Here is a 42,349-nt window from a genome sequence, read left to right on the forward strand (position 1 = left end):
TTGTGTAACCCGTTCCGCCCCCACCCCTCTCGGGGGGGGGGGGGGGGGCCCCCCCCGCGGCCCCCGCCCCCGCCCCCGGACCGGTCACACCGCAAGGCCGCGTGCGTTCACTGACCCGTGAGGCCGGGCTGCAGCACCTTGGAGAAGAGGACCTGGCCGCCCTGCTGCCTCAGACGCACCGTCATCTCCCCGCTCTCTCCGTCGATGTCGACCTCTCCGTAGAACGGAGGCATCTCCATGGGGGACAGGTTGGACTGGACGGGTGCCTTGACGAACACGCGGTCCGGGCCGAACGTGCCGTCCAGCGCGCTCGCCGGGAAGGCGCCCGCGGCCAGCGGGCCGGAGACGAACTCCCAGAAAGGCGCGAAGTCCTTGAAGGCGGCGCGCTCGGGGACGTAGTGCTGGGCGGAGGTGTGGTGCACGTCCGTCGTCAGCCAGACGGTCCCCGTGATCCGCTGGTGCTTGATGTACCGCAGCAGTTCGGCGATCTGGAGTTCCCGCCCGAGCGGGGCGCCCGGGTCGCCCTGGGAGACCGCCTCGAAGTCCGTGGCACCGTCGGGCACGACCAGCCCGAGCGGCATGTCGGCCGCGATCACCTTCCACACGGCGCGGGACCGCGAGAGCTCGCCCTTGAGCCACTGGAGCTGCTCGGCACCGAGGATGCCCGTGGTGTCGTCGGCCTGCCGGTCGGGCGAGTTGGCGTTGCGGAAGGAGCGCATGTCGAGCACGAACACGTCGAGCAGGGGGCCGTGGCGGACCACCCGCTGCATGCGGCCCTCGCCCGGCGCGGCGCGGAGTGTGGAGACGGGAAGGTACTCGCGGTAGGCCCGTACCGAGCGTGCCGCCAGCACGTCCACGTTCTTCTCGGTGTAGCGCACGTCGTCGAGGATCTGGCCGGGGTACCAGTTGTTGCGCACCTCGTGGTCGTCCCACTGGACGATCGACGGCACCTGGGAGTTGAACCTGCGGACGTTGCCGTCCAGCAGGTTGTAGCGGAAGTTGCCCCGGTACTCGTCGAGGGTCTCGGCGACCTTCGCCTTCGCCTCGGTCGTGACGTTGCGCCAGATCCGGCCGTCGGGCAGGGTCACGCTGGGCTCGATGACCCCGTCCGCGTAGATGTTGTCGCCGCTGCACAGGAAGAAGTCGGGGTCGAGCCTCCGCATCTCCTCGTAGACGGTGTGGCCACCGATGTCGGGGTTGATGCCCCACCCCTGCCCGGCGATGTCGCCGGACCAGAGGAACCGCGCCCCGTCACGCCGCTTCGCCGGGGCGGTACGGAAAGTCCCGTACACCGGGCGGCCCGTGCGACGCGGATCGTCCGGGTCGGCGAGCGTCACCCGGTAATGGATCTGCTCGCCGGCCGGCAGCCCGTGCAGCGGAGTCGTTCCGGTGAAGTCCGTCCCGGCACCGATCAGCGGACCGTGCCAGAGGCGGGACGCGCGGAACGACTCGGTGGCCGACGTCTCGACGAGCATCCGTGCCGCACGGTCCGAGCGCACCCAGACCAGTGCGGTGGAAGCCGTGACGTCGCCGACCTGGACACCCCACTCTGCGGACGGGCGGCCCGACCGCGCGAAGGCGGGCGCACCGGTGAGCGCGGGCAGTCCGACGGCGGCCGACGCGAGGAGCGAACCGCGCAGTACGGTCCGGCGGCCGGGGGAGTGGATGTGCGGACGGTTCGTCATCGATGCGCCTCCGGGAAGGGTGCGGGGTGTACGACGTGCGCGTCCGATCACCTCCGGCGCGCGCAGGACCATGCCTAACGCGCGGCGAAGGCGCCCACCCCAACCCGAGGTGAACAACGGTTCCGTGGCGCGGCCGTCTTCCCCCGGCCGGCCCCCTCAGCGGCTGGTGTCGAGGATGACCCGGGACACCAGGGCGGGGTCGTCATTCATCGGCACATGACCGCAGCCGGGCAGCCGTACCAGCCGGGCACCGGGTATGACGCGCTTGGCCCGGACACCCTGCCGACGGGGCAGCAGCACATCCTGGCTGCCCCAGGCGACGGTCACGGGGACGCCCGGCACGTCGGAGGTGAAGGAGGCGTTCCGGCCGGCGGCCAGCGTCCCTTCGAATCCGGCCGCGTTCCGGAGCGCGAGGGTCTCCGCGACGACTGCCTCCGGTGAGCGGCGCCCGGGCCGGGCGCAGATGGTGCTGGTGAGAGCGGCACGCCCGGCCACGCTCCCGGAGAGGCGTTCGATCAGCGGAACCGGGAGAGCCCGGGCGCCCCGGCGCATCGCCCAGAGCGTCCCGAACGCGTACCGGCGCTCCGGCCCGGTCCAGAACCCGGCGGGGGAGAGGGCCGTGACGGATCGGGCGCGTCCGGTGCGGCCGAGTTCCAGCGCGAGCAGACCTCCGAGCGAATTCCCCGCCACATGGGGGCGTGGAACGCCGAGTTCGGAGCAGAAGGCCGTCAACGCTCCGGCCACCGTCCGCACGTCGTACGCGACACCGTCCGGAAGCGCCGCGGACTCACCGAAGCCCGGCAGGTCCACGCTGATCACATCGCGCTCGCCCGCGAGGACCCGTACCACCGGATCCCACGCCTGCCGGTGATGGCCTATGCCGTGGAGCAACAGCAGCGGCTGCCCGGCACCGGTCCGTTCGTACGCCAGCGAGAGCGCCCGCGAGCCCGCGGGTGTGTCGAAACTGAACGATGCCGTGTCGGTCATGGCCGCTCCCCGGAGTGGATGAAGGAGTGGGTGAACACCCTTCCGTGCACCAACAACTACCGCTCGGTAGCTTTCAGTTCAAGAGCCGGTGTCTCCCGAACGGGCAGCGGGAGCCGATCCGCCGTCAGCGGCGTGGCGTACGCGACCCAGCGAGGGCCCGGCGTCGACCTCGGCAGAGCCTGCCGGCCCCTCGTCCCACGAAACGCCCTGTGAACGCCCCTCGTCCCACGAACGTCCTGTGAACGCTCTGTGCCGGAAGGCCGTTTCACGGCACCCCGGGGCAAGGATTGGTCTTGACCAAGTCGGTGCGCCGTCCTATGGTCCTTACGTTAAGAAAAGAACCTTTAATAAATGTTGTCGCGGAAAAGGCCGCTGGGCGATTGCGGAGGACAGGGTGGGGACCACGCAGCTGGAAACGGTGCAGGAGCCGAAGTACTGGCACCTGAGGACCGTGCTCAGTGAGGCACTCGACTCGGACTTCGCGGTGGGTGAGATCCTGCCGAACGAGCGGGACCTCGCCGCCCGGTTCGGAGTCGCACGGGCCACGCTCCGGCAGGCTCTGGAGCAGCTCGAACTCGAAGGCAGACTTCAGCGCCGACGGGGGGTGGGCACCACCGTCGCCCCGCCCAGGGTGGGCGTCGCGGTCTCCACGGCCCAGCAGGAGTGGACGGGAGCCGTGGCCGACGAGGCGTGGCAGCCCGTCGAGTGCACCCGCGGCACCGCCCCCGCGGCCGTCGCCGCGGCGCTGGACGTGGCGGCCGACGAGGTGGTCCACGTGATCCGCCGGATCAGGGTCACCCATGGGCAGCCGGTGGCGGCGGAACTGCTGTACGTGCCGTCCGCGTCCGTCCCCGACCTGTCCGCGATCGAAGCGTCCACGGGCCCTGCCCGCGCCCGCGGTGTACTGCGGGAGCTGCACCGCCTCGGCCTTGAGGGACAGGACCGGTCGGTCGAGCTCGGCTCGGCCAGCGCGGACGACTCCAAGGAACTCGACAGGCTGCCCGGCGCCCCCGTCCTGGTGGTCACCACGCGCTACTTCGCCGCGGGCGGCACCGCCGCCGTCTCCGTCGCCACCTACCGTGCCGACACCTGCCGGCTCACCTTCGGGGACTCCGGAGCCCTGGAGATCAGCCACGACCAGGAGCGTCAGGCTTCCTGAGCACTCCGCCCCATGGCATCGGGGCGATCCCCGCGGCATCGAGGCGATTCGCGGACCCGACGGCCCGCCGCAGTCAGCGGCGGGCCGTCACCGTTCCCTCCACTGCGAACAGTTGCTCCTCCACGTGATCCAGCGCCAGCCGCAGGGCCCCGGTCGCGACGGCGGCCTCCCCGAGCAGGGACAGGGCGACCCGGGGCGGGCGCAGGCAGTAGCGCGCCAGCTCGTTCCTCAGCGGGTCCAGCACCCCGTCGAGCCCGGCGGCCCAACCGCCGACCACCACGATCTCCGGGTCGAGCGCCAGCACGAGCGCCGCGACGTCGTGCACCAGCCGCTGGATGAACCGTTCGACCGCCTCCTGGGCGCCACTGTCGCCCTGTCGCGCCTTGGTGAACACCGCCGCCACCGCGGGCTCGTCCAGCGGGTCGAGCGGGGTGTCGGTCGTGGACAGCAGATGCTCCGGCGTGACCTCCCTGCCGAGCAGATGGAGCGCGCCGATCTCGCCTGCGGCTCCGCCGTAACCCCGGTGCAGCCGTCCCCCTATCAACGAACCCGCGCCCGGGCTCAACCCGGCCAGGACGAAGACGATGTCGTCCGACTCCGTCGCGGCGCCCTTCCAATGCTCCGCCACGGCGGCCGTATTGGCGTCGTTCTCCACCAGGACCGGGCACCGGAACGAGCGCCGGAGGCGCTCCCCGAGGGGAAGCCCGGTCCAGCCGGGAAGCGCCGTGCCCAGCCGGACCGTACCGTCGGCCTCCACGATCCCCGGGCTGCCCACTCCCACGGCCCGCAGGCTGCTTCTGGCCACGCCCGTACGACGGAGCAGGTCGGCGATCATGGCGCGAACCTGATCGAGCCGGTCGTCCGCAGCCGCGGACTCGGAGACCTGCCGCTGCCCTGCCCCGATGATCCTGCCGTCCAGCCCCGCCATCAGGGCGGAGACCCGGTGCGGACCGATCTCGATGCCCAGCAGATGACCCGCCTCGGCGCGGAAGCGGAACCGCCGCGCTGGGCGGCCCTGGCGCCGCGCTTCTCCCTCGTCGGGCACCGCCTCCACGACCAGGCCGGCTTCGAACAGGCCCTCGACCACCCCTTCGACCGTTGGCCGGGAAAGACCGGTTATCCGGGTCAGGTCCGAGAGTGTGGGGAGCTCGGCTCCACGCAGGGCGTGCAGTACTACCGCGGAATTGATCCGCCGCAACAACGACGGGTCTCCACCGGTCAGCCGCCCCACGTGTGTCCTCCTCACGCCCCTGTGTCTGCCGGATGGTACTCGGTGGGATGAGGCTCCGCGAACGCCGGCGGGAGCCGAGCCGCTTCTGATAACCACCGGTCGCCCGGTGTTCCACGTGGACGGTCCTCCTGTGGCCGGATTTCGTCAGTCGCTCCGAACCGGGCGGCACCTCCGTGACGCTCGACGAACGGGATGCGGGACGGCCTCACGCGCCGGGGACGCTGGCCAGGGACCGGATTCCCGCCTCCCGCCACCGGGCCCGTGCCCCTGTGGACCGGATCCCAGCCTCGTGACTGGATCCCTGCCGTCGCCACCGGGCCCGTGCCTCCGTCATCGGGCCCCTGTCCCCTCCGTCATCGGGCCCCTTCCCCCTCCGGCAATGGGCCCCCTGCCCCCGTCAAAGGGCTCCTGCCCCGTCACCGGGCCTCTGCCCACCGCGACAGGACCCTGCCCCCTTGATTCCCATGATTCGGACCCCTGGTTCACTCCTCAACCGGGGACCACGAAGCCTGACTCGTACGCCGTGATCACGGCCTGAGTGCGGTCCCTGGCTCCGAGCTTGGTCAGCAGCGCACTGACATGGGTTTTGACCGTCTCGGTGCCCACCACCAGCTTGGTCGCGATCTCCGCGTTGGACAGACCCCGGCACATCAACCGGAGCACCGCCTCCTCCCGATCGGTGAGAGCCGCCCGCTCCACCACCGCGCGGGCTTTGTTCGTCCCGTACTCGGAGGCCAGCCGACGCACAGCCGCAGGAAAGAGCAGGGACTCGCCCTCGGCCACCAGCCGGACGGCATTCACGATCTCCATCGGCCGGGCACGCTTGAGCAGGAATCCGTCCGCACCCGCGCGCAGCGCCTCGTACACGTACTCGTCGTTCTCGAATGTCGTGACCACCAGGATCTTCGGAGGTTCGGCCAGGGAACGGAGCAGCAGCCGGGTCGCCTCTATTCCGTCCATCAAGGGCATCCGGACGTCCATGGCGACCACGTCCGGGCGTAGCTGCCGCACCAGTGGAAGTACGGAGGCACCGTCCGCCGCTTCCCCGGCCACCACGATGTCCGGCTGCGATTCCAGCACCGCCCGCAGGCCGGTGCGTACGAGTGGCTCGTCGTCGACGAGAAGGACCTTCACCGCCATGCGATCACCCTGCGCCATGGGATGATCACCCCGCATGCCGGAGGGGAAGAGCGACGTGGACCCGCCACTCGCCTTCGCGTGGTCCGGCTTTCGCGCTGCCGCCCAGCAGCTTCGCCCGCTCCCGTATCCCTTGCAGCCCATGGCCCCCCGTCGCCGAGCGGCGGACGGACCCGGCGAGAGGATTTCGTACATCGAGCTCCAAACGGTCCCTCTCGACGTCGATACGCACACGGACGGGAACTTGTCCGGCGTGACGCAGCGCGTTCGTGAGCGACTCCTGAAGGATGCGATACCCCTCTCTGGACAGGGAGTCGGGCAGGTGGTCGATACGTCCGACCACCTCGGCGTCCACGGTGACCCCGGAGCCTCGTGCGGATTCCAGCAGTTGCTCGATCGCGATCAGTGTCGGCCGGCGGTCGGCAGAGGCTCCGGGCTCGCGCAGCACCCGGAGCACTCGTTCCAGATCGTCGAGCGCCGCGCGACCCGTCTCCTCGATCGCCACGAGCGCGCGCCGGGTGAACTCCGGATCGTCAGCCGTGCGTGCGGCACCCGCCTGCACCACGGAAACCGTCAGTGCGTGGCCGATGGAGTCGTGAAGTTCGCGTGCGATGCGGTTGCGTTCCAGGAGCTGCTCCGTGAGTTCCTCCAGCGCTGCCATGCGTTCGGTCCTCGACGGTCCCAGCAGCCGGCGGGCCACCGCCGTGGTGAACCGTCCGCAGAGGACCACGAGGGCCAGCAGCAGGAGAAGGGGAAGAGGGGCGAGCACCACGTACCAGGAACGGGGTTCGATCAGTTGGAATATGCCGTTGCCGGTGTAATCCCCCGTCGCGGCACGGACCATGTCGGTCGCCATGAAGGGCAGCCAGACCGTGGCGGTACCCACGACGATGGAGAGCAGGAGACGAAGTTCGAGCCAGAGCACGGTCCGCCACTTCTCACCCCAGGTCGTGGCGGGCGAGAGGGAAATGGTCGCGTCGGCCCGACCACGCTCGCCGGGGGTGAGCAGAAGCTGTGCCTGGACCCCTTCCCCCACACGCATCACCGGGAGGAGCCCCACGGGCACCGCGAGCAGCGCGAGCTGCCACGGGACCCCCGGCTCGATGAACAGCCACACGCTTATGAGAGCCATGGGGACGACGAGATGGATCCAACGGCTGTAGGTAACCGGCTCGGCCAGTGGGGCAAGGAAACGGTGCATGTGGGCCATGGTGGCAGCGCCCGTCCGGCTGTACCTCCCCCGTACGGGGGAGAGGATTCCCACGGTCGGGGGAGGACGCCTGTGCGTCGTGCCAGCCAGGCTGAGTGCATGACCAGCATCGATGTGCATCAGCTCACGAAAGTGTACGGAGCCACCCGCGCGGTGGACGGACTCACCTTCAGTGCGGCGGCCGGCCGTGTCACCGGCTTCCTCGGTCCCAACGGCGCGGGGAAGTCCACCACGATGCGGATGATCCTCGGCCTCGACCGCCCGTCAGGTGGCACGGCGACCGTGGGCGGACGGGCCTACGCCACCCTCGACAACCCGCTGCGCGTGGTCGGTTCACTGCTCGACGCAGGAGCGGCGCACGGATCCCGCACCGCACGCGACCATGTGCTCGCCCTGGCGGTGAGCAACGGCATCCCACGGCGGAGAGTGGACACCGCGTTGGAGGAAGCGGGCCTCGCCACGGTCGCCGCGCGACGGATCAAGACGTTCTCACTCGGCATGCGCCAACGGCTGGGCATAGCCGCCGCACTGCTCGGGGACCCCGCCGTCGTCCTCCTGGACGAGCCGTCCAACGGGCTCGACCCGGAAGGGATCGTCTGGATCCGTGAGCTGATGAGACGGCTTGCCCGTGAGGGTCGCACGGTTCTGGTGTCCAGTCACTTGATGGGTGAAGCTGCCGCCTTCGCCGACCACCTGATCATTCTCGGGGGTGGCAGGCTCCTCGCCGACATGCCGACGGACGCGTTCCTCGCCTCGCGCAGTCGCCCCCGGGTGCGGCTGCGCGAAGCCGAGGGAAGTGGACTCCGCGATCTCCTGGTCCGCAGGGGATACGACGCCAGGGCTGCCGGTGACGGGGCGTTCTGGATCGAGGGAGCCCGTGCCGGCGAAGTCGGTGCGCTGGCGGCGGCCCGACACATCCCCCTCCTGGAGCTCGTGGAAGAGCGAGCCACTCTGGAAGAGGCGTACCTGGACCTCACCGCGGACGCCGCCGAGTTCGCCGCCGTATCCCCCGTCTCAAGCAAGGAGGCATGACGATGTCGACGCACACAGCGGTCGCGGTTCTTCGCTCGGAATGGGTCAAGGCCAGGTCCGTACGCGCGGTCCACGGTTCTCTGACAGCGGTGTTCGCGGTCACGGTGGCCGTCTCCGTGCTCTTCTCCGCCACCATCGGCCAGAGCGAGGTGGATGATCTCGATGGCGAACCGCTGTTCAGCGCTTTCTATGCACTGAACTTCGGTCAGATCGCGGCCATTGCCTTCGGTGCGACCGCGCTCTCCTCCGAATTCGCCGGTGGAGCCCTGCGGGTGTCGTTGTCGGCGGTGCCACGCCGTGGTCTCTTCTACGCGTCGAAGATGGCCGTCCTCGGTACGGCAGCGCTGATCGTGGGGGAGGCAGCCGGCTTCGTGAGCTTTCTGCTGGGGCAGCTGTTCATGGGGGAGTTCGCCATCGGACTGGGGGATCCCGGGGCGCTGCGAGCCGTGCTGGGCAGTGGCGTCTACCTCGCGCTCATGGCCCTCTTCGCGGCAGGCCTCACGGCGCTGCTCCGAAGCGCTGTCGCCGTGATGAGCATCCTCGTCCCGTTCATCCTGATCGTCTCGTTCGTCGTGGGGGACGTGTCCGCCGGCGTGGCTGACTTCCTGCCCGACCGGGCGGGCCAGGCGATTCTGCACGAGACTCCGACAGGCAGTCTCGGCCCCTGGAGCGGGCTGGCGGTGACAGCCGCCTGGACAGCCGCCGCGCTCCTCGCCGGGTGGTGGGCGATACGCACCCGGGACATCTGAACCGATCCGGGTTTCCGAGTCCTCGGGCCGTGTGGCCGCCCGGTCGGCGGCGAAGCTCCAGGGTGGACGGCAGCCCAGCCTGGCAGCGATACCTCAGTCGTCGCTCCGCACGACAGCTTCGGACAAGGGACTTTCATCCATGGCAGCTTCCTCGACGGCCGCGCGGAGACGGGCGTACTCCTCGGCCATGGAGCCGACGGTCCAATGGGCGTTGAGTCCACTGGGGTTGGGAAGAGCCCAGACCCGGGCGCCTCCGATGGTCCTTTCCTGCGGGCCGATGTGGGCGCTGCGCTCACCGAAGGCCGTCCGGTAGGCCGTCACGCCGACGACCGCCAGCCACTGAGGCCGCAGGCGGCCGACCTTCTCCACCAGGATCCGTCCACCCGCGCGGTACTCCTCGGCGGCCAACTCGTCTGCCCGCGCGGTGGCCCGCGCGACGACATTGGTGATGCCGAGGCCGTAGGAAGGGAGCTCCGCCTGCTCCGCCGGAGCCAGCCTGCGGGGAGTGAAACCGGAAAGATGCAGCACCGGCCAGAAGCGGTTGCCGGGGTGCGCAAAGTGGTAGCCCGTGGCGGCGGTCATGAGGCTGGGATTGATGCCGCAGAACAGCACACGCAAACCGCCCGCGACCACATCGGGGACGATGCGGTCACGGGCGGCAGCCAACTCTTCGGGTGTCACAGGAGAGGGGCGACAGCCGGTCAGAGAATCGACCCGGGGGTGTACCCGGCTGCTGCGGGGTGCTCCTTGACGATGGCCTCGATCCTGTTGACCACGGTGGTGACCTGGTCACCGGCAGCCCCCGTGAAGGACAGCTTGTCCGCCATCAGAGCATCCAGCTGCCCGCGGTCCAGCGGGATGCGCTCGTCCGCGGCCAGCTTGTCCAGGAGCTCGTTGCGCTCCGCGCCCTGCTCCCGCATCGCGAGGGCCGAGGCCACCGCGTTCTCCTTGATCGCCTCGTGCGCGACCTCGCGGCCGACGCCGGCCCGCACCGCACCCATGAGGACCTTCGTGGTCGCCAGGAACGGCAGGTACCGGTCGAGCTCGCGCGCCACGACGGCGGGGAAGGCGCCGAATTCGTCCAGCACCGTCAGGAAGGTTTCGAGCAGACCGTCGAAGGCGAAGAAGGCGTCCGGCAGCGCCACCCGGCGTACGACCGAGCACGAGACATCGCCCTCGTTCCACTGGTCACCGGCCAGCTCGCCGGTCATCGAGGCATAGCCGCGCAGGATGACCATGAGGCCGTTGACCCGCTCGCAGGACCGGGTGTTCATCTTGTGCGGCATCGCGGACGAGCCGACCTGGCCGGGCTTGAAGCCCTCCGTCACCAGCTCGTGCCCGGCCATCAGACGGATCGTCTTGGAGACGGACGAAGGGGCGGCGGCCAGCTGGACGAGGGCGGTCACCACGTCGTAGTCGAGCGAGCGCGGGTAGACCTGGCCGACCGAGGTGAAGGCGTTGGCGAAGCCTAGGTGGCCCGCGATGCGCTGCTCCAGCTCGGCGAGCTTGGCGGTGTCGCCGCCCAGCAGGTCCAGCATGTCCTGCGCGGTACCGACCGGGCCCTTGATGCCGCGGAGCGGGTAGCGGGCGAGCAGCTCCTCCAGGCGGCCGTAGGCGACGAGCAGTTCGTCGGCGCCGGTCGCGAAGCGCTTGCCGAGCGTGGTGGCCTGCGCGGCCACGTTGTGGGACCGGCCGGCCATGACCAGCTCGCGGTACTCGCCGGCGAGCTTGCCGAGCCGCGCCAGCACCGCCACGGTGCGGTCGCGCATGAGCTCCAGCGAGAGGCGGATCTGGAGCTGTTCCACGTTCTCGGTGAGGTCACGGGAGGTCATGCCCTTGTGGACCTGCTCGTGCCCGGCGAGGGCGTTGAACTCCTCGATGCGGGCCTTCACGTCGTGGCGGGTGACCTTCTCGCGCTCGGCGATGGAGGCAAGGTCGACCTGGTCGAGAACACGCTCGTAGTCGGCGAGCGCCGCGTCGGGTACCTCGATCCCGAGGTCCTTCTGAGCACGCAGCACCGCCAGCCACAGCTGACGCTCCAGCTTCACCTTCTGCTCGGGGGACCAGAGAACGGCCAGCTCCGTGGAGGCGTAGCGGCCGGCAAGGACATTGGGGATGCGAGGCTTCGCAGACACAGCAGTCACGTAAAGAGATTCTACTGGCGGTTTGTGCAGGCCAGCGCCCGGGACCGCTTTGTGGCTTGCTACGAGACCGGGGTCACCATCTCGTGTGCTCGTGTGCTCGTGTGCTCGTGTGCTCGTGTGCCCGGGCGGACGCCGTCTCCCTGGGCGGTGACGCGTGGGGCCGGACCCGCGGCCCTGCGCCGGGTCCCGGGGCCGGCCCCACGCGAGATCTGATCCTGCCCTACACGCCCTGCGGTGCGTCGTCCCGGAGCCAGGAAGTCACCGGACCCGGGTCGGCGGGGTTCGCCGGGGTGACCCAGAAGGCCCGCCCCGAGGCCGCGTCGAACTGGGCGCCGTGGCGGCCGTCGCCCGAGGACCGGCCGGTGAGCCGGCGCCCGATCCACGGGGCCAGATGCTGCTTGGCGAAGCGGACGTCCTCGATCCGGCGGGTGCTCCAGCGAACGGGCGCCGCCGCGCCCATGGGGGTCCGCCAGTCGCTCTCGGCGGGCAGCCCCAACGTCTGCCAGACCGCCTCGGCGACCCTTCGATGTCCCTCGGCGGTCAGGTGGAGCCGGTCGATGTCCCACAGCCGGGGGTCGCCCAGCGACGGAGCTCCGTAGAGGTCGGCGACCACCGCGCCGTGCCGGCTGGCCAGATCGTCCACCAGCGCGAACAGTTCCTCCATGCGCGGGCGGAAGCGGTCCATCACGGGACCGTTGCGCCCCGGGCTTCGCATCAGCACGAGCGTCTTGCAGGACGGCGCCAGGCGCTCCACCGCCTCTTCGAGTCGCCCCCGCACCATGCCCATGTCGCACTTGGGGCGCAGGGTGTCGTTGAGGCCGCCGACGAGGGTCACCACGTCCGCCTGCAGAGCTGCGGCGGATTCCACCTGCTCGTCGACGATCTGGCTGATGAGCTTGCCCCGGACGGCCAGGTTGGCGTACCGGAACCCGGGGGAGCGAGCCGCCAGCCTGGAGGCGAGGACGTCGGCCCAGCCCCGGTACGTACCGTCCGGTAGAAGGTCCGACATGCCCTCGGTGAACGAGTCACCGACCGCGACGAAACTGGTGTACGAGGCATTCATATCCATGGCGCCGAGATCGTATCGCGGAGACGGCCGAAGCGGTTTCCGTCCCGGTGTCCCGGTGTCCCGGTGTCCCGGTGTCCCGCGCGGAGGCTTCCGCCGAGCACCGAGGGAGGCACCGAGGCGTCGACGCCTCGCGTCAGCCGGACCGCGGCCGTCCGACAAGCTCGCGCAGCACGTCCTCCATGGTGACCGTGCCGACCAGCCGGTCGTCGTCGTCCAGCACCGCCGCCAAGTGTGTACGGCTGCGCCGCAGTGCGGTCAGTACGTCGTCGAGCGGGGTGGCCGCCCGTACCCGGGCGATGGGGCGCATCGCCGAGACGGGGAACGGCACGTCGCGCGGGGCCGCGTCCAGGGCGTCCTTCACGTGGAGGTAGCCGAGTATCCGCTGCTCGCCGTTCATCACGGGGAAGCGCGAATACCCGGACTCGGCCGAGAGCCGCTCCAGTTCCTCGGGGGTCGTGCCCACCCGGGTGGAGACCATCTGCCCGATCGGCATGGCCACGTCCCGCACGGGGCGGCTGCCCAGTTCCAGGGCGTGACGCAGGCGCTCGGCCGACCGGTCGTCCACCAGCCCCGCGTCCCCGGAGTCCCTCACCAGCAACGCCAGCTGATCGTCCGAGAAGGTCGCGGAGACCTCGCCCCTCGTCTCCACCCGCAGCAGCTTCAGCAACAGGTTGGCGAACGCGTTGATCGCGAAGATCACCGGGCGCAGCCCCCTGGCCAGCGCCACCAGCGGCGGGCCGAGCAGCAGCGCCCCCTTCACCGGGTCGGCCAGCGCGACGTTCTTGGGGACCATCTCGCCGAGCAGCATGTGGAGGTAGGTCGCCACCGTCAGCGCGATGACGAACGACAGCGGATGCACCAGACCGTGCGGTACCCCCACCGCGTCGAACACGGGCTCCAGCAGATGAGCGATGGCCGGTTCGGCGACGATGCCCAGCACCAGGGTGCAGAGGGTGATGCCGAGCTGGGCCGCCGCCAGCAGCGCAGAGACGTGCTCCAGGCCCCACAGCACACTGCGGGCCTTCCGGTCGCCGGCTTCGGCCGCCGGTTCGATCTGGCTTCGGCGCACCGAGATGAGAGCGAATTCCGCCCCCACGAAGAACGCGTTCACGACCAGGGTCAGCAGGCCGATGAAGAGCTGGAGAACGGTCATCGGGCATCCTCCGTCAGGGGGTCCTCACCAGGGAGCGGCGCGTGCAGCAGGGCGCGTGCGGCGCGGCGCCCGGAGGCGTCCACGACGTCGATCCGCCACCCGGCCAGTTCCACGCTGTCCCCTTCCCGGGGGATGCGCCCGACCTCGTTGGCGACGAGCCCGGCGAGGGTTTCGTACGGGCCGTCCGGGGCGCGCAGACCGATGGTGCGGAGCTGGTCGGTGCGCGCGGCGCCGTCGGCGGACCAGAGAGTGCGGCCGTCGGCGTCCTCCCCGGCGGGGGCCAGATCGGGTGTCTCGTGCGGGTCGTGCTCGTCACGCACCTCGCCGACGACTTCCTCGACAATGTCCTCCAGGGTCACTACACCGGCCGTGCCGCCGTACTCGTCGATGACGACGGCCATGGCGAGCTTGCGGCCGGAGAGACGGTCGAGCAGCTTGTCGACGCTGAGGGTCTCGGGGACGAGAAGGGGCTCCCGCAGCAAGTCCGAGACGCTTCTGCGGGGCCGCTGGTCCGCAGGCACCGCGAGGACGTCCTTGATGTGCGCGACGCCCACGACGCTGTCCAGGCTGCCGCGGTAGACGGGGAAACGGGAGAGCCCGGTCGCGCGGGTCGCGTTCGCGACGTCTTCGGCGGTCGCCTGCACGTCCAGAGCGGTGACCTGGACCCGGGGCGTCATGACGTTCTCCGCCGTGAGCTCGGCCAGATTGAGGGTGCGGACGAAGAGTTCGGCGGTGTCCGCCTCCAGCGCCCCCTCCTTCGCGGAGTGGCGTGCCAGGGCCGCCAGTTCCTGCGGGCTCCGGGCGGAGGCCAGCTCCTCGGCCGGTTCGAGGCCGAACCGACGCAGGATGCGGTTGGCGGTGTTGTTGAGATGGCTGATGAAGGGGCGGAAGACGGCGGTGAAGACCCGTTGCGGCGTGGCGACCGCCTTGGCGACCTTCAGCGGCGAGGAGATCGCCCAGTTCTTCGGGACGAGCTCACCCACCACCATCAGGACCACCGTGGACAGCGCGGTACCGATGACCAGCGCCACCGACCGCGACAGACTGGCGGAGAGCCCGATGGCGACCAGAGGTCCCCGGATGAGCTTGGCGATGGACGACTCGGAGAGCATGCCGACCACCAGGTTGGTGACGGTGATGCCGAGCTGCGCCCCCGAGAGCTGGAAAGTGAGGCTGCGGACGGCCTTGAGAGCGCCGGCCGCGCCGCGCTCGCCCCGCTCGACCGCTCGCTCCAGGTCGCCGCGCTCCACGGTGGTCAGGGAGAACTCGGCGGCGACGAAGGCGCCGCAGGCGATCGAGAGCAGCACGGCCACGAGCAGCAGAAGGACTTCGGTCATCGGTTCACCTCCGTCCCATGATCGGGCAGTGGGTGGAGGATCGCGCGATGTCCGCGAATCCGGCGGGTTCGGCTACTGGGAGGCTCGCCCATGGGCGGACGCTCACACCTTTCTCGGCTGGGGCGGGACGTACCGATCGGCGCACCGATCACCGCACTGGAGTCCCGGAGGCGGCACGGGGCCCGGTCCTGCGCAGGTCTCCGTACTGATCACTGTGCCCGTCGGACAGAGATACATAGTAAAGGATCGGCAAAGTGATCGGTCGGCCCCGCCCACGCACCCGCCCACGCACCCGCCCACGGACCCGTCTCCGCGTCGATGAAGCCCAGGTCCGACCGCTCTGTCCGCCGGTCCGCCCGTCCGCCGGTCCGCCCGTCCGCCGGTCCGCCCGTCCGCCGGTCTGCCTGCCCGGCCCCACCGCCCGGACCGGCCCGCCGCCGTTCCGCAACAGGGCCACGAGCCGGCCCCCCGCCCCCGAGGCCCTGCCCCGAGGCCGGGCGGGACCGTCAGCGGGACAGGTGCTTCACCCAGCGGCTCCAATGGGACTCGCGTTCGTATCCGGCCGCTCTCCAGGCGTGGTGGGCGCGCTCATTGGCGTCGAGGACCATCGCGTCCCCGCGCCGTCCCCCGAGGCGCACGAACCGTTCCTCCGCGGCTGACAGCAGGGCGGTGGCCACGCCGCGTCGACGCTCTTCCGGGTGGACGGCGAGCCGGTAGAGGTGGCACCGCCATCCGTCGAACCCGGCGATCACCGTGCCCGCGAGCCGGCCGTCGCGTTCCGCCAGGATGAGGCACTCGGGGTCCCGTGCCATCAGACGCTCCATCCCGTCCCGGTCGTCGCTGATGCTCGTTCCCTCAGCGGCCTCCTTCCAGAAGGCGAGGATCGCGTCCAGATCCTCGGGGTTGGCGGTGCGTAGGGAAAGGTCGCTCATCGGAAGATCGCTCACGCCTGCATCCCACCACCGGGGAACGGCGGGAGTCGAGCAGTTTTCGGCGCTCGTCCGCCCCGGTGCCCGGCGTCGCCCGGACCGTCCGACCGGTCCCCTTGCTCGGGCGGTCCGGGCGACGCTAGCTTGGGGAGATGTCCAGAACCCAGCTGAACGTCCGAGCGAGCCAGGCCGCCGTCGCAGCCGAGACCGCACGGCGGAGGAGGGCGACCATGACCCACTCCCTGGACGAACGCGCGGAACCGGACACGCGGGATGCGGGGCGCGCCTTCGTCGAGGCGGCAGCCGACTTCATGCAGCGGTACGAATCGGTCTTCGCCGAGGAGTTCGGTACGGAGCGCGTCGAGCGCTGAGCGCGCCGGTCGCAGCCCGTATCGCCCAATCCGCAGCCCGCAGCCCGCAGCCCCGTGATCGGGCGCGCTCCGGGCGCTGTCAGCGCTTGTTGCCCGCGTGGAGCCAGGCGATGTGGTCGGTGGTGGCTCGCTCGGTGTCGTCCGCGGGCCGGTGGCCGGTGTCCTCCTTCAGGCGGCCGATGTCGAGGACCGGCTGCCGCACGTCGCTGCCCGTGGGCAGGTCGAGCCGGGCCTCCGGGGCCACCTTCCCGATCGCTGCGATGACCTGTGCGTTGGTCGTGGCCGGCCGGATCCGACGTTGTACGTGCGGTGGTTCAACCGGTCGGCGAGTTGGAGGAGGGTGATCGCCCTGCCGAAGCCTCCGGTGACGAGGGCCATGGCGTGTCCCTTTGGTGGTGGGAGTCCTGGCTGCCGGGCGCCGACGGACGCGCGCTCTTCCGTCCGGGGTGTGGGGCGGTCTGGCCGACCGTGTTCCGGTCTGCGATCATGAGTGAAGCGGAACCTCGCTCCGCAACGATACGGAACACGGTTCCGCTTTGCGGGGTGGGGGTGGACGCGGGAGGAGTGTCGCGGTGGGTGACAGCAGTCGGGACACGGGGGTAGTGGCCGGATCCAAGCGCAAGGATGTCCGGCGCAACCAGCAGGCCCTCCTGGACGCGGCGGCGGCGGCCTTCGTCGCCGCGGGTGTGGACGCGCCGGTGCGGGACATCGCGGCCAGGGCCGGTGTGGGCGTGGGTACGGTCTATCGCCACTTTCCCACCCGGGCCGACCTGGTCATCGCCGTCTACCGGCACCAGGTCGACGCCTGTGCGGCAGCCGGCCCGGAACTGCTGGCGGCCGGCCCGACACCCCATGCCGCCCTGGGGCGGTGGGTCGATCTCTTCGTCGACTTCCTGGTCACCAAGCACGGTCTGGCTGCCGCGATGCAGGGAGACAAGGCCGGTCACGAGACGCTGCACGGTTACTTCCTGGAACGCCTCCTGCCGGTGTGCGCCGAACTCCTCGACGCCGCGGTCTCATCCGGAGAGATCCGTGCCGACCTCGACGCGTACCACCTCATGCGCGGCATCGGGAACCTCTGTGTGGGCTCCGACGGCGACTCCCGCTACGACGCGCGCCGACTGGTCGCCCTCCTCGTCGCGGGGCTGCGGCAGCCGTCCTGACCGGGAGTCGGCAGGCGGGGAGGGCGGCCAGGGGCAACCGCCCGCAGGGGGTTCGCTCCGTGCCCGCGGCTGAGGAATACTGGCTGCTCCGGAACCGACGGGTTCCCGCGCGCGGACCGAGCTCCTCCGACTTCCTCGGGTGCCGAGCGCCTTCCCCTTCCCGAGACGGTCTCCCTGTATGGAACACGACGAGTCACCCGAATCACCGTCACCCGGCCCCGAGAGCCTGCGGATTGATCTCTCCTGGCTGCTCATGGTGGCCGAGCACCGGACGCCGGGCGATCCGCACGTCGCCGACTGGGGCGCCCTCGTCGCCGCCGTCAGCCGGCACGAGGCGGAGATCTTCGGCAGCCCGGTCTACGCCGGCCCGCACGCCCGGGCGGCCTCGCTTCTCCAACTGCTGCTGCACGTACCGGCATTGGAGCACTCCAACGCGATGTTCGCCTCGGCCGTGGCCTACGGCTACCTGGTCGCCTCCGGGCTTCGCGTCCACACGTCCCCCGACCGCGTGCGCGACCTGGCCCGCCTGGTGAAGGAGGGCAAGGCCGGAGTGCGCGACATCGCCGAGGAGTTGCACGCGTGGTGCGGCTGAACCCCCACGCCCGGCCCCCGGGGCTTGGCCCAGGGGCCGGGCTCCACGCGCCGCTCCCGGGCTCACCGCTCCCGGGCTCACCGCTCCCGGGCTCACCGCTCCCGGGCTCACCGCTCCCGGGCTCACCGCTCCCGGGCTCACCGCACTCGAGCCGGCTCGCCGCAGCACCCCGCACCCCCACTCCCGCGCACCCCACTCCCGCGCACCAGGCCCCGACTCACCGCATCCCGCGCACTCCGCCCAGCTCCGGGGCGAGCCAACTCGCCGCCCGGGCTCGGAAGTCGGCGGGGCGCAGCGAACCCGCCCCGGCCGGCAGCACGCCCAGGAGGGGAGCACCGGCGGCGACCGGGAGGTCCTCCACGTTGCACCGGGTGGCCAGATCCGGTTCGGCCGGCATGCTGCCGATCACCACACCCGGACAGGCCAGGCCCCGGGCGCGCAACGCCTCCGCCGTCAGCGCGGTGGAGTTGAGCGTGCCGAGCCCGGCAGCCGCCACCAGCAGGACCGGCGCTTCCAGCAGCCGGGCCGCGTCCGCCAGCGTGGCCCCCTCGTCGTCGTACCGCACGAGCAGCCCGCCCGCCCCCTCGACCAGCACCAGATCGTGCTCCGTCGCGAGCTTCTGCGCGGCGTCGGCGATCTCGTGCGGGCGTACGGGGGCGAGCCCGCAGCGCCGGGCGGCCGTCGCGGGTGCCAACGGCTCCGGATAGCGGGCCAGTTCGAGCGCCGTCACCTCACCGCCGGCGAGCCGCACCACCTCGGCCGCGTCACCGTGCTCTCCCGGAGCGACGCCCGTCTGCGCGGGTTTGAGCACCGCCACCCGGCCGCCCGAAGCCGCCGCCACGGCCGCTGTCACGATCGTCTTGCCGATCTCGGTGCCCGTACCGGACACCACCAGAATCGTCATGGTCACCCTTCCCGCGCCGCAGCGCACACGGCACGGCAGATCCGTGCCACGTCCTCGTCGTCCGTCACGTACGGCGGCATGGTGTACACGAGGTCCCGGAACGGCCGCAGCCATACCCCCTCGCGCACCGCCGCCCGGGTCGCGGCCTCCATGTCCACCTCGTGGTCGAGTTGTACGACCCCGATCGCGCCCAGCACCCGCACATCCACGACCCCCGGCAGCCCGGCGGCCCCGGCCAGACCGGTCCGCAGCCCGGCGCCGATCCGCGCGACCTCGCCCTGCCAGTCCTGGCCGAGCAACAGGTCGACGGAGGCGCAGGCGACCGCCGCGGCGAGCGGGTTGCCCATGAAGGTCGGGCCGTGTGCCAGTACGGGAACCTCGCCGCGCGAGATGCCCTCGGCCACGCCGGTCGTGCACAGGGTCGCCGCCATCGTGAGGTAGCCGCCGGTCAGTGCCTTGCCGACGCACATCACGTCCGGGGAGATCCCGGCGTGCTCCGCGGCGAACAGCCGCCCCGTGCGGCCGAATCCGGTCGCGATCTCGTCGAGGACGAGCAGCACGTCGTGCGCGTCGCACGCCTCCCTGAGCACCCGCAGGTACCCGGGCGAGTGGAACCGCATCCCCCCGGCCCCCTGGACGACGGGCTCCACGATCACCGCGGCCAGCTCGTGGGCGTGGTGGGCGATCAGCTCGCGCAGATGCCCGGCGTAGTCCGCGTCCACCTCCGCGTCGAAGCCGTCCGGCGGGGCGTCCGCGAAGATCTGCCGGGGGAGTACCCCCGACCAGAGCTCGTGCATCCCACCCTCGGGGTCGCACACCGACATCGGCTGCCAGGTGTCGCCGTGGTAGCCGCCGCGCCAGGTCAGGAGCCTCTGCTTGGCGGGCCGGCCCGCCGAACGCCAGTACTGGAGGCACATCTTCACCGCCACTTCGACGGAGACCGAGCCCGAGTCGGCGAGAAAGACGTGCTGGAGGGGGGCCGGTGTGATCTCCACCAGCCGGGCGGCCAGCCGGACGGCGGGCTCGTGGGTGAGCCCGCCGAACATCACATGGCTCATCCGCTCCAGCTGTCCACGCGCTGCCCCGTTGAGGACCGGGTGGTTGTAACCGTGCACCGCCGACCACCAGGAGGACATCCCGTCCACCAACTCGCCCTGCCCGAGGACCGGTTCGGCGAGCCGCAGTCGGACACCGGAAGCCGACTCCACGATCAGCGGCTCCTGCCGGCCGGGCATGGGCCCGTACGGATGCCAGACATGGGCCCGGTCCAGCGAGCGCAGCCGTTCGGGCGTCAGGACGGGGGCGGGCGGGGACGTCCGTACGGGGGAGCCGACGTCCCCGGAGGCATCGGCGGAAGCGGACCGGCCACCGGTAGCGGACCGATCACCGGTAGCGGACCGGCCACCGGAAGCGGACCGGCCACCGGAAGCGGACCGGCCACCGGGGGCCGGCTGGGCGGAGTGGGCCGGCCCCGGAACGTACGCCTCAGGCATTGGGAGCGAGATCCGTACCCGCACCCCGTCGGCGCACGGCCACCAGGTCCGTACGCGCCCCCTGATCCCCGCGCGCCGCCTGATCCCCGCGCGCCGCCAGGTCCGTACGCGCCGCGGCGGCGGAGACGGAGCCCGCGCCCGACGCCTCCGCGGGGGCGTCGGAGGGCACCTCCTGCGCCGCGACGGGCCCGCCGCACGGGGCGCAACCGCCGCCCTCAGCCGCGCCGCCGCAGCCGTCGGAGTCCGCATGCCCCCCGCATCCCGCGCCCGCGCCGGCCGTGGCCCGGTGGCCGGGCAGCGTCGTGGTGTCCGCGCCCTCCACCTCGAACCCGGCGTCGGCGATCATGTCGAGATCCGCCTGCCCCGCCTGCCCCTCACTGGTCAGATAGTCACCCAGGAAGATCGAGTTGACCAGGTGCAGCGCGAGCGGCTGCATCGACCGCAGGTGTACCTCACGGCCACCGGCGAGCCGCACCTCCACGTCCGGGCAGACGAACCGCACCATCGCGAGAATCCGCAGGCACCGCTGGGGCGTCAGGTTCCACTCCTTGGCGAGCGGAGTGCCCTCGAACGGGATCAGGAAGTTCACCGGCACGGAGTCGGGGTCGAGCCCGCGGAGGGCGAAGACCACGTCGATCAGGTCCTCGTCGCTCTCGCCCATGCCCGCGATCAGCCCGGAGCAGGCGGACAGCCCCGCCCCCTGGGCATGCCGCACGGTCTCCACCCGGTCGGCATAGGTGTGGGTGGTGGTGATGTCGCCGTAGGTGGCCTCGGAGGTGTTGAGGTTGTGGTTGTAGGCGTCCGCACCCGCCGAACGCAGCTTCTCCGCCTGCCCGTCGGAGAGCAGGCCGAGACAGGCGCACACCTCGACGCCCTCGTTCTCGTCCTTGATCGCCTCGATGGTCCGGGAGACCCGCTCCACGTCACGGTCGGTGGGGCCCCGGCCGCTCGCCACCAGGCAGACCCGCTTGGCGCCCCCGGCCACCCCGGCGGCTGCCGCGCGTGACGCCTCGTCGGGCTTCAGCCAGGAGTACTTGAGAATGCCCGCCTCGGAGCCGAGCCGCTGCGAGCAGTACGAGCAGTCCTCCGGGCACAGGCCCGACTTGAGGTTGACCAGGTAGTTGAGTTTCACCCGGCGGCCGAACCACTGCCGTCGCACTCTGCCCGCGGCGGCCACCAGGTCGAGCAGTTCGTCGTCGGAGGTCGCCAGTACGGCGAGCGCTTCTTCACGGGTCGGCAGTTCGCGCCGCAACCCCTTGTCCACCAGCGTGCTCAACAGGTCCATGGCGTCGATCCTGACGCACACCACGGCCATCGGCCAAGGAGGAACCCGACAGGAGAGAGAGGGAGCATGTGTGTGTATTGCCACACCCTGACCGGCTGCGCCCCCGGCTACCCTCTGTGAGCTGCCTACAAAAGGGACCCCCCGATGGCCTTCACCCCGTTCGACTGGACCGAGGAGGAGTCCGGCCGCCGCGCCGCCGCCGGACTCGTCCGCACGCTGCGCCCGCGACCTGCCGGAACCGAGGTACTGGACCTCGCGAGCAACGACTACCTCGGGCTCACCCGGCACCCCGAGGTGACCGGGGCGGCGGCCGGGGCGGCCCGGAAGTGGGGTGCGGGCGCCACGGGCTCACGCCTGGTCACCGGCTCCACCGACCTCCACGCGGAACTCGAAAGCGAACTCGCCGACTTCTGCGGCTTCGAGGCAGCCCTGGTGTTCTCCTCCGGCTACGCGGCGAACCTGGCCGCGCTCACCGCTCTCTCCCGCGCCGACGGCCTCATCGTCTCCGACGCGGCCAACCACGCCTCGATCGTGGACGGTTGCCGACTGGCCCGCGCGCGGACCGAGGTGGTGGCGCACGCCGACCCCGAGGCGGTCCGCAAGGCGCTGGAGTCCCGCACCGGACCGGCGCTGGTGGTCTCCGACTCGGTCTTCTCCGTCGACGGGGACGCCGCCCCGCTCGCCGCCCTCGCCGCCGTCTGCCGGAGCACGGGCGCCGGACTGGTCGTCGACGACGCGCACGGTCTCGGGGTGCTCGGAGCGGGCGGCCGGGGCGCCCCGGCCGCCTGCGGGCTGGCGGGCGACGAGGGGCTGGTGGCCACGCTCACCCTCTCCAAGTCCCTGGGCAGCCAGGGCGGCGCGATCCTGGGACCCGCGTCGGTGATCCGTCATCTCGTCAACACGGCCCGTACGTTCATCTTCGACACCGGGCTGGCACCCGCCTCCGCCGGGGCCGCGCTCGCGAGCCTCGCGGTGCTGCGCAGGGAGCCGGAACGCGCCGTCCGGGTGCGCGAGGTCGCCACCCGGATGTACGAGCGGCTGACTGCGGAGGGGCTGAGTGCGGCCCGCCCGGACGCCGCCGTCGTCTCCGTGCGGGCGCCTTCCCCCGAGTCGGCGGTCCGCTGGGCGGCGGACTGCCGGGAGGCCGGCCTCGCGGTGGGATGCTTCCGCCCGCCGTCGGTCCCGGACGGCGTCTCGCGCCTGCGGCTCACCGCCCGGGCCGACCTGACGGACGACCGCGTCGACACCGCCCTGGACACGATCGTCCGTACGGCTCCGAGGGGCACCGCCTGACCGGAGAGCGGAGGCCCGCCCGGGGCGCCGCGGCCGGTGCGCTCGCGGCGGTCCCGGGTCCGGTGCGCTCAGCCCCGCGCCCCGTCCGTGCCGGGGTCCTGGAGACCGGACACGAACGCGCTCCAGGCGGGTGCGGAGAAGGACAGACGGGCCCGGTCCACGTCCTTGGAATCGCGCACGGAGAGCAGGGTCGGTCCGACTACCGCCGTCTCCACGCAGTTGTTCATACCGGTGCTGCGACTGCTGCGGCGCCACGGGACGGCGGGCGGTGCCGGGCGTTCGGGCATGGTGCTCCTTCGGGTCGGTGGACGCTGCCGGGCCGACGGCGCTACGCGCGGCCCGCGTCCTGGCGGCCGATCGCCGTGATGAGGTCCCGCGACCGCTCGGGCGAGAGTGCGCGTTCCCGCATGGTGCGGAAGGCGGAACCGTACGCCTCCAGATCTTCTTTCCGCTCCAGATAGTGACTACGCGTCAAGTGGTCGAGAACGACCACATCCAGAGCCGAAGTTGTCGGAAAAGAGAAGATGACGAAGGGGCCGGTCAGTCCGACGTACCCACCGGCGCTGAACGGAACCAACTGGATCTCCACGTGCGGAAGTTCCGACATGTGCGCGAGATGGTCGAGCTGGGCGCGCATCACGCGCCGCCCGCCCACCTCGCGCCGCAGCACCGCCTCGTCGAGCACGGCGGTGAGCCGGAGCGGGGCCTCGCACCGCAGCACCGACTGGCGGGCGAGCCGTACCTCGACCAGGGCGTCCAGATGGTCCCCCGCTATGCCGTCCAGTGCGGACTCGGTGACCGACCGCGCGTAGTCGGCGGTCTGGAGCAGTCCGGGGACCACCGAGGTCTCCAGCGTCCTCGCGGTCTCGGCCTGCGCCTCCAGAGCGATGAAGTCGCGGTACTGCGGCGGAATGACGCCCCGGTAGGCGTGCCACCAGCCCGTGTCCCGGCCGTCCGCCGACCCGGCCAGTGCCGAGAGGAGGGTGCGCAGTTCGGGATCGACGACGGCGTACGCGTCGAGCAGCCGGCCGACGTCGGCCGGGGACACGCCGCTCGCGCCCGTCTCGATCCTGCTCACCTTCGACTGGTGCCAGCCGAGCAGCGAGGCCGCCTGTTGGCTGGTGAGTCCCGACGAGTGGCGCAGACTCCTCAGCTCTTCCCCGAGTTTGCGACGGCGCACGACGGGGCCGTTGCCCATTCCGGTCTCCTTCCGCCGGGCGCGGCACGGCCGACCGCTCCGTCGGCCGACCTGGAAGCCAGTGTGCCGAATGTTCGAGCTCCGGTGAGCCGGAGTTCACCGCATTGAGCGATAGATATATGCATATCTCGGCAGATCGTGCTTGCGCGGGGTCCGGCGGTGGCACTCTGGCGCCAGGCACAATCCGGGCCGATAGGGGTCGGCCGGGCGGAAAGGGACGGCGTCGCCATGGCAGATCATCAGGAAGCACATGTCACCCTGCCGAGCGATCCGGTGTCGGTGTCCGCGGCCCGCAGACACGTGGCCCGCGTACTCGCGGAGTGGGGCATGCGCGACGACACGGAGGACACCGGGACGATCCTGCTGATCGTCTCGGAGCTCGCGACCAACGCGGTCCTGCACACACTCGGCCAGTCGCCCACGTTCACGGTGCGGCTGGTGCTCGACCGGGACGAGGAACTGAGGCTGGAGGTGACGGACAGCCACCCCCGGTGGCCCAGAAGGCTGCCCCCGGCCGTACAACGGGACAACGGGCGCGGCCTGGCGATCATCCGGGTCCTGGCCAGGGAGTGCGGCGGCCGGTTCGGCGTCACTCCGACCGAGGACGGCGGCAAGACCGTGTGGGTCGTGCTGCCGTGGTCCGTACCGGTGCGGGGCTGACGCCGCACCCGGCCCGGACGGGGCGGCCGTGCGACCCGGCGGGGTCGTCGCGCGTCGCCGCGTCCGGGCCGGGCGCCGCACACCGGCGGCACGGGCCCGGTGTACGTCAGCGCACCCGTCCGTACCAGACCCGCTTCGTCCAGATCCGCTCCAGCCGCACCACGGCACCGGTCTTCGGGGAGTGCCAGATCTTGCCGTTTCCGGCGTAGATGCCCACGTGGTACACGCTGCGACCGCTGTGGAAGAAGACCAGGTCGCCCCTCCTGCGCTGCGAGGAGGTGATGTGGCGCGTCTTGTTGTACTGCTGCTGCGCCGTGCGGGGCAGCTTCTTGCCGACCCGCTTGAACGAGTAGAGCGTCAGCCCGGAGCAGTCGAACCGCCGGGGGCCGGTGGCGCCCCACTGATAGGGGGAGCCCTTCTTGGACGCGGCGACCCGGAGCGCCTTCGTCGACTGGGCGGCGGCCTCGGCGTCGGAGACCAGGCCGGGGGCCAGCATGGTCGAGCTGAGGGCCAGAGTGAGGACCGAGGCCGTACCGGCCCGGGTGAGCAGAGACGGGACATGAACCTGCGCAGTCATGCGCAACCCTTCGTCAGCCGCCTGTGAAAGATGACCTGTCGGGTTCGGGCTGGCGAAGTCGCCCGGCCGCATGTCGCGGCTTCACCCCGAGGGACGGCCGGTTGCCCGGTCGGCCCGTAGTGCTCGGGTCCTCCACTCCTGCCGATCCACTCCTGTCGACCCGTCATCCGCTCGGCGGCAGGACTCGGCGTCCGCGCGGACCGCCCCGTCGGGGTGGCGGGGGCTTGTCGTCCCAGGGATCTTGACCCAGGCCGTGCGGGATTTTCGAGGTGGCAGAGGAGGTGAGGACGGTCGGCCGACGTTGCGCCGGGAGAGTGGGGGAGCGTCCGGCGCGGCCGGGGGCGCGCACCCCGGGCGCCTCCACCGCGGCTGCGCAGTGCGGTACTTGGGGCACGGGGAGGGCACCGGGGAGCGCAAATCGGGAGGGAGGCCCGGCGGGCCGAAACCCTGCGCCGAACGGGCGGAAAATCGGAAATTCATCACGGGCGTGTCGCCGGAAGCGGAGAAACGGCTCCGGTCCGGCCCGGATCCCGTGCGGGGTCGCCGTCGCCGAGTCCTACGGGGTCCTCCGGCGGATCGGGTGGCCGTCCGGGCCGGCGGTGAGCCAGGACCCGTCCCCGAGCGGCTGGATGTCGTAGGGATTCTCGCCGTGTGCGTCGAAGACGCCTCGGACCTCGCCGGTCCGCGCGTCGACGCGGGTGTGGCGGAACCACTCCTCCATGTCCTCGGTCTCGCCGACGACGGTGACGACGACGGTGTCCGGGTCCAGGTAGCCGCCGCTCCACTCCACGAAGACCTCGTCCGGATCGTGCCCGAGGGCCTCGACGGAGAGGGAGAACGTCACTTCGCCGCCGGGGTACGCGTGGACGGCCATGTCGGTCTGGGAGTGGTCGACCGTCATGAAGTGCCGCCCGTCCGGCGACAGACCGATGAGAACCCTGTCGTCCCAGGGATAGCGGAAGAGGTTCATCCGCCCACCCGACACCGACGCCCGGTGGATGACCGATCCGTCCTGTCCCTCGCCCACGTCGAGGAGGACTTCGCCGCTCGCCCGGTGCGCGAGCTGGGTACCACCGTGCCCGACCGTGTCCAGATCCGCCTGCCCGAGTACCGCTCCGGTTCCCGCGTCCAGGGCGACCCACTGGTCCGGGCGGTCGCGCCCGGCCATGGCGTCGGGCCGGTAGACCCAGACCGTGAGTCCGTCGGACGAGAGGGCGCAGCCGGGGCGGTGCCCGAACCGCTCGTCCGACTCGGGTTCGAACTCCGACCGCCAGAGTTCGGTCCCCGCGGCCGTTACGCAGACGGCAGCGCTCAGAGTCGTGTAGAAGACCTGATGAAGGCCGGTGGGAGCGGTGTGCTCGACGACCTCGTCCCCGGCCGACGGCCGGAAGACCCTGGCGGGCGACAGAGCACCCCAGGCGTCGGCGGTCGGCTCGTAGGCGCATATGTCCCCGCCGACGAGCCGGGTGAGGGGCCGCAGGGGCCCGGTGGAGCGATTCATGTTCAGGAGCGTACGGAACATGATCGGCCGACATCGCCGTGGCCGGGGCCGGGGCCGAGGCGGGGGCGCCGGTCGCCTTCCGGCGCGGACCGGGCCCGTCAACTCGCTCTCCCGGGCGGTACGGAGACCCGCCCCGCCCGCCGCTCCCCGTCCAGCGCGCGCAGCGCCCGGGCCAGCGTGGCCGCGTGGATCCGGTCCTCGCCGCGCTCGTGCATCAGCGCCAAGGCGTCCCGCAGTGTCGCGGCGTGCGAGGCCAGCGCCTGGGCGGCCCGCAGCGCCGCGTAGGTGTCGCTGCCCCGGGCCGGGTTGATCCGGCCCACCTGGTCGAGGACGGCGAGGTAACGGTCGATGAACTCGGCCTCCGCGTGGGTCAGTGCGGGCAGGGACGGCAACTCCGGCGGCAGCATGGGGACTCACCTCGTGGGGCGCTGTGGCGGGTACGCGGTGCGGTGCTCCCCGACGCGGCCGGACGGGCCGTGAGCGCGGTGGTTGCGGCGTCGAGGACGAAGGGGTCACGGCCGATGTCACCGGCGATGCCGTCGGCGACCCGCCCGACGGCCGCCCCCCACCGGTCCGGGCAGGGCGGGCTGCTGGATTACTACCCGTGCGACCGCCGGACCATGTCGGCCCCCGGACGCCCCCGGGCCGGTACGCGGTGCGCGCCCCGGCCCGGTGCGCGCCGTATACGAGGCGAGGAGGGTGCGGGCAGGCCGGCGGGACCGTTCCGGGGACGGTCCGGCCCGCCGGGGCCGTGCCCCCGTACCGGACGGTGTCGCCACGTGACCGGCCCAGTTAACGCGACGGAAAAACTTCCGCCCTAACGTGCGGTGTCTGGCCGGTGTGCCCGCATCGGCGGGCGACGAGCTGTCGTCGTCCGAGGCGGCTCCGCCGCGTCCAGGGACCCGACCGGGCGCGAGACGATGAGGTGGAAGCGTGCAACTCACCCCGCACGAGCAGGAGCGCCTGCTCATCCATGTGGCCGCCGACGTCGCCGGGAGACGCCGGGCGCGCGGGCTCCGGCTCAACCACCCGGAGGCGGTCGCGCTGATCACGTCGCACATCCTGGAGGGCGCGCGCGACGGGCGGACCGTCGCCGAACTCATGGCGTCCGGACGGAAGGTGCTCACCCGCGCCGACGTCATGGACGGCATCCCCGAGATGATCCACGACGTCCAGGTGGAGGCCACCTTCCCGGACGGCACCAAACTCGTCACCGTCCACGATCCGATCGTCTGAGGGGCGCCGTGATTCCCGGAGAGATCCTGTACGCGGACGGGGCCGTGCCGATCAACGAGGGCCGGCCGGTCACCCGGATCACCGTCCTCAACGCGGCCGACCGCCCCGTCCAGGTCGGCTCGCACTACCACTTCGCCGAGGCCAATCCCGGCCTCGACTTCGACCGGGGGGCCGCCCACGGCCTGCGGCTGAACATCGCCGCCGGGACGGCCGTGCGCTTCGAGCCCGGCATCCCCGTGGACGTCGAACTCGTCCCGCTCGCAGGCGCCCGCGTCGTCCCCGGCCTGCGTGGCGAAACCGGAGGTGCCCTCGATGGCTGAACTCGACCGTGCCGTCTACGCCGACCTGTTCGGCCCCACCACCGGCGACCGCATCCGGCTCGCCGACACCTCCCTGCTCGTGGAGATCGAGGAGGACCGCTCGGGCGGCCCCGGACGGGCCGGCGACGAGGCGGTGTTCGGCGGCGGCAAGGTGATCCGGGAGTCCATGGGACAGGCCCGCACCAGCCGCGCCGAGGGCGCCCCCGACACGGTCATCACCGGTGCGGTCGTCATCGACCACTGGGGGATCGTCAAGGCGGACGTCGGCATCCGCGACGGGCGCATCACCGGCATCGGCAAGGCCGGAAATCCCGACACCATGGACGGCGTCCACCCCGGGCTCGTCATCGGGCCCGAGACGGAGATCATCGCGGGGAACGGCAAGATCCTCACGGCGGGTGCCATCGACGCGCACGTCCACTTCATCTCGCCGACCCTGGTGGACCAGGCGCTGTCGTCCGGGATCACCACCCTCGTCGGCGGCGGAACCGGGCCCGCCGAGGGCACCAAGGCGACCACCGTCACCCCCGGCTCCTGGCACCTCGCCCGGATGTTCGCGTCGCTGGAGGCGTACCCCGTCAACATCGGGCTCCTCGGCAAGGGCAACACCATGTCCCACGAGGCCATGCGCGCCCAACTGCGCGGCGGTGCGCTCGGGTTCAAGATCCACGAGGACTGGGGGGCGACGCCCGCCGTCATCGACGCCTGCCTGCGGGTCTGCGAGGAGAGCGGCGCCCAGCTCGCCATCCACACGGACACCCTCAACGAGGCCGGTTTCGTGGCGGACACCCTCGCCGCCATCGCGGGCCGCACGATCCACGCGTACCACACCGAGGGGGCCGGAGGCGGGCACGCGCCCGACATCATCACCGTCGTCTCGGAGCCGTACGTCCTGCCCAGCTCCACCAACCCGACCCGCCCGCACACCGTCAACACCATCGAGGAACACCTCGACATGCTGATGGTCTGCCACCACCTCAACCCGGCCGTTCCCGAGGACCTCGCGTTCGCCGAGTCCCGTATCCGGCCCTCCACCATCGCCGCCGAGGACATCCTGCACGACCTCGGCGCCATCTCGATCATCTCCTCCGACTCCCAGGCCATGGGGCGGATCGGCGAGGTCGTCCTGCGTACCTGGCAGACCGCGCACGTCATGAAGGCGCGCCGGGGCGCACTCCCCGGCGACGGTGCGGCCGACAACCACCGGGTGCGTCGCTATGTCGCCAAGTACACGATCAACCCGGCGGTGGCGCAGGGGCTCGACCGCGAGATCGGCTCGGTCGAGACCGGCAAGCTCGCCGACCTCGTCCTCTGGGACCCCGCCTTCTTCGGGGTGAAGCCCCAACTGGTCATCAAGGGAGGGCAGATCGCGTACGCGCAGATGGGCGACGCCAACGCGTCCATCCCGACACCCCAACCGGTCCTGCCGAGGCCGATGTTCGGTGCCACCGGCAGGGCTCCCGCCTCCAACTCCTTCAACTTCGTCTCGGCGGCGGCGATCGAGGACGGTCTGCCCGAACGCCTCGGACTCGGCAAGCGGTTCGTGCCGATCGCCGGCACCCGGGGCGTCACCAAGGCGGACATGCGGGAGAACGACGCTCTGCCCCGCGTCGAGGTCGACCCGGACAGCTTCGCCGTGACGATCGACGGAGACCTCGTCGAACCCGCACCGGCCAGGGAACTGCCCATGGCCCAGCGTTACTTCCTCTTCTGATCGGGCGGGACCCATGTCACGCGCAGCCCTGCTCGTCCTCGCCGACGGCCGGTTCCCCGCCGGAGGCCATGCCCACTCCGGCGGGGCCGAACCGGCCGTCACGGCGGGACGCGTCCGCGACGCGGGCGACCTCGCCGACTTCTGCCGGGGCCGTCTGCACACCACCGGGCTCACCGCCGCCGCGCTCGCCGCGGCGGCGGCCCTGGGCCACGACCCGCTCGCCCTCGACGAGGCGGCGGACGCCCGTACGCCCTCACCCGCCCTGCGGGCCACCGCCCGCAAGCTCGGCCGCCAGCTGATGAGGGCGGCCAGGTCCACCTGGCCGAGCCCGGCCCTGGACGCGCTCGCGACCGCCCGGCCCCGCGGCGCCCACCAGCCCGTCGTCCTCGGACTCACCGCGGCCTCGGCCGGCCTGACCCCCGAGGACGCCGCGTACTGCGCCGCGTACGAAGCGGTCGGCGGGCCCGCCACCGCCGTCGTCCGGCTGCTCTCGCTCGACCCCTTCGAGGCCACCGCCGTCCTCGCCCGGCTCGCCCCCGAACTCGACCGCGTCGCCGAACGGGCCACCGTGGCCGCCCGGCAGGGCATCGACGCCCTGCCCGCCGCCTCCGCCCCGCTGCTCGACATCGCCGCCGAGACCCATGCCACGTGGCCGGTCCGCCTCTTCGCCTCGTGACGCACTCCCCGGGTGATGTCCGGCCCTGATCCGCCGGACATCACCCAGCGCCCACGCACCCCACGCCCCCAGGAGCCGCACCATGCATCTCGACCACTCGCACGACGGACCCGCCGCGGTCGGCGCGGACGCCGCACGGCCGGACGGCACGCGCCGCGCCCTGCGCATCGGACTGGGCGGACCGGTCGGTTCCGGCAAGACCGCCACCGTCGCCGCCCTCTGCCGGACCCTGCGCGACCAGTTCTCCATCGCCGTGGTCACCAACGACATCTACACCCGTGAGGATGCGGAGTTCCTGCTCCGCAATGCGGTCCTCCCGCCCGAGCGCATCCAGGCCGTCGAAACCGGCGCCTGTCCCCACACCGCCATCCGCGACGACATCTCCGCCAACCTCGAAGCGGTCGAGGACCTGGAGGACAGCGTCGGCCCGCTCGACCTCATCCTGGTCGAGTCGGGCGGCGACAACCTCACCGCCACCTTCTCCAAGGGGCTCGTCGACGCCCAGGTGTTCGTCATCGACGTGGCCGGCGGCGACGACATCCCGCGCAAGGGGGGACCCGGCGTGACCACCGCCGACCTGCTCGTCGTCAACAAGACGGACCTCGCCCCGTACGTCGGTTCCGACCTGGGCCGGATGGCCGAGGACGCCGCCAAGCAGCGTGGCGAACTGCCCGTCGTCTTCACCTCGTTGACCTCCGCCGACGGAGTCGCCCCGGTGGCCGGCTGGGTGCGCTCACAGCTCGCCGCCTGGTCCTCGTGAGCGTCACCGCGACCGCCCGCGTCCGCGCCGTCGCGGACGGGCGGGGCGCCACCGCGCTGCCGGTGCTGGAGAGCGAGGGCCCCCTCGCGCTCCGCCGGACCCGCGCCCCCGCCCCGTACGCGGGGGTCACGGTCGTCGGCGCCATGAGCGCACCCCTCGGCGGCGACCGCCTCGCCGTCGAGGTGGAGGCCGGGGACGGGGCACGGCTCACCGTCGGCGCCGCCGCCGCCACCGTGGCACTCCCCGGCCCCGGGCCCGCCCGCTACGACGTCCGGCTGACCGCGGGCGACGAGGCGGAGCTGCACTGGCTCCCCGAGCCGCTGATCTCCGCCCGGGGCAGCGACCTGCGGATGGCCACCACCGTCCACCTCGCCCCCACCGCACGGCTGGTGCTCCGGGAGGAGCAGGTGCTCGGCCGCCACGGCGAACCCACCGGCGCCCTGACCACCCGCCTCACCGTCCGGCGCGCCGGACGCCCCCTGCTCGACCAGGAGCTCTCCTACGGTCCCGGCGCCGCCGGGGGGTGGGACGGGCCCGCCGTGCTGGGCGGCCACCGTGCTGTCGGGCAACTGCTCCTGGTCAGACCGGAGTTCGAGGAGAAACCAGTGGCCTCCCGTCTGCTCGGCCCCACTGCCGTACTGACCCCGCTGGCAGGTCCCGCCGCACTCGTCACGGCCGTCGCAGAGGACGCGCGCCTGCTGCGCGCCGTCCTGGACGATGCCCTTGCTCTCGTACTGGAAGGTTCAACAGCCTCTGCAATGAGCTGATTCAACGGCAAAACCTCTCAAGTCCGCTGAGCAGTACAGCGGTTACCGGTTATCGGTTCGGCAAAGAAAGGGTGGTGCGCCCTGTTCTCAGGAAGCTCACAGGGGAAATGATCCACGGGAAACGTAGATCCGCGCCGCTCCACGCGGCGCGACACCCCTGGGGGAGGTTCCACTTGAGACGCACTGCAGTGCTCGGCGCGGCCGGCACTCTGATCGCGGGGACGCTCATAGCGGGCATGACGGCCGTACCGGCGTCCGGAGCGGACAACCGGCACACCGGCGCGGCCGAGGCGCGTGGTGCCGCGATCGCCGCGGAACGCGCGGCGCGCACGGGCATCGACTGGGCGGACTGTCCCGCCGACTACGCGCTCCCCAAGCCCATCCAGTGCGGCTGGGTGACCGTCCCGCTCGACTACGCGAAGCCGTACGGAAAGCAGATCAAGCTCTCCGTCGACCGCCACGTGAGCACCGGGACACCCGCCGAGCGCCAAGGCGCCCTCGTCTACAACCCCGGCGGCCCCGGCGGCTCCGGCCTGCGCTTCCCGACCCGGATCACCAACAAGAACCCGATCTGGACCAAGGTCGCCGCCGCCTACGACTTCGTCGGCTTCGACCCGCGCGGCGTGGGCCACTCCGCCCCCATCTCCTGCGCCGACCCGCAGGAGTACGTCGCGGTACCCAAGGCCGACCCGGTCCCCGACACCGAGGCCGACAAGCTGGCCCAGCGCAAGCTCGCCGCCGAGTACGCGGCCGGCTGCGCCGAGCGCAGCGGCGATCTGCTGCCGCAGATGACGACCCTCAACACCGCGCGCGACCTGGACGTGATCCGGGCGGCGCTCGGCGAGAAGAAGCTGAACTACCTGGGCGTCTCCTACGGCACCTACCTGGGGGCGGTCTACGGCACGCTCTTCCCGGGACACCTGCGCCGCATGGTCGTGGACAGCGTCGTCAACCCGGCGCAGAGCAACATCTGGTACGAGGCCAACCTCAACCAGGACGTCGCCTTCGAGACCCGCTGGGAGGACTGGCAGGCGTGGGTCGCCCGCCACGACGACGTCTACCACATCGGCGACACCCCGCAGAAGGTCGAGCAGGCCTGGCTCACCCTGCGCGCCGCCGCGAAGAAGAACCCCATCGGCGGCGTCGTCGGCCCCGCCGAACTCACCGGCTTCTTCCAGAGCGCCCCGTACTACGACTCCTCCTGGGCACCCGTGGCACGGACCTGGAGCGCCTACCTCGCCGGCGACACCCAGGCGCTCGTCGACGCCATCGCCCCCGACCTGAGCGACACCGCGGGCAACATCGCCACCGAGAACAGCAACGCCGTCTACACGGCGGTCGAGTGCGCGGACGCGCAGTGGCCGGTCAGCTGGCGCACCTGGGACCGGGACAACACCCGGCTGCACCGCGACTACCCGTTCCTGACCTGGGCCAACGCATGGATGAACCTCCCCTGCACCACCTGGCCGACCAAGCGCCAGACCCCTCTGGACGTGAAGACGGGCAAGGGCCTCCCGCCCGTCCTGATCGTGCAGTCCACGCGTGACGCCGCCACCCCGTACGAGGGAGCGGTCGAGCTGCACCAGCGGTTCAAGGGCTCCCGGCTGATCACCGAGAAGGACGCCGGATCGCACGGGGTCACCGGCCTCGTGAACACCTGCGTCAACGACCGGGTGGACACCTACCTGCTCACCGGCCGCACCGACCGGCACGACGTGACGTGCGCCCCGCACGCCACGCCCGTGCCGTAACCACAGGTCCCGCCTCGAAACGGGGTGCGGGTGGCCGGGACACGTCCTCGGCCACCCGCACCCCGGGGCCGTACGGAGTCCGGGAACCTCAGCGCTGCGGGCCGGGCCGTTTCGCGGCAGCGACACCGGCGGCCTTCACCTTCGCCGCGTACTCGTCCACGTACTCCTGCCCGGACAGGTTCAGGATCGCGTACATGATCTCGTCCGTGACGGCCCGGATCGCCGCCTTCTGGCCGTCCATCCCGGCGTACCGGGAGAAGTCCAGCGGCTCCCCGAAACGGATCGTGACCCGCCGGATGCTGGGCACCTTCTGTCCGGGCGGCTGGATCTCGAAGGTGCCGACCATCGCGCAGGGGATCACCGGGACCCCCGCCCTGATGGCCATCACCGCGACCCCCACCTTGCCCTTGTAGAGGCGCCCGTCGTGCGAGCGGGTGCCCTCCGGGTAGATGCCGAGCAGCTCGCCCTTGGCGAGGACGCCGAGTCCTTCACGGATGGCCGCCGCGCCCGCCTCCTTGCCCGACCGGTCCACCGGGATCTGGCCGATGCTGTGGAAGAACGCCGCCGTCAGCTTTCCCTTGATCCCGGGGCCGGTGAAGTACTCGGCCTTCGCCAGGAAGGTGATGCGGCGCTTCAGCATGGCCGGCATCAGGAAGTGGTCCGAGAAGGACAGGTGGTTGCCCGCGACGATCGCGGCCCCCTCGGCGGGGATGTGGTCGAGCCCTTCGATGCGGGGCCGGAAGAGCAGCCGCAGCAGCGGGCCGAGCACGGCGTACTTCAGTACGTAGTAGAACACGGAGGGTGAACCTCGTTCTGCCGGATCGGCCTCGGGCTGCTTCGTACCGGACACCCTTCCAAGGGCGCGGGGCCCGCCAGTCTAGGTGGTGGCCGGCCCTGATCCGCCGGACACCACCTGGGCGGGCGCCCCGCCCGCCCCCGTCAGGCGTCCCGGACGGCCAGCATGCCGAGCGTGCACAGCCCCAGCACCACCCAGCCGAACCAGAGCCAGCCGTTGCTCCCCAGCGCCACCGTGTACGCCGTCACCGCCACCAGGGCCGCGACGGTGATGACTCCCATGGACTTCGTCGATCCGGACATGCGCGCACGCTCCTCGTCGGCCGCGCGGCCGTTGCGTCCATGGTCGCCCCGCGGGCGGGTGCGGCGCTACCGTCCACGCGCCTGCAAAGAGGCGAGATACGCGTTGTAAGCCGCCAGCTCCTGGTCGTCGTTCCGGTCCGCCGCCCGGTCCTCGCGCTTCGCGAGCCGCTGGTCGGAGCGGTACCACTGGAAGACCAGCGCGATCAGCACCAGCACGGACGGCACCTCGCTGAAGGCCCAGGCGATGCCGCCCGCCCAGCTCTGGTCGCTCAGCGCGTCGACGCCCAGCGAGGCCGGGGGATGCTTGTACGACTCGACCATCGGCTGGGACGCCATCATCAGCGCGATGCCGAAGAACGCGTGGAACGGCATCCCCGCGAACAGCTCCAGCATCCGCATCACGTAACCGGGCCGGTGCGGCCCGGGGTCGATCCCCATGATCGGCCAGAAGAAGACGAGCCCGACCGCGAGGAAGTGCACCATCATCGCCAGGTGCCCAGGCGTCGAGCCCATGAGGAAGTCGAAGAGCGGGGTGAAGTACAGGGCGTAGAGGCTGGCGATGAACAGCGGGATCGTGAAGACCGGATGCGTGATGATCTTCATGTAGCGGCTGTGCAGCAGCATCAGCAGCAGTTCGCGCGGGCCCTTGCCGCCCCGCCGCCGCGCCACCGGCAGCGCCCGCAGCGCGAGGGTCACCGGAGCGCCGAGCAGCAACAGGATCGGCGAGAGCATGCTGATCACCATGTGCTGGATCATGTGCACGCTGAACATGACCATGCCGTAGTCGTTCAGCCGGGTGCACATCACCAGGGCGATGCTGAGCACCCCGACGACGAAGAAGACGATCCGGTTGACCGGCCACTCGTCCCCGCGGCGCCGCAGCCGCACCACGGCCCAGCCGTACAGGGCCAGCGCCGCGAGGCAGCCGACCAGGAAGAACGGGTCCGCCGAGAACGCGAGCCCGCGGCCCAGTGTGAACGGCGGCAGATCCATGTTCATGCCGTGCCCGCCGTGATCCATCTGTTCACTCCTGCTGGGGGACGTCCCCGATTCGTGCCGGTTGTCCGGTCCAGACTAGGACTGCCCCCGACCGCACTCGCGGCCGGGGGCAGTCCCGGGGGTGTCGTGGCCGCTCCTCGCCGAAAGCCGGAGCGGGGTCGGGGGAGGCGTCAGAGGACGCACTCCACCTCGGCGTACCGCTCGGCCGGAACGGTCTTGAGGGTCTCCACCGCCGAGGTCAGCGGCACCATCGTGATGTCCGTGCCCTGCAGCGCCGTCATCATGCCGAACTCGCCGCGGTGCGCGGCCTCCACCGCGTGCCAGCCGAACCGGGTGGCCAGCACCCGGTCGTACGCCGTCGGGGTACCACCGCGCTGCACGTGGCCGAGAATGACCGGGCGGGCCTCCTTGCCGAGACGCTGTTCCAGTTCGACCGAGAGCTGGGACGCTATCCCCGCGAAGCGCTCGTGCCCGTAGATGTCCTGGGAACCGGTGGCGAAGTCCATCGTGCCGTCCTGCGGCTTGGCGCCCTCGGCGACCACCACGATGGCGAACTTCTTGCCGGCCGAGAAGCGCTCCCCGACGACCCTGGTCAGCTCGTCGATGTGGAACGGACGCTCCGGCACCACGATGGCGTGCGCGCCGGCCGCCATGCCCGAGTGCAGGGCGATCCAGCCGGTGTGACGGCCCATGACCTCCACGATCAGCACCCGCTGGTGCGATTCGGCAGTCGTCTTCAGCCGGTCCAGCGCCTCGGTGGCCACACCCACCGCGGTGTCGAAGCCGAAGGTGACGTCGGTGGAGGCGATGTCGTTGTCGATGGTCTTCGGTACGCCGACGATCGGCAGCCCCGCCTCGGAGAGGAGGTTGGCCGCCTTCAGCGTGCCCTCGCCGCCGATCGGGATGATCGCGTCCAGACCCAGGTCGGCGACGTGCCCCTTGGCGCGCTCCACGCCACCGCGCAGGTGCGCGGGCTGGACCCGGGACGAACCGAGGATGGTGCCGCCGAGGGCGAGGATGCCGCCGACCGCGTCCAGGTCGAGCTTGCGGTAGTCGCATTCCAGCAGGCCGCGCCAGCCGTCGTGGAAGCCGATGACCTCGTCGCCGTGGTCGACAACCGCCCGGTGCACGACGGAGCGGATGACTGCGTTGAGGCCGGGGCAGTCGCCGCCGGACGTGAGGACACCAATGCGCATTGCCCGAGGAACCTTTGCAACGTGGGCCGACGACCGGACCGCGTCGTCCGGCTGAATACCCGCCACCCTACCGGCGCAGGGTGGCGGGACCGAACCCACTGTCCGCCTGCTGGACTCCGCTCAGTTGAGCCGGAATCGCCTCAGGCGAAACACGGTGTGTACCTCAGCTGAAACAAGGCGGATACATCAGGCCGGCTGGGTCGTCGCGGCGATCCGCTCCGACCTCAGCGCCTCGTACCAGTGGTCGTTCACCGGCGGCAGTGCGTTGACGTCGAGGGCCAGCTTCAGCAGCAGATCGGCGATCTGCGGATTGCGCGCCAGCACCGGACCGTGCATGTACGTCCCGAACACGGTGTCGCTGTACGCGCCTTCGGTGCCGTCCCCGGTGCCGTTGCCGCGGCCCACCCGGACCCGGGCGAACGGACGCGCCGTCGGACCGAGGTGGGTGACGCCCTGGTGGTTCTCGAAACCGGTGAGCGGCGGCAGACCGAGGTTCGGGTCGATGTCGCCGAGCACGTCACCGACGCACCGCGCGCCCTCGCCGCGGGTCGTCACCACGTCGAGCAGCCCGAGCCCGGGCTCCCGCTCCCCGAGGTCGTTGATGAACTCGTGGCCCAGGATCTGGTAACCCGCGCAGACCGAGAAGATGATCGCGCCGTTCGACGCGGCCCGGCTCAGCCCGCCGTCGCGGCGCAGCCGCTCCGCCGCCAGCCGCTGCGGCCGGTCCTCACCGCCGCCGATGAGGTAGATGTCACCGGACGTGGGGATCGGCTGGTCGCTGCGTACGTCGACCCGCTGCACGTCGAGACCGCGCTGCCGTGCCCGCCGCTCGACGACGAGGGCGTTGCCCTGGTCGCCGTAGGTGCTGAGGAGGTCGGGGTAGACCCAGACCAGACGCAGACCGTTGTTGCTCATGCTTCGTCCTCTCCGGAGGCCCTGGCGGGGATCAGTTGCCGACACGACGGCGCAGATCCTGGAAGGCGGTGTAGTTGGCGATGACCTCGATGCGGCCGGGCGGGGCCAGCTGGACGGCCTCGTCCAGGGTCTCGCAGACGCGGAAGTCCAGACCGGCCACTTCGAGCCGGACGGCGAGGTCCATCTTGCGGTCCCCGAGCACGAAGATCGGGTGACCGGACAGCTGCGTGTAGTCGACGTCCCACAGCCACGAGGTGTCCGTGCCGTCCGCGCCGCGCGCGTTCACGGACAGGATCACCGGCGTCGGCGGCGGGTCGATGAGCGAGAACGTCTCAAGCCAGCCGGCCGGGTTCTTCGCCAGCAGCAGCCGCAGGTCGCGGTTGTGGAACGAGACCACGTCGTAGCGGCCCGCCACGGCCTGCACCTGGTACATCCGCTCCAGGGCCACCTGCGGGGGCACGCCGAAGACGGCGGCCACGGCGGCCGACGACGTCGCGTTCGCCTTGTTCGCGCGACCGGGCAGCTGGAGGTGGATCGGCCACGCGGAGCCGTGCGGGTCGAGCACGTAGTCGCCGTTGAGCGCCCAGCTCGGCGCCGGACGGCGGAAACCGCACTGACCGCAGAACCAGTCGTCCCCGGGACGCTGCATCACACCGCCGCAGGAGGGGCAGGACCAGGCGTCGTCCTTCCACGCCTGGCCGGCCGCCACCCACACGACGTTCTGGGAGGACGAGGCCGCCCAGACGATCAGCGGGTCGTCCGCGTTGGCGATGATGACGGCCTTCGAGCCCGCCAGTCCCTCGCGCCAGTGCTCCGCCAGCATGCGCGTCTCCGCGGCGCGGTCGAGCTGGTCGCGCGAGAGGTTGAGCAGTGCGATCGCCTTGGGCGTGGTGTCGCGCGCCACTCCGGCGAGGTACTTCTCGTCGACCTCGATCACGCCGAACCGGGCGTCCGAGCCGCCGGCCAGCGCCGAGGTGATGCCCGCGGGCATGTTCGCGCCGAGCGCGTTCGAGACGACGGGCCCGGCGGCCCGCAGCGCCTCGGCGATCAGCCGGGTGGTGGTCGTCTTGCCGTTCGTCGCCGACACGAGGATCACGTCCAGGTGCTGCGCCAGTCGCCCCAGCAGGTCGGGGTCGAGCTTGAGCGCCACCCGGCCGCCGATCACCGATCCGCTGCCACGCCCCGCCGCGCGCGACACCGCCGCCGCGGCCTTGCCCGCCGTCACGGCCAGCTTGGCCCGCGGCGACAACGGCTCCGTGTTGCCTGCCATCGTCCTAGATCCTCCTTGCATCGGTCCACGCCCAGCCTATCGATGTCCGGAGCGACGGCCGCACCGCGGCACCACGGAACGGGGCGGTCAAGGCGGACCGTACCCTTACGGCCATGCGAAACCGCCCGATCCCCGGCAGTTCCGGAATCATTCGTACCGTGAGCACCCTCGGCGACCCCGTCCTCCACCGTGCCTGCGAGGACGTCACCGATTTCGGTCCCTCCCTCGCCCGGCTGGTGGAGGACATGTTCGCCACCATGTACGCGGCCCGCGGGGTCGGCCTCGCGGCCAACCAGATCGGTGTGCCGCTCAGGGTGTTCGTGTACGACTGCCCGGACGACGACGACGTCCGTCACCTCGGCCACGTGGTCAACCCCCGGCTGGTGGAGGCGGACGGCATCACCGTACGCGGCCCGGAGGGGTGTCTGTCGCTGCCGGGCATCGAGGCCGGGACCCCGCGCTTCGACCGGGCGGTGGTACGCGGACGCGACGTCACCGGCGACGAGGTGGAGATCACCGGTACGGGTTGGTTCGCGCGCTGCCTCCAGCACGAATGCGACCACCTGGACGGCACGGTCTACACCGACCGGCTGACCGGACTGCGCCGGGCGCGGGCGCTGCGCAAGGCCCGCCGGGCCCCCTGGGCCGCCCAGGACCGAACCACGTCCTGAGCACCGCCGCACACGCCCTAGAAGCCGGGTGCGCCCGGCCGGTCGCCCACCTCGGCCAGTCGGCCCCAGAGCAGGTCGGCGAGGTTGCGCACCAGCCGTTCGCGCGGGACGGGCCGGTCGCCGAGCCACCAGTCGCCCGCCGCGTGCATCATCCCGACGATGCCGTGTCCCCAGATGCGGGCCGTCTCCTCGCCGTCCGCGCCGAGGTCCACCCGCTCCGCGATCACCTGCCCGAGCTCCTCGCCCAGGCGCCGCAGCAGGGGGACGGAGTGGCGGCCCGTGTCGAACCCCTGCTCGGGGGCGGGGGTGTCGTCCGACGGGTGCATGAGGAAGCGGTAGACCTGCGGACGGGTCTCGATGGCCGCGAGGTAGGTGTCGAGGGTGTTCTCCACCCGCCGGCGGCGTTCGGCCGGGGCATCGAGCGCCGCACGCAGGTTGCTGAGCAGGGCGTCGGTGTGGCGCTGTGCGAGGGCGCGGTAGAGGCCGCCCTTGTCGCCGAAGTGGCGGTAGAGGATCGGCTTGGTGATGCCCGCCTCGGCGGCGATGGCGTTCATGGAGGCCCTGGGGCCGTCCCTGAGCACCACCCGGTCGGCCGCCTCCAGCAGCTCCCTGCGCCGCTGCTCGGCCGCCGTCCGCTGCCGATCGGCCTGTCGTGCGGTCTCCATCTGTCGCCCTTTCCCCACCCCTGACACCTCTGGCCTGGCGCTTTGTGCGCGCCCGGGCAACGTAACACCCCGCCTTCGAAGGGTGCCGACCGGTCCAGGTGTGGTTGACAGCGGCTACTTGCCGGTAACAGACTGCTGTTACCGTAAGTAACTCGATGTCGGGCAGTGCATGGAGGGGAACATGGCGGAGTTCACGCTTGAGCTCAACGACGACCAGAAGCAGGTGCGCGACTGGCTCCACGGTTTCGCAGCCGATGTGATCCGGCCGGCGGCGTCGGAGTGGGACGAGCGTGAGGAGACTCCCTGGCCCGTCATCCAGGAGGCTGCCAAGGTCGGCATCTACTCGCTCGACTTCTACGCCCAGCAGTTCTTCGACCCCACCGGCCTCGGCATCCCGGTGGCGATGGAGGAGCTCTTCTGGGGCGACGCGGGCATCGCCCTGTCGATCGTCGGTACGGGCCTGGCGGCCGTCGGCGTGCTGGCCAACGGCACCGAGGAGCAGATCGGCACCTGGATCCCGCAGATGTACGGCGACGCCGACGACGTCAAGCTCGCGGCCTTCTGCTCGTCCGAGCCCGACGCCGGCTCCGACGTCGCCTCGATGCGCACCCGTGCCGTCTACGACGCCGCCAAGGACGAGTGGGTGCTCAACGGCACCAAGACCTGGGCGACCAACGGCGGCATCGCCAACGTCCACGTCGTGGTGGCCGTCGTCGACGCCGAACTCGGCTCGAAGGGCCACGCCTCCTTCATCGTGCCGCCGGGCACCCCCGGTCTCTCCCAGGGGCAGAAGTTCAAGAAGCACGGCATCCGGGCCTCCCACACCGCCGAGGTGGTCCTGGAGGACGTCCGCGTCCCCGGCCACTGCCTCCTCGGCGGCAAGGAGAAGCTCGACGAGCGCCTGGCCCGTGCCCGCGAGCGGGCGAAGTCCGGCGGCGAGCGCGTGAAGAACGCCGCGATGGCCACCTTCGAGGCGTCCCGCCCGGCCGTCGGCGCCATGGCGGTCGGCACCGCCCGCGCCGCGTACGAGGTCGCCCTCGACTACGCCAGGACGCGCACCCAGTTCGGCCGCCCGATCATCGACAACCAGGGCATCGCCTTCCAGCTCGCCGACATGCGCACCCGGATCGACGCGGCCCGGCTGCTCGTCTGGCGCGCCTCCTGGATGGCCACCACCAACAAGCCCTTCACCTCGGCCGAGGGGTCGATGTCGAAGCTCTTCGCCAGCGAGACCGCCAAGCAGGTCACCGCCCAGGCCGTCCAGATCCTCGGCGGCAACGGCTTCACCCGCGAGTACCCGGTGGAGCGGATGCACCGCGACGCGGCGATCTACACCATCTTCGAGGGCACCAGCGAGATCCAGCGCCTGGTGATCGCCCGCACTCTCTCCGGCATGCCGATCCGCTGACCCACCGGGACGGCCGGGGCGCCGGGGGCACGTCCCCCCCGTCC

Annotated in this window: 44 protein-coding genes and 1 riboswitch; of the genes, 17 read left to right on the forward strand and 27 right to left on the reverse strand. The window is 71.5% G+C overall.

Annotated elements, in window-relative coordinates:
- Positions 1-107: 107 nt before the first annotated feature.
- Positions 108-1,685: an alkaline phosphatase D family protein gene (locus ACFWEE_RS29505; protein ID WP_386893709.1), complete on the reverse strand. Its 1,578-nt coding sequence runs from the start codon at positions 1,683-1,685 to the stop codon at positions 108-110.
- A gap of 156 nt (positions 1,686-1,841) precedes the next feature.
- Positions 1,842-2,672 (reverse strand): alpha/beta fold hydrolase, encoded by an 831-nt coding sequence (locus tag ACFWEE_RS29510; protein ID WP_386893711.1) that lies wholly within the window; start codon positions 2,670-2,672, stop codon positions 1,842-1,844.
- 394 nt (positions 2,673-3,066) lie between these two features.
- On the opposite strand from ACFWEE_RS29510, the gene ACFWEE_RS29515 reads away from it, so the two are divergent.
- Positions 3,067-3,831 (forward strand): GntR family transcriptional regulator, encoded by a 765-nt coding sequence (locus ACFWEE_RS29515; protein WP_386893713.1) that lies wholly within the window; start codon positions 3,067-3,069, stop codon positions 3,829-3,831.
- A gap of 73 nt (positions 3,832-3,904) precedes the next feature.
- Here the strand turns inward: ACFWEE_RS29515 and ACFWEE_RS29520 are convergent, their stop codons facing one another.
- From ACFWEE_RS29520 to ACFWEE_RS29530, 3 genes are all read right to left on the reverse strand, one after another.
- Positions 3,905-5,062, reverse strand: coding sequence for an ROK family transcriptional regulator (locus ACFWEE_RS29520; RefSeq protein ID WP_386893715.1), 1,158 nt, complete (start codon positions 5,060-5,062; stop codon positions 3,905-3,907).
- Between the two features lie 489 nt (positions 5,063-5,551).
- Positions 5,552-6,202 (reverse strand): response regulator, encoded by a 651-nt coding sequence (locus ACFWEE_RS29525; RefSeq protein ID WP_386893717.1) that lies wholly within the window; start codon positions 6,200-6,202, stop codon positions 5,552-5,554.
- A gap of 25 nt (positions 6,203-6,227) precedes the next feature.
- On the reverse strand, positions 6,228-7,400 hold the full coding sequence (locus tag ACFWEE_RS29530) for a sensor histidine kinase (protein WP_386893719.1): 1,173 nt from the start codon (positions 7,398-7,400) through the stop codon (positions 6,228-6,230).
- 108 nt (positions 7,401-7,508) lie between these two features.
- On the opposite strand from ACFWEE_RS29530, the gene ACFWEE_RS29535 reads away from it, so the two are divergent.
- Positions 7,509-8,441 carry an ATP-binding cassette domain-containing protein gene (locus ACFWEE_RS29535; protein ID WP_386893721.1) on the forward strand — a complete coding sequence of 311 codons (933 nt, stop codon included), beginning with the start codon at positions 7,509-7,511 and terminating at the stop codon, positions 8,439-8,441.
- A complete protein-coding gene (locus ACFWEE_RS29540; protein ID WP_386893723.1) occupies positions 8,438-9,190 on the forward strand; it encodes an ABC transporter permease in 753 nt (250 codons plus the stop codon). The genes ACFWEE_RS29535 and ACFWEE_RS29540 overlap by 4 nt, the downstream gene beginning before the upstream one ends.
- A gap of 93 nt (positions 9,191-9,283) precedes the next feature.
- Here ACFWEE_RS29540 and mug read toward each other — a convergent pair whose 3' ends face one another.
- From mug to ACFWEE_RS29570, 6 genes are all read right to left on the reverse strand, one after another.
- Positions 9,284-9,871: a G/U mismatch-specific DNA glycosylase gene (gene mug, locus ACFWEE_RS29545; protein ID WP_386893725.1), complete on the reverse strand. Its 588-nt coding sequence runs from the start codon at positions 9,869-9,871 to the stop codon at positions 9,284-9,286.
- A 20-nt stretch (positions 9,872-9,891) separates the two neighbouring features.
- On the reverse strand, positions 9,892-11,334 hold the full coding sequence (purB, locus tag ACFWEE_RS29550; protein ID WP_327174441.1) for an adenylosuccinate lyase: 1,443 nt from the start codon (positions 11,332-11,334) through the stop codon (positions 9,892-9,894).
- A gap of 220 nt (positions 11,335-11,554) precedes the next feature.
- Positions 11,555-12,403: an SGNH/GDSL hydrolase family protein gene (locus tag ACFWEE_RS29555; RefSeq protein ID WP_386893728.1), complete on the reverse strand. Its 849-nt coding sequence runs from the start codon at positions 12,401-12,403 to the stop codon at positions 11,555-11,557.
- A gap of 133 nt (positions 12,404-12,536) precedes the next feature.
- A complete protein-coding gene (locus tag ACFWEE_RS29560) occupies positions 12,537-13,556 on the reverse strand; it encodes a hemolysin family protein (protein ID WP_386893730.1) in 1,020 nt (339 codons plus the stop codon).
- Positions 13,553-14,893, reverse strand: a complete 1,341-nt coding sequence (locus ACFWEE_RS29565; protein ID WP_386893732.1) for a hemolysin family protein — start codon at positions 14,891-14,893, stop codon at positions 13,553-13,555. Before ACFWEE_RS29565 ends, ACFWEE_RS29560 begins: the two co-directional genes overlap by 4 nt.
- A gap of 506 nt (positions 14,894-15,399) precedes the next feature.
- Entirely contained in the window at positions 15,400-15,825 is a 426-nt protein-coding gene (locus ACFWEE_RS29570; RefSeq protein ID WP_386893788.1) for a GNAT family N-acetyltransferase, read from the reverse strand.
- A 149-nt stretch (positions 15,826-15,974) separates the two neighbouring features.
- Here ACFWEE_RS29570 and ACFWEE_RS29575 point away from each other — a divergent pair, with 149 nt between their 5' ends.
- The gene (locus tag ACFWEE_RS29575; RefSeq protein WP_386893734.1) at positions 15,975-16,193 is read left to right on the forward strand and encodes an antitoxin; all 219 of its coding nucleotides are present in this window, start codon (positions 15,975-15,977) and stop codon (positions 16,191-16,193) included.
- 79 nt (positions 16,194-16,272) lie between these two features.
- Here the strand turns inward: ACFWEE_RS29575 and ACFWEE_RS29580 are convergent, their stop codons facing one another.
- Positions 16,273-16,437 (reverse strand): hypothetical protein, encoded by a 165-nt coding sequence (locus ACFWEE_RS29580; protein ID WP_386893736.1) that lies wholly within the window; start codon positions 16,435-16,437, stop codon positions 16,273-16,275.
- 328 nt (positions 16,438-16,765) lie between these two features.
- Here ACFWEE_RS29580 and ACFWEE_RS29585 point away from each other — a divergent pair, with 328 nt between their 5' ends.
- Complete coding sequence (locus ACFWEE_RS29585) at positions 16,766-17,356, forward strand: TetR/AcrR family transcriptional regulator (protein ID WP_386893738.1); 591 nt, start codon at positions 16,766-16,768, stop codon at positions 17,354-17,356.
- Between the two features lie 178 nt (positions 17,357-17,534).
- Positions 17,535-17,948 (forward strand): fic family toxin-antitoxin system, toxin component, encoded by a 414-nt coding sequence (locus tag ACFWEE_RS29590; protein WP_386893740.1) that lies wholly within the window; start codon positions 17,535-17,537, stop codon positions 17,946-17,948.
- A 217-nt stretch (positions 17,949-18,165) separates the two neighbouring features.
- On the opposite strand, the gene bioD is transcribed toward ACFWEE_RS29590, so the two are convergent.
- From bioD to bioB, 3 genes are read right to left on the reverse strand one after another with little or no spacing between them, the layout of a single operon-like run.
- Positions 18,166-18,852: a dethiobiotin synthase gene (gene bioD / locus ACFWEE_RS29595; protein WP_386893742.1), complete on the reverse strand. Its 687-nt coding sequence runs from the start codon at positions 18,850-18,852 to the stop codon at positions 18,166-18,168.
- A 2-nt stretch (positions 18,853-18,854) separates the two neighbouring features.
- Positions 18,855-20,345, reverse strand: coding sequence for an adenosylmethionine--8-amino-7-oxononanoate transaminase (locus ACFWEE_RS29600; RefSeq protein WP_386893744.1), 1,491 nt, complete (start codon positions 20,343-20,345; stop codon positions 18,855-18,857).
- Positions 20,338-21,630, reverse strand: a complete 1,293-nt coding sequence (gene bioB, locus ACFWEE_RS29605; RefSeq protein WP_386893746.1) for a biotin synthase BioB — start codon at positions 21,628-21,630, stop codon at positions 20,338-20,340. The genes ACFWEE_RS29600 and bioB overlap by 8 nt, the downstream gene beginning before the upstream one ends.
- Before the next feature lie 144 nt (positions 21,631-21,774).
- Between bioB and ACFWEE_RS29610 the strand changes: the two genes are divergently transcribed.
- The gene (locus ACFWEE_RS29610; RefSeq protein ID WP_386893748.1) at positions 21,775-22,923 is read left to right on the forward strand and encodes an 8-amino-7-oxononanoate synthase; all 1,149 of its coding nucleotides are present in this window, start codon (positions 21,775-21,777) and stop codon (positions 22,921-22,923) included.
- Positions 22,924-22,991: 68 nt separating this feature from the next.
- On the opposite strand, the gene ACFWEE_RS29615 is transcribed toward ACFWEE_RS29610, so the two are convergent.
- Entirely contained in the window at positions 22,992-23,210 is a 219-nt protein-coding gene (locus tag ACFWEE_RS29615) for a DUF397 domain-containing protein (protein ID WP_386893750.1), read from the reverse strand.
- A gap of 41 nt (positions 23,211-23,251) precedes the next feature.
- Positions 23,252-24,121, reverse strand: coding sequence for a helix-turn-helix domain-containing protein (locus ACFWEE_RS29620; protein ID WP_386893752.1), 870 nt, complete (start codon positions 24,119-24,121; stop codon positions 23,252-23,254).
- A gap of 228 nt (positions 24,122-24,349) precedes the next feature.
- Here ACFWEE_RS29620 and ACFWEE_RS29625 point away from each other — a divergent pair, with 228 nt between their 5' ends.
- A complete protein-coding gene (locus ACFWEE_RS29625; protein ID WP_386893754.1) occupies positions 24,350-24,781 on the forward strand; it encodes an ATP-binding protein in 432 nt (143 codons plus the stop codon).
- Between the two features lie 106 nt (positions 24,782-24,887).
- Here the strand turns inward: ACFWEE_RS29625 and ACFWEE_RS29630 are convergent, their stop codons facing one another.
- The 3 genes from ACFWEE_RS29630 to ACFWEE_RS29640 form a co-directional block, all read right to left on the reverse strand.
- Positions 24,888-25,358, reverse strand: a complete 471-nt coding sequence (locus tag ACFWEE_RS29630) for a C40 family peptidase (protein WP_327174426.1) — start codon at positions 25,356-25,358, stop codon at positions 24,888-24,890.
- Positions 25,359-25,386: 28 nt separating this feature from the next.
- A riboswitch (cyclic di-AMP (ydaO/yuaA leader) is annotated at positions 25,387-25,465 on the reverse strand.
- 449 nt (positions 25,466-25,914) lie between these two features.
- Positions 25,915-26,859, reverse strand: a complete 945-nt coding sequence (locus ACFWEE_RS29635; protein ID WP_386893756.1) for a hypothetical protein — start codon at positions 26,857-26,859, stop codon at positions 25,915-25,917.
- Positions 26,860-26,957: 98 nt separating this feature from the next.
- The gene (locus ACFWEE_RS29640) at positions 26,958-27,266 is read right to left on the reverse strand and encodes a hypothetical protein (protein ID WP_386893758.1); all 309 of its coding nucleotides are present in this window, start codon (positions 27,264-27,266) and stop codon (positions 26,958-26,960) included.
- Between the two features lie 526 nt (positions 27,267-27,792).
- Here ACFWEE_RS29640 and ACFWEE_RS29645 point away from each other — a divergent pair.
- The 7 genes from ACFWEE_RS29645 to ACFWEE_RS29675 all read left to right on the forward strand — a co-directional run bounded on the left by ACFWEE_RS29645 (position 27,793) and on the right by ACFWEE_RS29675 (position 34,083).
- Positions 27,793-28,095 carry an urease subunit gamma gene (locus ACFWEE_RS29645; RefSeq protein WP_386893759.1) on the forward strand — a complete coding sequence of 101 codons (303 nt, stop codon included), beginning with the start codon at positions 27,793-27,795 and terminating at the stop codon, positions 28,093-28,095.
- Positions 28,096-28,103: 8 nt separating this feature from the next.
- The gene (locus ACFWEE_RS29650; RefSeq protein ID WP_386893761.1) at positions 28,104-28,415 is read left to right on the forward strand and encodes an urease subunit beta; all 312 of its coding nucleotides are present in this window, start codon (positions 28,104-28,106) and stop codon (positions 28,413-28,415) included.
- On the forward strand, positions 28,408-30,129 hold the full coding sequence (locus tag ACFWEE_RS29655; protein WP_386893763.1) for an urease subunit alpha: 1,722 nt from the start codon (positions 28,408-28,410) through the stop codon (positions 30,127-30,129). Before ACFWEE_RS29650 ends, ACFWEE_RS29655 begins: the two co-directional genes overlap by 8 nt.
- Positions 30,130-30,142: 13 nt before the next feature.
- The gene (locus ACFWEE_RS29660) at positions 30,143-30,805 is read left to right on the forward strand and encodes an urease accessory protein UreF (protein ID WP_386893765.1); all 663 of its coding nucleotides are present in this window, start codon (positions 30,143-30,145) and stop codon (positions 30,803-30,805) included.
- Positions 30,806-30,887: 82 nt separating this feature from the next.
- Entirely contained in the window at positions 30,888-31,565 is a 678-nt protein-coding gene (gene ureG, locus ACFWEE_RS29665; RefSeq protein WP_386893767.1) for an urease accessory protein UreG, read from the forward strand.
- A complete protein-coding gene (locus ACFWEE_RS29670; RefSeq protein ID WP_386893769.1) occupies positions 31,562-32,332 on the forward strand; it encodes an urease accessory protein UreD in 771 nt (256 codons plus the stop codon). The genes ureG and ACFWEE_RS29670 overlap by 4 nt, the downstream gene beginning before the upstream one ends.
- A gap of 173 nt (positions 32,333-32,505) precedes the next feature.
- Positions 32,506-34,083, forward strand: a complete 1,578-nt coding sequence (locus ACFWEE_RS29675) for an alpha/beta hydrolase (RefSeq protein ID WP_386893771.1) — start codon at positions 32,506-32,508, stop codon at positions 34,081-34,083.
- 88 nt (positions 34,084-34,171) lie between these two features.
- On the opposite strand, the gene ACFWEE_RS29680 is transcribed toward ACFWEE_RS29675, so the two are convergent.
- From ACFWEE_RS29680 to ACFWEE_RS29705, 6 genes are all read right to left on the reverse strand, one after another.
- Positions 34,172-34,879, reverse strand: coding sequence for a lysophospholipid acyltransferase family protein (locus ACFWEE_RS29680; protein ID WP_386893773.1), 708 nt, complete (start codon positions 34,877-34,879; stop codon positions 34,172-34,174).
- Positions 34,880-35,022: 143 nt separating this feature from the next.
- Positions 35,023-35,181 (reverse strand): hypothetical protein, encoded by a 159-nt coding sequence (locus ACFWEE_RS29685; protein WP_327174417.1) that lies wholly within the window; start codon positions 35,179-35,181, stop codon positions 35,023-35,025.
- Positions 35,182-35,247: 66 nt separating this feature from the next.
- On the reverse strand, positions 35,248-36,201 hold the full coding sequence (locus ACFWEE_RS29690) for a cytochrome c oxidase assembly protein (protein ID WP_386893776.1): 954 nt from the start codon (positions 36,199-36,201) through the stop codon (positions 35,248-35,250).
- Between the two features lie 149 nt (positions 36,202-36,350).
- Entirely contained in the window at positions 36,351-37,376 is a 1,026-nt protein-coding gene (locus ACFWEE_RS29695; protein WP_386893778.1) for a 6-phosphofructokinase, read from the reverse strand.
- Positions 37,377-37,562: 186 nt separating this feature from the next.
- A complete protein-coding gene (locus ACFWEE_RS29700) occupies positions 37,563-38,291 on the reverse strand; it encodes a type 1 glutamine amidotransferase (RefSeq protein ID WP_386893780.1) in 729 nt (242 codons plus the stop codon).
- Between the two features lie 31 nt (positions 38,292-38,322).
- A complete protein-coding gene (locus ACFWEE_RS29705; RefSeq protein ID WP_327174413.1) occupies positions 38,323-39,561 on the reverse strand; it encodes a MurT ligase domain-containing protein in 1,239 nt (412 codons plus the stop codon).
- 113 nt (positions 39,562-39,674) lie between these two features.
- On the opposite strand from ACFWEE_RS29705, the gene def reads away from it, so the two are divergent.
- Positions 39,675-40,232 (forward strand): peptide deformylase, encoded by a 558-nt coding sequence (gene def, locus ACFWEE_RS29710; protein ID WP_386893782.1) that lies wholly within the window; start codon positions 39,675-39,677, stop codon positions 40,230-40,232.
- 17 nt (positions 40,233-40,249) lie between these two features.
- Here the strand turns inward: def and ACFWEE_RS29715 are convergent, their stop codons facing one another.
- A complete protein-coding gene (locus tag ACFWEE_RS29715) occupies positions 40,250-40,897 on the reverse strand; it encodes a TetR family transcriptional regulator (RefSeq protein WP_386893784.1) in 648 nt (215 codons plus the stop codon).
- 181 nt (positions 40,898-41,078) lie between these two features.
- Here ACFWEE_RS29715 and ACFWEE_RS29720 point away from each other — a divergent pair, with 181 nt between their 5' ends.
- Positions 41,079-42,305 (forward strand): acyl-CoA dehydrogenase family protein, encoded by a 1,227-nt coding sequence (locus tag ACFWEE_RS29720; protein ID WP_386893786.1) that lies wholly within the window; start codon positions 41,079-41,081, stop codon positions 42,303-42,305.
- The last annotated feature ends 44 nt before the right edge of the window (positions 42,306-42,349 follow it).

It is taken from the genome of Streptomyces sp. NPDC060184 (genome assembly GCF_042728795.1).
Taxonomy (GTDB): Bacteria; Actinomycetota; Actinomycetes; order Streptomycetales; family Streptomycetaceae; genus Streptomyces.

Bases quoted from the DNA above. Each gene is read 5' to 3' on its own strand.
- ACFWEE_RS29540 (WP_386893723.1), top strand. From the start codon at position 8,438: ATGACGATGTCGACGCACACAGCGGTCGCGGTTCTTCGCTCGGAATGG.
- ACFWEE_RS29575 (WP_386893734.1), top strand. From the start codon at position 15,975: ATGTCCAGAACCCAGCTGAACGTCCGAGCGAGCCAGGCCGCCGTCGCA.
- ACFWEE_RS29600 (WP_386893744.1), bottom strand. From the start codon at position 20,345: ATGCCTGAGGCGTACGTTCCGGGGCCGGCCCACTCCGCCCAGCCGGCC.
- bioB (WP_386893746.1), bottom strand. From the start codon at position 21,630: ATGGACCTGTTGAGCACGCTGGTGGACAAGGGGTTGCGGCGCGAACTG.
- ACFWEE_RS29640 (WP_386893758.1), bottom strand. From the start codon at position 27,266: ATGCTGCCGCCGGAGTTGCCGTCCCTGCCCGCACTGACCCACGCGGAG.
- ACFWEE_RS29700 (WP_386893780.1), bottom strand. From the start codon at position 38,291: ATGAGCAACAACGGTCTGCGTCTGGTCTGGGTCTACCCCGACCTCCTC.
- ACFWEE_RS29635 (WP_386893756.1), bottom strand. From the start codon at position 26,859: ATGAATCGCTCCACCGGGCCCCTGCGGCCCCTCACCCGGCTCGTCGGC.
- ACFWEE_RS29610 (WP_386893748.1), top strand. From the start codon at position 21,775: ATGGCCTTCACCCCGTTCGACTGGACCGAGGAGGAGTCCGGCCGCCGC.
- ACFWEE_RS29625 (WP_386893754.1), top strand. From the start codon at position 24,350: ATGGCAGATCATCAGGAAGCACATGTCACCCTGCCGAGCGATCCGGTG.
- ACFWEE_RS29655 (WP_386893763.1), top strand. From the start codon at position 28,408: ATGGCTGAACTCGACCGTGCCGTCTACGCCGACCTGTTCGGCCCCACC.
- def (WP_386893782.1), top strand. From the start codon at position 39,675: ATGCGAAACCGCCCGATCCCCGGCAGTTCCGGAATCATTCGTACCGTG.
- ACFWEE_RS29715 (WP_386893784.1), bottom strand. From the start codon at position 40,897: ATGGAGACCGCACGACAGGCCGATCGGCAGCGGACGGCGGCCGAGCAG.
- ACFWEE_RS29720 (WP_386893786.1), top strand. From the start codon at position 41,079: ATGGCGGAGTTCACGCTTGAGCTCAACGACGACCAGAAGCAGGTGCGC.
- ACFWEE_RS29705 (WP_327174413.1), bottom strand. From the start codon at position 39,561: ATGGCAGGCAACACGGAGCCGTTGTCGCCGCGGGCCAAGCTGGCCGTG.
- ACFWEE_RS29535 (WP_386893721.1), top strand. From the start codon at position 7,509: ATGACCAGCATCGATGTGCATCAGCTCACGAAAGTGTACGGAGCCACC.
- ACFWEE_RS29530 (WP_386893719.1), bottom strand. From the start codon at position 7,400: ATGCACCGTTTCCTTGCCCCACTGGCCGAGCCGGTTACCTACAGCCGT.
- ACFWEE_RS29505 (WP_386893709.1), bottom strand. From the start codon at position 1,685: ATGACGAACCGTCCGCACATCCACTCCCCCGGCCGCCGGACCGTACTG.
- ACFWEE_RS29565 (WP_386893732.1), bottom strand. From the start codon at position 14,893: ATGACCGAAGTCCTTCTGCTGCTCGTGGCCGTGCTGCTCTCGATCGCC.
- bioD (WP_386893742.1), bottom strand. From the start codon at position 18,852: ATGACGATTCTGGTGGTGTCCGGTACGGGCACCGAGATCGGCAAGACG.
- ACFWEE_RS29570 (WP_386893788.1), bottom strand. From the start codon at position 15,825: ATGAGCGACCTTTCCCTACGCACCGCCAACCCCGAGGATCTGGACGCG.
- ACFWEE_RS29615 (WP_386893750.1), bottom strand. From the start codon at position 23,210: ATGCCCGAACGCCCGGCACCGCCCGCCGTCCCGTGGCGCCGCAGCAGT.
- ACFWEE_RS29560 (WP_386893730.1), bottom strand. From the start codon at position 13,556: ATGACCGTTCTCCAGCTCTTCATCGGCCTGCTGACCCTGGTCGTGAAC.
- ACFWEE_RS29620 (WP_386893752.1), bottom strand. From the start codon at position 24,121: ATGGGCAACGGCCCCGTCGTGCGCCGTCGCAAACTCGGGGAAGAGCTG.
- ACFWEE_RS29685 (WP_327174417.1), bottom strand. From the start codon at position 35,181: ATGTCCGGATCGACGAAGTCCATGGGAGTCATCACCGTCGCGGCCCTG.
- ACFWEE_RS29590 (WP_386893740.1), top strand. From the start codon at position 17,535: ATGGAACACGACGAGTCACCCGAATCACCGTCACCCGGCCCCGAGAGC.
- ureG (WP_386893767.1), top strand. From the start codon at position 30,888: ATGCATCTCGACCACTCGCACGACGGACCCGCCGCGGTCGGCGCGGAC.
- ACFWEE_RS29555 (WP_386893728.1), bottom strand. From the start codon at position 12,403: ATGGATATGAATGCCTCGTACACCAGTTTCGTCGCGGTCGGTGACTCG.
- ACFWEE_RS29695 (WP_386893778.1), bottom strand. From the start codon at position 37,376: ATGCGCATTGGTGTCCTCACGTCCGGCGGCGACTGCCCCGGCCTCAAC.
- ACFWEE_RS29525 (WP_386893717.1), bottom strand. From the start codon at position 6,202: ATGGCGGTGAAGGTCCTTCTCGTCGACGACGAGCCACTCGTACGCACC.
- ACFWEE_RS29630 (WP_327174426.1), bottom strand. From the start codon at position 25,358: ATGACTGCGCAGGTTCATGTCCCGTCTCTGCTCACCCGGGCCGGTACG.
- ACFWEE_RS29690 (WP_386893776.1), bottom strand. From the start codon at position 36,201: ATGGATCACGGCGGGCACGGCATGAACATGGATCTGCCGCCGTTCACA.
- ACFWEE_RS29660 (WP_386893765.1), top strand. From the start codon at position 30,143: ATGTCACGCGCAGCCCTGCTCGTCCTCGCCGACGGCCGGTTCCCCGCC.
- ACFWEE_RS29510 (WP_386893711.1), bottom strand. From the start codon at position 2,672: ATGACCGACACGGCATCGTTCAGTTTCGACACACCCGCGGGCTCGCGG.